The following is a 42,079-nucleotide window of genomic DNA, read 5'->3' on the forward strand; positions in this document are numbered from 1 at the left end:
GGATGCGTTCGATGCGGGAAACCAGGGCCGTCGCCGTTTCTCAGCCCTTCCAGGCCCGCGCCACCAGGCCGTCCTTGACCTCGAAGTTCAGCCGTCCCACGCGGTACTCCATGGTGATGATCGCGCCCGGCGGCAGGGACCGCACGGTCGACCAGCCCCGGTCACGGGCGCGTTGCTCGGCCGCTCCGGCATCGAGGCCCACATACGAATCCGGGCTGTCCTGAGGTTCGGCGGGAGGTTTCGGAATGGGTGCCATGGCGCCACGCTAGGCCCCATTGAGCGGGCACGGAAGTCGGATCCGTGCACCGTGGGTCACTGATCCCTCCCGGGTCACACTTTTGTCACAGGATCACGACACGCGTTTCTGGTGCACTTCGTCACACGAACGGGCGCGCGCGTACGCCTTACGCAGGCATTCGAACGTAATTTCCGCGTGTCGCCCGACTCCGGCGAAAAGCCCGGCGGAAAGTGCCGGGGTAACCGCCACGGATCCGCATTCCATTCCGATTCCGCGTGGGGCCCACGGGGGCTGACGCCGCACAGGAAATGCATGGCTCAGGCACAGAACCCCGGTACGCCCCCTGTCGCGGCGCACGACGACGCGAGCATCATGACGTGAGCTCGCGGGCACTCGCGCGCCGCGGGCTGCAGCGGCCCGTGGCGCGACGAGCGAAGGGGCGAGCGAGCGTATGGGGACCGAGACCGTGCAGACGGCGATGCGGCCCGTGCGGAGAAGGCCGCAGGGACGGGTGGTCGTCGACTGGCTGACCACCACCGACCACAAGAAGATCGGCCATCTCTACCTGATCACGTCGTTCGCGTTCTTCCTCGTCGGCGGCCTGATGGCGCTGATCATGCGCGCCGAACTCGCCCGGCCGGGGCTGCAGCTCATCGACAACCAGCAGTTCAACCAGCTGTTCACGATGCACGGCACGATCATGCTGTTGCTGTTCGCGACGCCGACCTTCGCGGGTTTCGCCAACGAGCTGATGCCGCTGCAGATCGGCGCCCCCGACGTCGCCTTCCCGCGGCTGAACATGCTGTCGTACTGGCTGTTCTTGTTCGGCGGCCTGATCGTGCTGGGCTCGCTGCTGGTGCCTTCGGGGCCCGCGGCCTTCGGCTGGTTCGCCTACGCGCCGCTGAACAGCGCGGAACGCTCACCGGGCGTCGGACCCGACCTGTGGATCATGGGGCTCGCGCTGGCCGGCTTCGGCACGATCCTCGGCGCGGTCAATTTCATCACCACGATCATCGGGATGCGCGTCCCCGGCATGACGATGTTCCGGATGCCGATCTTCGTGTGGAACACGCTGTTCACGTCGATCCTGATCCTGATGGCGTTCCCGGTACTGGCCGCGGCGCTGCTCTGTCTGGAGGCGGACCGGCGGTTCGGCTCGCAGATCTTCACGGCGGCGAACGGTGGCGCACTGCTGTGGCAGCACCTGTTCTGGTTCTTCGGGCATCCCGAGGTGTACATCATCGCGCTGCCGTTCTTCGGCATCATCACGGAGATCATTCCGGTCTTCAGCCGGAAGCCGATCTTCGGCTATCTGACGCTGGTCGGCGCGACGATGGCGATCACCGGTCTGTCGATGGTGGTGTGGGCGCACCACATGTTCGCGACGGGCGCGGTGCTGCTGCCGTTCTTCTCCTTCATGAGCTTCCTGATCGCGGTGCCGACGGGCGTGAAGTTCTTCAACTGGACCGGGACCATGCTCAAGGGCTCACTGTCCTTCGAGACGCCGATGCTGTGGTCGGTGGGGTTCCTGGTGACGTTCCTCTTCGGCGGTCTGACCGGCGTGATCCTCGCCTCGCCGCCGATGGACTTCCACGTCACGGACACCTACTTCGTGGTCGCGCACTTCCACTACGTCGTGTTCGGCACGGTCGTCTTCGCGATCTTCGCCGGCTTCTACTTCTGGTGGCCGAAGTTCACCGGGAAGATGCTCGACGAGCGGCTCGGCAAGATCCACTTCTGGACGCTGTTCATCGGCTTCCACACCACGTTCCTGGTGATGCACTGGCTGGGCGCCGAGGGCATGCCGCGCCGCTACTCGGACTATCTCGCCGCCGACGGCTTCACGGCGCTCAACACCGTCTCGACGATCGGCTCGTTCCTCCTCGGCCTGTCGACGCTGCCGTTCCTCTACAACGTCTGGAAGACCGCCAAGTACGGCAAGAAGGTCGAGGTCGACGACCCCTGGGGCTACGGCCGCTCCCTGGAGTGGGCGACCTCCTGCCCGCCGCCCCGGCACAACTTCACCACGCTGCCCCGGATCCGCTCGGAGTCGCCGGCGTTCGACCTGCACCATCCCGAGTACGCGGAGCTCGCTCCAGAGCGCGAGACAGCCGGTCCCGAGCGGTCCTGATCGTGTCGGTGAGCTCGGCGGGCTCCAGCACCTCGAATTCGAAGCCCATCAGCATCACGTGAATGACCATCACGTCGAGACTCGCGGCCCCGGTGCGCAGGACGCAGTTGTTCTCGCCGTCGGGTTCCAGCACCCCGGCCGACGGCGAGATCCGCTCGGCCGCCTCCGCCAGCGGCACCAGCAGCCGGACGACGGCGTGCGAGGCGTACGCGCGCGTGGAGACCCCTTGGGAGACATACGCGGCGAGGTCGTCGGCGGGCGGCTTGCGCGGGGTGAACCGCGGGCCGTGCGGCGGTTTCGGGGTGATGCGGTCGACGCGGAACGTACGCCAGTCGTCGCGGTCCAGGTCCCAGGCGACCAGGTACCAGCGGCGCTCGGTGCACACCAGGCGGTGCGGTTCGACGGTACGGCGGGTCACGGCTCCCTCGTGGGTGCGGTACTCGAAGCGCAGCCGCTCGGCGTCCCGGCACAGATGGGCCAGCTCGGTGAGGACGGCCGGGTCGACGGCGGAGGGCTCGGGTCCGCTCCGCAGCATCGGCACGGTGAAGGCGTTCAGGGCGCCCACGCGGCGGCGCAGCCGGCTCGGCAGGACCTGTTCGAGCTTGGCGAGGGCCCGTACGGAGGTCTCGCCGATACCCTCGATGCCCTGTCCGGCGGCCGTGCGCAGCCCGACAGCGACGGCCACCGCCTCGTCGTCGTCCAGGAGCAGCGGCGGCAGCTCGGCGCCCGCGCCCAGCTGGTAGCCGCCGCCCGTGCCGGGGCTGGCGTTGACGGGATAGCCCAGCTCGCGCAGCCGGTCCACGTCCCGGCGCACGGTGCGCGGCGTGACGCCGAGCCGCTCGGCCAGGTCGGCGCCGGACCATTCGCGGTGGGCCTGGAGAAGCGAGAGCAGGCGCAGCAGTCGTGCCGAGGTCTCCAACATGGTGGTGAGTCTGCCAGCCCTTGCGGACAGGGACGGTCCGCAAAGACGTCATTGCTCGTACGGCAGTTGCGGCACGTCGAAGCAGGTGTCGTTCATGTCCCCCTGGGAGACCCAGCCCTTGCCGTCCTGCCAGCGGGCCACCGACAGACAGGTCCTGCGGGTCCTGGGCGGCTCGGCCAGCCGCTCGAACCGGACCGGAACCAGCAGTCCGTCGGCGGTGTAGCCCTCGCTGCGGTTCATGAAGTCGTCGACGCACGCGCGCGTGACGCCCTCCTGGGCACAGGACCGTGCCGCCTCCGTGAACCACGCCGCGGCGGCCCACCCCTCCAACTGCCACTGCGAGTGCGTCTTCAGCCCCTCGGTGGCGTCCCGGAACTCCCTTACGGCCTCATGGTCCGTGTCCTCGTGACTCCGGCTGGATCCGGTCGCCCACAGGGCGTTGCGGCAGCGCGGCGAGTCCTTGTAGTCGTCGGGGACGGCGGACGTCCAGTTCTGTACGTTCGTGACCTTGGCGGTGACCTCGGCGCCGACGTCGTCCATCGCCTTGCACAGCTGGGCGTTGCCGTGCCCGTCGATCGCGTCGAAGACGAGGTCGGCGCCCTGCTCCTTGAGGTCGGCCGCCACGGCACGGAAGTTGGGCAGCGCGAAGTCGACCTGCTCGGTGACGACCTTGTAGCCCTCGGCCTTCAACCCCCGCTCGACGAGCCGGGCGTAGGCGGCGGACGCGGCCTGGTTGTACGAGACGACGGCGGCCGTGCGGGCGCCGTGCTCGCGCTTGAAGTACCGGTAGACCTCGGTGCCGCCGTACTGCTTGCCGTCCCAGCCGGTCGTGCCGTCGCGGGGCGCGAGGCTGCCGTAGATGCCGTAGAGGTGCGGCCAGGTGTCGTAGGCGGCGCCGATGGGCTGGCCGCCGATGTCGGGCACGCGCGCGCGTGAGACACGGGAGGCGCCCGCGTAGTCGAGCGCCGTGGTGGCGACCAGGGCGACGACCTCGTCCTCGTCGATGAGCTGGTGCACGCACTCGTTGTTGCCGACTCCGCTGCCGCCGTCGTCGCACAGGCGCACCTCGACCGGGCGTCCGTCGATGCCCCCGCGCGCGTTGAGGCGGTCGAAGTAGGCCTTGGCGCCGTCGCGCGGGCCGGTGAAGGCGTTGCCGCCGACGGGGCTGGTGGCGCTGGTGATGATGCCGACGCGCAGCGGCGCACCGGCGGTCGCCTGTGGGGTCGTACGGCCGTCGTTCTCGAAGTCGCTCTCCGGCAGGCGGCTGCCGCAGGCCGTGCTCAGGGCGAGCAGCAGCACCGCGGCGAGGGCCTCAGCAGCCCGGGAGGGCCGACGCCGAGGCATTGCCGCTCATGCTCACCAGCGCGCACAGGGTCTTGGCGGACACCTTCCAGGCGCCGTCCTGCTCGACCGCCGTTCCGGAGGCGCCGGGCAATGCGGTGGCGCCCTTAAGCGTCAGGTCGTACGTCACGTTCGCCTCGGTCGGCGAGGTGAACTCGACCGCGGTGACCTTCGCTTGAACCTGGCCGCCGCGTTCGTCGCCGCTGAAGGCCGCCAGCACGGGCGCCATGCGGTCGCCGTTCTCGAGGACGGACTGCTTGTCCTGTGTCGAGGTCGCCGGATCGAAGAACTTCTGCCAGTTCTGCTTGATCTCCCGCTCGGCCGCCGCCGTGTCGGCGGGCCCCGACGCGGCCGGACTCGTCGGCTGCTCGGTCCGATCGACGGTCGGTGTCGGCGGAGTCTCGCTGCTGCCGCCGCCCTCGTCGTCGCCGCAGGCCGCTAGGGCCGGGGCGAGGAAGAGGAGCAGCGCGGCCATGATCGCGGTGCCGCGTCCCGCGTTCCCCCGCCTGAGGTCGCTCCCGAGAACCATCTGGCTCACCACCGGGTGTCGGTCCGGGCCGGGTGCGCCCGGTGCTTTCAGGGTCAGCTTGCAGAAGGCATAGTGCAAGCCATTGGCTGACATGGACAGAGACATGACGTGTGGGAGCCACCAATGCAGACAGGCCGACTGCGGACCGTGCACCCCGTCCTCTGGGCCGGCTGGGCGGCGCTCGCCGCGGGCGCGGTGCTGTGTGTGATCGGCTGGTACGGCATCTCGGGCGAGCGGTTCGCCGAGCGGCAGCTGCCCTATCTCGCGTCCTGCACGGTCCCGGGAGCCGCGTTGATCATCGCCGGTGCGGTGCTGCTGACGCATGGCCGGAACGCCCTTGCCGCCGCGCGCATGGAGGAGCTGTACGGCCTGCTGGTCGCCGCCGAGCCCGACGGCACCGTGGACTCCGCGCAGGCGGCGGCCGCGCCCCTCGCGGTCAGCGCGGATCTGCTGATGGTGCCCGGCGGCACGCTGTTCCATCGCGCGGACTGCCCGTTGGTCGCCGGGAAGGCGGAGTCGGTGCCGGTGGACGGGAAGCTGGTGGCGAGCGGCGAGCTGGGGCCCTGCCCGATCTGTGAGCCCGCCGAAGCAGACGGCTGATGTCGTCCCTCACGTACGACCTCACGCTCGCCGGTCTGTCGGTCGGCAGCGCCGCCGCGCTCACCGGGATCGGCCTGATCGTGACGTACCGCGCGACCGGCGTGCTCAACTTCGCGCACGGGGCGATCGCCATGGTGTGCGCGTACGCGCTGCGGCAGTGCGTGGTCGAGTGGGGCTGGCCGCTGTGGCTCGGCGCGCTGGTGACGCTGGTGGTCCTGGCGCCGGGTCTGGGGGTGGTGCTGGAGCGTTTCGTCTTCCGCCCGCTGTCCGTGCTCGGCAGCGATCCGGCCCAGACGCTGGTGGCGTCGATCGGGGTCTTCGTGCTGCTGGTCGGCGGGGCGGCGCTGATGTGGGGGCAGGGTGCGCGGGACGACGCTCCCGAACTGGTGTCGGCGGATCCGTGGGGGCAGTTGGCGGTGGTGGCCGTACTGGCGACCGGTGTCGGTGCGGTGATCCGGTGGACGCGGTTCGGGCGGGAGCTGCGGGCGGTCGTGGACGACCGGCAGCTGGCCGTGCTCGGCGGGATCGACGCGGACCGGGTGGCGGCGGCCGGCTGGGCGTTCGGGTCGTTCACGGCGGGTCTGACGGGCGTGCTGCTGGCGCCGTACGTCCGGCTGGACCCGTACGGACTGCCGCTGCTCGTCATGGAGGTCGTCGCGGTCGCGGTGGCGGCGCGGATGCGGAGTCTGCCGGTCGCGGTCGTGACGGCGCTGGGGATCGGGGTGGCGCAGAGCCAGCTGACGCGGCTTCATCCCTCGGGCTGGGGCGAGCCGTTGCTGCAGGCCGTCGGCGCGAACCTGTTCGTGGTGGCGCTGCTGATCGCGGCCCTCGTCCTGCCCCGCGTCGGCACCCGGGACGCACTGCCGCGCACGGCCACCGCGCGCGTGCCGACCCCGCCGGGCGCCTGGATAGTGGCGGTGGTCCTGTTTCTGCTGCCGCTGGGCTTCGCGGGCTCGGACCTCCATACGTCGGTGCAGGTGCCGGCGCTGGGCGTGGTGCTGCTCTCCCTGGTGGTCGTCACGGGCCGCGGCGGCCAGATCTCGCTCGGGCAGGCGGCGTACGCGGGTCTGGGCGCCCTCTTCACCGCCCTGCTCGCGGCGGGCCGCTTCCCCGGCCTGCCCCGCCTGCCGGAACTGGCCGCGCTGGCGGTGGCGGTGCTCCTGGTCGCTCCCCTGGGCCTGCTCACCGGTTGGCCGGCGATCAGCCGCCAGGGCCTCGCGCTGGCGCTGGCGACCTTCGCGGTCGGCGTGGGCGTGAGCCGCTTCGTCTTCGCGCAGCCGTACGCCACGTCGGGCCTCTCGCTGGACCGCCCGGCGGGCTTCGACGGGGACCGCGCGTACTACGTCCTGGAGTTGGCCCTGCTGGCAGCCGCGCTCCTCGCGACGCACGCGCTGCGCAGGGGCCGTACGGGCAGAGCCCTCGCGGCCATGCGCGACCACGAGTCGGGCGCGTCGGCGGCAGGCGTGAAGGTCCCGTCCCTCAAACTCCTGGCCTTCGTCTCCGGCGCCGCCCTGGCCGCCCTCGGCGGCGGCCTGCTCGGCATGGGCCTCCGCGCCTTCGACCCCGGCGCCTACGACCCCGTCCGCGGCCTGCTCTGGTTCGCCGCGGTGGTGGTCCTGGGCGCCGACTCCACCCTGGGCGCCCTGGCAGCAGCCGCCCTCCTCGTCGGCCTGGACGCGGGAGCGCGAGGCGGCGTGGCAGCGGCCCTGATCGGCGTACTGGCAGTCCTGGTCGGCCGCTTCCCCGGAGGACCGTACGAGGCACTGCGAACGGCGACAAGACGCCTACGCCCACGGCGGAACGCGACACTGACGCCGGCGGGACTGGAGCTACGCAGGCGCCTACAACGACGGGAACAAGGCCGACCCCTACACCCGGAACCGACGACCCCGACGACCACCGACGGCACAGCCACGACTACGACAGCCGACACGAGGCTCCGCCAGGGGCTACCCACGGGCCACGTCAGCGCCCAGTCCCGACAGCAACCACCCGCACCCGCCGACGGCGCTCCACTCCCACCAGGGCCACCCGCGCCCGACGACGAAAGTGGCACGGGTGGTGCGGGTGGGAACTCCAATCCGATCCTCACCACCTGCCACCTCCACGCCGACTACGGCGGCTTCACCGCACTCGACGGCATCGACCTAGACGTCCCCCGAGGCCGGATCACCGCCATCGTCGGCCCCAACGGCGCAGGCAAGAGCACCCTGTTCCACTGCCTCGCCGGCACCCTGCGCCCCGCACAGGGCCACGTACGGCTCGACGACCGGGACATCACCCGACTGCCCGCACACGCCCGCACCCGGCTCGGCATCGCACGGACGTTCCAGCAACTGGCCGTTTTCCCCTCGCTGACCGTGGCCGAAAATGTTCGCGTGGGCGCCGAGCAGGGGCGGATCGCCGATCAGACGGCCGTAGAGCGGGCGCTGAGGCTGTTCGGTCTGGACGGGCCGGTCCGGGCGCTTCCCGCCGCGGGCCTGCCCACCGGCACCCTGCGCAGGGTGGAGCTGGCCCGAGCCCTCGCGGGCAGCCCGCGCGTGCTGCTGCTCGACGAGCCCGCCGCGGGACTGGACACCGCCGAAGTGACCGCGCTGGCCCGCATCCTGAAGGCCCTCGCCGCCGACGGCACCGCCCTGCTCGTCGTCGAGCACGATCTCGACCTGGTCGCCGACCTCGCCGACGTCGTACACGTCATGGCGGCGGGCCGCATCGTCGCCTCCGGCCCGCCCGACCGCGTACTGGACACGCTGGAGGCGGCCGGCCGATGACCACCACGATCTCCCTGCGGCACGCGCGCGTGCGCTACGGCCCTCTGGAAGCCCTGCACGGCGTCACCCTCGCCGCCCCCGGCCCCGGCCTCACCGTCCTGCTGGGCCGCAACGGATCCGGCCGTACGACGGCCCTGCGCGCCCTGGCCGGAACCGTGCCCCTGTCCGGCGGCGCGGTGGTGTGGGACGGCGTCGACGTGACCCGGACGCCGGCGTTCGAACGGGCCCGGCGCGGGCTGTGCATGGTCCCGGAGCGGCAGGCGGTGTTCGGCTCCCTCGCCGTCCGCGAGAACCTCGAACTGGCGGCGGCCGACGTGACCCCCGCCCTCGACGCCTACCCGCAGCTGACGCCCCTGCTGCCACGCCGGGCCGGCACCCTCTCCGGCGGCGAGCAGCGCATGCTCGCGCTCTCCCGCGCCCTGCTGGCACGCGCGCGCGTGGTGCTCGTCGACGAACCCACGCAGGGCATGTCCCCCACGGTCGCGGCACGGACGTACGAACTGCTGGCCGCACTCGACGCGTGTGTGGTCGTCGCCGAGCAGCGGCTGCCGCCCGCCCTCGACGGCCGGGCGGCGCTCGGGTACGAACTGCGCCGCGGCGCCGTCGTGTTCAGCGGCGAGGCGGGGGAACTTCAGCGGCGGGCAGCGGCGGACCGAAGAGACCAGGGGCCGGGTCCGGCGCACGGTCCCCGTCCTCCGGGATGACCAGCAGTATGTCCACCTTCAGCTGATCGGGACGGCGTCCAAGACGTTTCTTGTTGGCCTTGTGGAGCGCCTGCCAGCCGCCTCTGACGCCGTATCTGCGGGCGATCGACGTCAGCGTGTCGCCGCGCTGCACGGCATGCATCCGGCCCTTGAGCCCGTATCGCTTGGAGCAGACGGGCCAGGCCTCCCAGCCCTGCACCGCCACCACCTTCCGGGCGACGGCGATCTGCTCCTCGCGCGAGGCGAGATCCGCGCGCGGGGCGTACTTCAGGCCGCCGAATTCCTCCCAGGTGGACTGCCCGAACTGCAGCCCTCCGTAGAAGCCGTTGCCGGAGTTGACGTTCCAGCGCCCGCTGCTCTCGCACTCGGCGAGGCAGCCCCATGGCCACTTTCCCTTGCTGCACTCGCGGGGCCCGAGCAGCGTGTCGAGCAGCGGAACGGGGACCGGCAGCGGCGGCACCTCGTGCGCGGCGGCCGGTGTGACAGTGGCGAGCATCGCCGCCACCGTGAGCGTAATCAGCTTGGTGTACTTGGTGTACATCGGCTCACGCTAAGCAGCGCGTCGCGTACGGCCGCCGCGGCGCGTCCGGTGCGCCGAGGGGCCCCACCCGGTCGGCGCACCGGACGGGGCCCCGTGCCCGCAGCGGCGGACGACTCAGATGTCGAGGCGCTGTCCGGGCACGATCACATCGGGATCACTGCCGATGACGGCCTTGTTGACGGCGTGGATCTGCTGCCAGGTGGTCCCGTGCCGGGCGGCGATGCCGCTGAGGGTGTCGCCCTGGCGGACCGTGTAGTCGCCGCGGGACGCGCCGCGGTCGGGGTGTGTGGACGGGCGTTCCGGCGCCTTCGGCGGAGCCGCCTTCGTCGTGGCCGAGCCGCTCGCGGGAGCCGCGGGTGCGCTCCCGTACGCTCCGGCCCGTGCCGAGCAGGTCGGCCAGGCGCCCCAACCCTGGGCGCGCTGGACCTTGGTGGCTACCACGATCTGCTGCTCCCTGGAGGCCTGGTCGGCCGTAGGCGCGTAGGCCGTGCCGCCGTACGCGCGCCAGGTGCCGGCGGCGAACTGCAGTCCGCCGTAGTAGCCGTTACCGGTGCTGATGTGCCAGTTGCCGCCGCTCTCGCACTGGGCGATGCGGTCCCAGACCCCGCCGTCCGCCGCCGCGGCGTTGCCGCTCGCGGCCAGCAGTCCGAGGGGGGCGAGCAGAGCGGCCCCGGCGAGGACCGCCGTCGTACGTGTCGTACTCGTCTTGCGGACGTTGTCGCGGTTGGTATCGGCACAATCGGACATGGACATCCCTCTCCACGGACCCGGGATCCCCCAAGGCCGGGCGCACGTCCCGCGATTGGTCGCGGTCGGCGCGCTCAGCCCCGTCCGCCGGAGGCTGTACGACGAGCTGGCTTGGTGCGGCCGGCGGACGTTCCCGAGCGGTGCTCGTTGCACACGGCGGAGGAATGTACGGAGGACGGTGGGGCGGTATCAACCAACTCCTTGTCATTCCAGGCCAGTTCGCCGTTACCTCGGGTATCGGCGATTTCCGGACACCCACTTCATTCGTGAATTTCGGGATTTGTCGACCAGGCCTCCAGATGATCTGTGACCCACATCACCGATCCAACATCCTTGGATTCCCTAGCACTTGACAGGGAGTGCCCGACTCCGCACTCGGCGTGACGCACCGCATCGGATGGTTCGACTCCGTTCGTCTTGGGGCGTGACTCCCGCCACAGATCGCCCGTTGTCTCTTCATGAGCCCGGGACCCGCCCGGTTCACGGGCCGGGAGCCACCCGGTCCCGATACGCACCACATCCGAGGGAGCCACCCGTGCCGCGCATGCTCGACGTCAGCGACGACGTACGCGCCGAGATCGGCGACGATGAAGCCGACCGGCTGCTCGCCGGAGAGAACGCCCCTGGCAGTTACGACTGCACGTCCTGCCGCACCCCGGGCGACTCCGAGCAGGAGCGCACCAGCACCGTCCTGTTCATCGGCGACGAGACCGCCGTCCTCGCCTTCGCCCACGCCACCTGCCTGCCCTCGCAGGTCGTCCAGGTCACCGAGGAGCAACTGCGGGGCGCGGTGCGCTCCATCAGCGGCGACACCGTGGACCTGGAGCCCGACAAGATCGTCCCCGAGCAGGCCGTGCTCGGCGTGACCAGCGGACTCGTCCTGATCGCCGGTGAGTTGCACCCGGCGCTGGTCGTCGAGCCGACGGCGCCCATCGTGCGGCCCGGTGCGACCGGCGCCGGCGACGACTTTCTGCCGCTGCTCATCGAGCAGGGCTTCATGCCGCTGACGGCGATCGAGTCGGTGCCGTCGGTGTTGCACGGCTGGTCTGTGTTGCTGGCGATGGGGCAATTGCATGCGGTGCTGCAGCCGGGGCCCTCCGGGGGACAGCCGGTCGCGTGGTGGCAGGCGCATCAGCCGTTGCAGGTGACCGATGGGTGGCGGACCGCCGCGAACAAGCATCAGCAGGTGTTGATGTTCGCGGCGCCTGTGGGGGCGATTGGGCGGCAGCCGCGGGAGGATCTGTTGCGGGATGCGTTGGATAAGGCGGCCGCTAATGGGAAGTTGGTTGCGGCGGCGTTGCCACTTGCTGGGACGTGAGCTTTGCCTACTGTCCGGGGGCGGCTCGTTGAGTGGCGACTGCGGGTTCGTTGTGGCTTGTCGCGCAGTTCCCCGCGCCCCTTAGCGGCATTTAGCGCGCCCCTAATGCATCAGTGACCTGCGATGTCGGGCTCTTCAGCCGCATCTCTTGTGGCTTGGTGTCGTTTGGACATACGTGCACGCATACGACGTTCCCCGCCGCCCGTCCTTCTCGTCGATTCCGGCCGCTCGGGCTGCTGCGGAGAGTTCGGGTGGGTCATCGGCCACGCCGATCTACGACGCGCTCTACGCCGAGTACGTCAAGTCCTTCCGTACGTTGCCGGGTGACCGCAGGGGCGAGGAGGAGTTCGGGTTTGTGGCGTTCGGGTACCTCGATCACGGCGGATCCGGTCCGGGTTCGTGCAGCAGCTCGTACGGCGCCTACAGCATGGGGGCGTACAGCACCCGGCACGGCGGCGGGCAGCAGTCGCAGTGGCAGCGGGTCGGGCAGCTCCGGCCGCAGGGTGCGGGCATGCACCATGTGCCGGCGTTGCCTCCGGGGCCGCGGCGCGGCATCTGAGGTGTGAAGAGGGAAAGGGCGGCCCCGGTCGGGGCCGCCCTTTCGCTGTCTACTTCTTCTTGCCGCGCTTCTCGCGCACCCGCACGGAGATATGGATCGGCGTCCCCTCGAAGCTGAACTCCTCGCGCAGCCGGCGTTCGATGAAGCGCCGGTAGCCCGCCTCGATGAAGCCGGAGGCGAAGAGCACGAACCGCGGGGGCTTGGTGCCGGCCTGGGTGCCGAAGAGGATGCGGGGCTGCTTGCCGCCGCGGATGGGGTGCGGGTGGGCGGCGACCAGTTCGCCGAGGAAGGCGTTCAGGCGTCCGGTCGGGACGCGTGTCTCCCAGCCGTCGAGGGCCGTCTCGATCGCGGGGACCAGCTTCTCCATGTGGCGGCCGGTGCGCGCGGAGACGTTCACCCGCGGCGCCCACGCCACCTGGCCGAGCTCGGTCTCGATCTCCCGCTCCAGGTAGTAGCGGCGCTCCTCGTCGAGGGTGTCCCACTTGTTGAAGGCCAGGACGATCGCACGTCCGGCCTCGACGGCCATCGTCACGATCCGCTGGTCCTGCACCGAGATGCTCTCGGAGGCGTCGATGAGGATCACCGCCACCTCGGCCTTCTCCACGGCGGCCGCGGTGCGCAGCGAGGCGTAGTAGTCGGCGCCCTGCTGGAGGTGGACGCGCTTGCGGATACCGGCCGTGTCGACGAACTTCCAGGTGACACCGCCGAGTTCGATCAGCTCGTCGACCGGGTCGCGGGTGGTGCCCGCGACCTCGTTGACGACGACGCGCTCCTCGCCCGCCACCTTGTTCAGCAGCGAGGACTTGCCGACGTTCGGGCGGCCGATGAGGGCGATGCGGCGCGGGCCGCCGACCCCGGTGCCGAAGGTCTGCGCGGGCGCCTCGGGCAGCGCCTCCAGGACCTGGTCCAGCATGTCGCCGGTGCCGCGGCCGTGCAGCGCGGAGACCGGGTACGGCTCACCGAGACCGAGCGACCACAGGTACGCCGCGTCGGCCTCGCCGCTCGGGCCGTCCACCTTGTTGGCGGCGAGCACGACGGGCTTGCCGGCCTTGCGCAGCAGTCGTACGACCGCTTCGTCGGTGTCGGTCGCGCCGACCTTGGCGTCGACGACGAAGACGACGGCGTCGGCGGCCTCGATGGCGTACTCGGCCTGCGCGGCCACGGAGGCGTCGATGCCGAGGACGTCCTGCTCCCAGCCGCCGGTGTCGACGACCTTGAAGCGGCGGCCCGCCCACTCGGCCTCGTAGGTGACACGGTCGCGGGTGACGCCGGGCTTGTCCTCGACGACGGCCTCGCGGCGGCCGATGATGCGGTTCACCAGAGTCGACTTGCCGACGTTCGGCCGGCCGACGACGGCGAGCACCGGCAGCGGGCCGTGGCCGGCCGCCTCGATCGCGCCCTCCACGTCCTCGAGGTCGAAGCCCTCTTCTACGGCGAGCTCCATGAACTCCGCGTACTCGGCGTCGCCAAGTGCTCCGTGCTCGTGCTCCTCGCCCGAGCCATCGGAGTGGATCTGGTCGTTCATGAAGTCCGTACCTCGTTCGGTGTGGTGATCGGTGGATCCGCCCGATCTCGGGTGATCCACTACTTAAGTGTCGCTCAGCGCCCGGTCAGGCGCCTGGCGTTTTCCAGGTGCGCGGTGAGCTGCTTCTGGATGCGCTCGGTCGCCTCGTCGAGCGCCTTGCGCGTACGCCGTCCGCTGCCGTCGCCCGCGTCGAAGGGGTCGCCGAAGACGACGTCGATACGGGAGCGCAGCGCGGGCAGCGCCTTTATCAACCGTCCGGGCCGCTCGGTGCTTCCCAGGACGGCGACGGGAACGATCGGGGCGCCGCTGCGCACCGCGAAGTACGCGAGCCCGGATCGCAGCGCGGCGAAGTCGCCCTCGCCCCGGGTGCCCTCCGGGAAGATACCGAGCACACCGCCGGCCGCCAGCACGTCCAGCGCCTGGGTGATGGCCGTACGGTCGGCGGTCGAGCGGTCCACCTCAAGCTGGCCGACGGCCCGCATGAAGGAGGCGAGCGGGCCGATGAACGCTTCCTTCTTGACCAGGAAATGCGAGGCCCGGGGCGCCACGCCGATGACCATCGGGCCGTCGATGTTGTGCGAGTGGTTGACGGCGAGGATCACCGGACCGGTCGCGGGGACCCGCCAGCCACCCAGGACGCGCGGCTTCCACAGCCCGTACATCAGGCCGACGCCGATGCGCCGCCCGACCTCCGCGCCCCGCTCCGTTGGTGCCGTCACTTCGCTGCTCGCTTCTCCTCGACGAGGGTGACGACGCACTCGATGACCTGCTGGAGCGTGAGGTCGGAGGTGTCCACCTCGACCGCGTCGTCGGCCTTCGCGAGCGGCGAGGTCTTGCGGCTGGAGTCGGCCGCGTCCCGCTTCAGCAGCGCCTCACGGGTCGAGTGGACGTCGGACCCCTTGAGCTCACCGCTGCGGCGGGCGGCACGCGCCTCCGGGGAGGCGGTGAGGAAGATCTTCAGGTCGGCGTCGGGCAGCACCGTCGTACCGATGTCGCGGCCCTCGACGACGATGCCCCGCGTGGCCGAGGCCGCGATCGAGCGCTGCAGCTCGGTGATCCGCGCCCGCACCTCGGGCACCGCGCTGACCGCGCTGACCTTGGAGGTGACCTCCTGGGTGCGGATCGGCCCGGCGACGTCCGTGCCGTCGACCGTGATCGTCGGGTCGTCCGGGTCGGTACCGGAGAGGATCTCCGGCTTTCCTGCCGCGGCGGCGATCTCCGACGGGTCGGCGGTGTCGATCCCGTTGGTCACCATCCACCAGGTGATCGCCCGGTACTGGGCGCCGGTGTCCAGGTAGCTCAGGCCGAGCTGCGCGGCCACGGCCTTGGACGTGCTCGACTTGCCCGTGCCGGAGGGGCCGTCGATGGCGACAATCACGGCCGGGGCGGTCGGGGCGGCGCCGTTTTCCACGGATGGACACCTTCCTGGTGCGGTGCGGTGGGAGTGTGCGGGGCGCGATCGTGCCCCGCACAAGGTTACTGGGTTCGGGTCACTCGTCCGGCCCACGGCATCACTGCCGGATCGCCCAGCCCCGCTCCCGCAACGCCGCCGTCAGTACGGGGGCCGCCTGCGGCTGCACCATCAGCTGCATCAGACCGGCCTGCTGCCCGGTCGCGTGCTCGATGCGTACGTCCTCGATGTTGACCCCGGCCCGTCCCGCGTCCGCGAAGATGCGGGCCAGCTGCCCGGGCTGGTCGTCGATGAGCACGACCACGACCTCGTACACCTGCGGCGCGGCGCCGTGCTTGCCGGGGACCCGGACCTGGCCGGCGTTGCCCCGGCGCAGGACGTCCTCGATGCCGGCGGTCCCCTCGCGGCGCTTGGCGTCGTCGGAGGACTGCAGGGCGCGCAGGGCGCGGACCGTCTCGTCGAGGTCGGCGGAGACGTCCGCGAGGAGGTCGGCGACCGGCCCCGGGTTCGCGGAGAGGATGTCGATCCACATGCCGGGGTCGGACGCGGCGATCCGGGTCACATCGCGGATGCCCTGCCCACACAGTCGTACGGCCGCCTCGTCGGCGTTCTCCAGACGTGCGGCCACCATGCTGGAGACCAGGTGGGGCATGTGGGAGACCAGGGCGACGGCGCGGTCGTGGGCGTCGGCGTCCATGACGACCGGCACGGCGCGGCAGTGCGAGACCAGCTCCAGGGCGAGGTTCAGCACCTCGGTGTCGGTGTCCCGGGTCGGCGTGAGCACCCAGGGGCGGCCCTCGAAGAGGTCGCCGGTCGCGGCCAGCGGGCCGGACTTCTCTCGGCCGGACATGGGGTGGGTGCCGATGTACGACGACAGGTTGAGACCGAGCGCCTCGAGTTCGCGGCGGGGGCCGCCCTTGACGCTGGCCACGTCGAGGTAGCCGCGGGCCACGCCCCGGCGCATGGCGTCGGCGAGTACTCCGGCCACATGGGCGGGCGGGGCGGCGACGATCGCCAGGTCGACGGGGCCCTCGGGCGCCTCGTCCGAGCCGGCGCCGAGCGCGGCCGCCGTACGGGCCTGCTCCGGATCGTGGTCGGCGAGGTGGACGACGACACCTCGCTTGGCCAGGGCCAGGGCGGCGGAGGTGCCGATGAGGCCGGTGCCGATGACGAGTGCGGTCCTCACTGGGCGATGTCCTTGCGCAGGGCGGCCGCGGCGCCGAGGTAGACGTGCGCGATGTCGGCGCGGGGCTTGTCGGACTCGATGTGCGCGAGGACACGGACGACTCGCGGCATGGCGCCCTGGATGTCCAGTTCCTGCGCGCAGATCAGCGGTACGTCGACGATGCCGAGCTTGCGGGCCGCGGCGGCCGGGAAGTCGCAGTGCAGGTCGGGCGTGGCCGTGAACCAGATGCTGATCAGGTCGTCCGCGGTGAGGTCGTTCCGCTCCAGGACGGCGGTGAGCAGGGCTCCGACCTGCTCGTCCATGTGGCTGGCCTCGTCCACCTCGAGTTGGACGGCGCCTCGGACCGCTCGTACCGCCACGGCTTGGCTCCTTGCTGATGTACGGATCGTTGGTCCGTCCAGCCTAGTCAGCCCGGGTCGCGCGGGTGCGCCGCGCCCGCCCGCTGAGACGTGGGCACCAGACCCTGACAATGTCACGTGAACATCCCCATTCCGCTACTAGGGGTCACAACACCCCTGTGCGCCTCTGGACGCCGGCCGTCGGGTCCGCTCTCATGGGCAGGAAGCTCGCCTCGGGGGAGGCCCGTCATGAAGCGTTCCGGACCACTGTTCACTCTTCTCGCGGGACTGGTGCTCGGCTTGTTCATGCTGTCGCTCAACGCGACGACGGGGTCGAAGAGCGCGTCGTCCTCGTACACCGAGGAGTCGCCGTCGCCGAAGGCGTCCCCGGCGCCCACGCAGACGACCGCATCCCCCTCCCCCACACCCTCCCGGACGCCCGTCCCCGACGCCGACTACACGGGCCGCACAAAAGACGACTCCGCCTCCGTCGCCGTCTCCCTGCGCGACGGCAAGGCGGTCGCGTACTTCTGCGACGGCCGCGACAAGGAGTCGTGGCTGAAGGGCGACGTCGAGGACGACGGCACCATGCGGCTGACCGGCAAGAACGGGGCGAAGCTGAACGGCACCCTCAAGGGCAAGCGGATCAGCGGCACCGTAGACGTCGACGGCGGGCACTACGACTTCACCGCCGACCGGGCCAAGAAGCCGGACGGGCTGTACCGGGCGACCGGCAGGGCGGGCGACACCGACGTCGACGGCGGCTGGATCGTGCGGCAGGGCGGCCGGCAGCAGGTCGGCATCCTCAGCCGCGACGGAGAGCCCTCCCCCGCCCCACGGATCGACCCGGAGACCGGTGCGGTGACGGTCGACGGAGAGCAGCTCACGGCCCGGCCTGTCACCCCCTGATCCCCTGCTCCCGGGAGTCGAGCATGACCGTCGACCCGAACGCCGCCACTCAGGACTTTCCCTCGCCGGAGCCCGGCCACCGCCGCCCGCACCCGGCCCGCTATCTGGTGCCGGCGCTGGTCGCCGCCGCGGTCGCGGTCACCCTGGGGGTGTACGGCAAGGTCCACGACCCGGCGGGGACCGCCTTCAATCTCGCCGGTTTCAGCAGCACGGGGGCGGTGAAGTCATGGCTGGCGACGGCGGCGGTCTTCTTCGCGCTCGTCCAGGTCGTCTCGGCGCTGATGGTGTACGGCAAGCTGCCGGGCCCCGGCTGGTCGTCGGCGCTGCACCGCTGGTCGGGGCGGGTGGCGTTTCTGGTGTCGGTTCCGGTTGCGGTGCACTGCCTGTATGCGCTGGGCTATCAGACGTACGAAACGCGGGTTTTGTGGCACTCCATCCTGGGTTGCTTCTTCTTCGGTGCTTTCAGTGCCAAGATGCTGCTGCTCCGTTCGGAGCGCCTCCCCAACTGGCTGCTGCCGATCGTCGGCGGGCTTGTCTTCACCGTCCTGACGATCGTCTGGCTGACCTCCGCCCTCTGGTTCTTCCGCACCTTCGGAGTGACGACATGACCCCTGACCCGACCCGGCGCACGGTGCTCCTCGCCACGGGCGCGGCGGCGCTTCTCGTGGGCTGCAGCGAGTACGGCGACGACGAGGGCGATTCCTCGGAGGAGAACGCCTCCCCCGGTCAGGAACTGGCGAAGACCTCCGACATCCCGGTCGGCGGCGGCACGATCTTCAAGGACGAGAAGGTCGTCGTGACCCAGCCCAAGGAAGGCGACTTCAAGGCCTTCTCGAACATCTGCACCCACCAGCAGTGCCCGGTGGCGAGCGTCACGGGCGGCACCATCAACTGCACCTGCCACGGCAGCAAGTTCAGCATCGAGGACGGCTCGGTGCAGAATCCCCCGGCGACGAAGGCGCTGCCCGAGAAGCAGATCACCGTGGACGGAAATTCGATCCGCCTGGCGTGAACCGCCGCGTACGCTGCCCGGCATGCAGCCCGAGGCCCTGGTGCGCGACCACACGATCTACTCCTGCGTGATGGGTTCGCGCGCCTTCGGCCTGGCCACGGACGGCAGCGACACCGACCGCCGGGGTGTGTACGCGGCCCCCACTGCCCTCTTCTGGCGCTTCGAGAAGCCGCCGACGCATGTGGAGGGGCCGGCCGAGGAGCAGTTCAGCTGGGAGCTGGAGCGCTTCTGCGAGCTGGCCCTGCGCGCCAATCCGAACGTCCTGGAGTGCCTGCACTCCCCGCTCGTGGAGTACGTCGACGACACGGGCCGCGAGCTGATCGCCCTGCGCGGGGCGTTCCTCTCCCGCCAGGCCCACGAGACGTTCGCCCGGTACGCCCTGGGCCAGCGCCACAAGCTCGACGCCGACGTCCGCAATCACGGCGCCCCGCGCTGGAAGCACGCCATGCATCTGCTGCGCCTGCTGATGAGCGTCCGCGACCTGCTGCGCACGGGCGAGCTCACGATCGACGTCGGCGACCGCCGCGAGCCACTGCTGGCGGTGAAACGCGGTGAAGTCCCCTGGCCCGAGGTCGAGTCCTGGATGACCCGCCTGGCAACCGAGACGGACGAGGCGTACCGGCACAGCCCACTCCCCGCCGAACCGGACCGCCGACGCATCGAGGACTTCCTCACCCGCGTCCGCCGTACGTCAGCCCTCCAACCGGACCCGTACGACGAAGTCGTGCAGGGCGTCGTACCCGGCCGGAGCATCCGCCAGGCCTGACACCGCCTGCGCCTCGTCCAGCACTCCATGCAGCCGCTCGATGTCCCCTTGCACGCGCGCGTGCAGGGCGACATCGGCCGCCCCGTGCTCCTGTTCCGCCTTCGCCGCGATCAGCTCCGGCACATAGGCCGGTGCCTCGGCGATCTCCCCGAGGAGTGTGGGCAGATGGGCCTGCACCTCGCCGCTGCGCATCAGCTGGATGCCGGTGAGCAGCACACGGAACGTGTAGAGCAGCGGCTTGAGTTCGCCGGTCTTCTCGAACAGCCGCCACTGCGTCACCGCGAAGCCCCGGTAGTGGTGGGCGTGGTGACTGGTGAGGACGCCGGGGGCGAGGGCGGCGAGTTCCCGGTGGGCGTCGGTGGTGTGCACGACGAGCGGCGAGAGCAGCTGCTCCAGCACATAGCCGTTGCGGCGCAGCATCAGCCGTACGAACTTGCGCAGGTCGTGCGTGACGAGGTCCATCTCGACGCCGTCCCGGTCCCACATCCTGGACCGGGTCTCCTCGGGCTCCCGCAGTCCGACCAGATCGGCGGCCGGCAGCAGATGCACGCCCCGCAGGTCAACGTCCGAGTCGCGGGACGGGAAGCCGTACAGGTGCGCGCCGGAGACGGTGGCGAACAGCAGCGGGTCGGGCTGTTCGGCCACCACCGGGGTCAGGTCGAGGTCCAGGGTGTCGATCACGGGTCAAGCGTCCCAGAGGGCCCCGAGGGTCAGCAGGTCGCCTCGGTACTCGATGCGGTCGGCCCACTCCGTGGGCCATGCGTCGGCGCCGAGGTATGCGCCGGCGAACGCGCCCGCGAGGCAGGCGATGGAGTCCGAGTCGCCGGAAGAGCAGGCGGCCCGGCGCAGGGCGGTCAGGGGTTCGTCGACGAAAAGCAGGAAGCACAACAGTCCGGTCGCCAGGGCTTCTTCGGCGATCCAGCCCGCACCGGTGGCCAGGCACGGGTCGGTCTCGGGCGACACGGTCCGTACCGCGTCCTGGAGGCGGTCGAGCATCGCCAGGCACTCGTCCCAGCCGCGCGCGATGAAGTGCTCGGCCGTCGGGTCCTGGCTGCGCGTCCACAGGTCGCCGAGCCAGCGGTGGTGGTACGTGGAACGGTGCTCCAGGGCGTATGACCGCAGCAGCCCGACCAGTCCGGTCGGCTCGGCGCCCTGCGCCAGCAGTCGTACGGCATGCGCGGTGAGGTCCGACGTGGCCAGCGCCGTCGGGTGCCCGTGGGTGAGTGCGGATTGCAACTGGGCGGCGCCCGCGCGCTGTTCGTCGCTGAGGCCGGCGATGAGGCCGAGGGGCGCTACGCGCATGTTGGCGCCGCAGCCCTTGGAGTCAATCTGGCTGGCTTCCTGCCAAGGGCGGTCGTCCTCCAGCAGGACACACGCCCGGATGCAGGTGTTGCCGGGCGCCCGGTTGTTCTCCGGGGAGCGGTTCCAGGCGATGAACTCCCGCCGCACCGACTCGGCCATCGCCGACGGCTCCAGCACCCCCCGGTCCATCGCCGCCCGCAACCCTTTCCCCAGAGCCAGCGTCATCTGCGTGTCGTCCGTGACGATCGCGGGCCTCGGCAGCCCCATCTCCCGCCAGGGGCCGAACTTGGCGAGGATCGACGGCACGTCGTTGAACTCGGTGGGGAAGCCGAGCGCGTCGCCGAGGGCGAGTCCGGTGAGGGCTCCGGTGGCGGCGCGCTTGGCGACGGTCGTGGCGGTCATACGGGGCGTCCTTCCCGGGACGGTCGGAGGAGGGGCGGATGCAGGGCGGTGGCGGTGCCCGCGCGGTACAGCGCAGCCGGTTTGCCGCGGCCACCGGTCAAGCGGGCGGCGCCGGGGACGGGTTCGACGAAGCCCGGCGTGGCGAGCACCTTGCGCCGGAAGTTGGGCCGGTCCAGCGCGGTGCCCCACACGGCCTCGTAGACCTGCTGCAGCTCACCGAGGGTGAACTCGGGCGGACAGAAGGCGGTGGCGAGGCAGGTGTACTCGAGCTTGGCGCCGACGCGGTCGTGGGCGTCGGCCAGGATGCGGTCGTGGTCGAAGGCGAGGGGTTGTGCAATGTCACATTCCACCCAGCGCGCCTGCGCCGCGTCGCTGCCCGCATGCGCCTCCGGTGCGTTCGGCAGCAGCGCCGCGAACGCCACGGACACGACCCGCATCCGGGGGTCGCGGTCGGGCTCGCTATAGGTCCGCAGCTGCTCCAGGTGCAGCCCGGAGACGTCCACCAGGCCGGTCTCCTCGGCGAGTTCACGCCGGGCCGCCGTCTCCGCCGACTCGTCGGGCTGCACGAATCCGCCGGGCAGCGCCCATTGTCCGGCGTACGGCTCCTGCCCGCGCTCGACGAGCAGCACGTGCAGTGCGCCCGCGCGCAGGGTCAGGACGGCGAGGTCGACGGTGACGGCGAAGGGTTCGTGCGCGTACTTGTCGTAGCCGGTCGGCACGGTCACATCCGCTCGCCCCCTTTATGGTCAGCGCGACTAATAGTCACCACGACTATAAAGGGGGCGACGGGACTGTACAACCCCTCAACTGGCCCCGCGCGACGGTGCGAACGCCGCGGCCGCCGCTCCGACCGCCGCGATCCCCGCCGTCACCCACAGCGCCGGACCCGCTCCGTCGACAAAGGTCTCCGGTGTGGCATAGCTGCCGTACGTCGTGAACACGGCCGCGGCGACGGCCACTCCGAAGACGCCGCCCAGCTCGCGCAGCGCGTTGTTGACCCCGGCCGCCACACCGGCGTCACCGAGCGGCACGGACGCGGTCACCGCGTTGGCCACGCTCGGGAAGACCATGGAGATGCCGACGCCGGCGATGATCAGCGGGCCGACGAGACGGTCGTATCCGACGCCCGGTTCGACCTGCCAGGCCAGCAGTGCGAGGCCGGTCGCCTGCAGCACCAGGCCGCCCAGCATGAAGGGCCGGGTTCCGTACCGGTCCGCGAGAGCGCCCGCGATCGGCGCGATCAGGAGCGGCGTGGCGTTCCAGACGAGGATCCGTACGCCCGCCTCCAGCGGGTTGTAGCCGAGCCCGAGCTGGAAGAGCTGCGTGGTCATGAAGAGGGCGCCGAGCAGTGAGGCAAACAGCATGAAGGCCGAGGCGTTGGCGGTGGAGAAGGAGCGCCGGCGGAAGTACTCCAACGGCAGCATGGGATAGCGGGCCCCCTTCCACTCCCACCTCAGGAAAGCCGCCACGAACACCACACCGACGGTCAGCGCGGCCAGTGTCTCGGCGCTCCCCCAGCCCACCTCGGGCGCCCGCACCGGCGCCCAGGCCAGGCCCGTCAGCCCGACGGCCGCCAACACCAGCCCCACGATGTCGAGTTGGGGCCGTGTGCCATAGCTCTCGCGCAGCTTGGTGGCGGCCAGGGGCAGCATCGCAAGGCCGATGGGCACGTTCAGCCAGAAGATCCACTGCCAGGACAGGCCCTCGGTCACCGCACCGCCGAGCACAGGTCCGGCCGCCACGCCGAGGCCGGTCACCCCGCCCCACACCCCGATCGCCACGCCCCGCTTCTCCGCCGGGAACGCCTCGCTGATGAGGGTCAGGGTGAGCGGGAGGAGTACGGCCGCCCCGGCGCCCTGCACCGCGCGCGCGGTGATCAGCTGGCCGGGGCCGCTCGCGAGGGCCGCGGCGGCGGAAGCCAGGGTGAAGAGGGCGAGCCCGGCGACATACATGCGCCGCCGGCCGAAGCGGTCGCCGAGCGCGGCGCCGGTCAGGGTCAGACAGGCGAAGACGAGGTTGTAGGCGTTGATCGTCCACTCCAGCTGGGACAGGCTCGCCCCGAAGTCGGCCCGCAGCGCGGGCAGCGCGGTGGCGACGACCACGACGTCCAGGGAGCACAGCAGGGCCCCGAGCCCGGCGAGCATCACCGTCCACGCGCGCGGGGGTGGTGCCTTGGCGGTGGGCGCGGTACCGAGGGGGACCTTGAGGGTCTCGGTCATGACAGTGCCTTCCGTGAGTTCTTGAGGTCACTCACGGAAGGCAGACCGGGCTCACCCCGGAAAGGAATCGCGGCGCCCGAGGAACGCCAGCAGCCGGGCTTCCGGCCGCGCGGACATCGGCACGGCGAGCTGCGCGGCGAACCGCACTCCCCGGTCCGCGTCCGCCACGACATGCCGGGCGACGGGCAGCAGCTCGACCGCGAGCGGGCCCGGAATGCGCCGTGGCCGCCCGCAGGCCTGGGCCACGTCCCAGCCGTGCACGGCGATCTCGACGGCACCCACGGCGGCCATCACCCGCACGTCCAGCGGCCGTTCGCCGACCAGGACCCGGTCGCGGGGACCGGACGCCGCCCACGCGCCGAGCACCGCGCACGCGCGCGTGCGGACGCCGCACGCCGGGTCGGCTCCGGGACGCGTGGGCACCAGCGCTATCCGCCCGCCGGTCAGCCCCTCGTGCAGCGCGTCCAGCGAGTCACCGAGATGCCCGAGCAGCTCCTCCAGATCCCACCCCGCACACGGCGTCCGCCGCCCCAGCCCCGCCCGCTCCACCCCGGCCACGCACCCCAGCGCATAGGCGAGTGAACGCTCCAACAGCTCCCCGGAGTTCATGACGTCACCTCCGGCATCCCGAAGCGGTCGAAGAGTTCGACGAGTCCCGGATCGATGAAGACGGTCATCCGCGCGACCGCGCCGTCCGACACCGTGAGCACCTGCAGCGAGTGCGCCCGGTAGATGCCGTCCGCTTCCCGCTTGTACATCGCCACCGCCGGCTGTCCGTTCGCGCGCGCGGGCAGCATCCGGACGAGGCCCTTCTCGCCCACCCGCAGCTCCAGGAACCGCAGCACGTCCTTCCTCCCGCTGAACCACTCCAGATAGGGCGGCATCTCCAGTTCGACGCCGTCCTGGAGCAGCTCGGCCAGCGCCTCCATGTCGGCGTTCTCGAAGGCGGCCATATACCGGTCGAGCACCTCCCGGTCGGCCGCGCCCTCCGGCTCCACGACGAGGTCCTCGTCCGGGGCCGCCTCGTCGAGCCGGGCACGCGCGCGCTGGAGGGTGCTTTTCACGGCCGCCGTCGAGGTCCCGAGGAACGCGGCGACCTCGGCCGCCCGCCACGCCAGCACGTCCCGCAGGATCAGCACGGCCCGCTGCCGCGCGGGCAGGTTCTGCAGCGCGGCGACGAGCGCGAGCCGCAGACTGCCGCGCGCGGCGACGACGGTCGCGGGGTCGATGAGCGCATCCGGCAGCGGCTGCAGCCACGGAACGTCCGTCACAGGCGCCCTCAGCGGCTCCTCAGGCGCCTCTGAGGCCGCCCCGAGCCCGCGGGGCAGCGGACGGCGCGTACGGCTCTCCAGCGCCGTCAGACACGTGTTGGTGGCGATCCGGTGCAGCCAGGTCCGCAGGGAGGCCCGGCCCTCGTAGCCGTCGTAGGACCGCCACGCCCGCAGATACGTCTCCTGCACCAGGTCCTCGGCCTCGTCGACCGAGCCCAGCATCCGGTAGCAGTGCGCGAGCAGCTCCCGCCGGTACGGATCCGTCAGCCGTACGAACTCCTCGCGGTCCGTCGTCGTCGCAGCCATGCCGCTCCCTCCGTCACCGATACAGACCGCGGGGAGCGCGAAAACGAATCGGCCGGCCCGAAAGAAAATCCGGGACCGGCCGTCACGTACCGGCTTCTAGAGATCGACTTCGTTCATCAGCATCCCGACCTCGGTGTTCGACAGCCGTCGCAGCCAGCCCGACTTCTGGTCGCCCAGGGTGATCGGGCCGAAGGCCACGCGCACCAGCTTGTCAACCGGGAAGCCGGCCTCCGCGAGCATGCGGCGCACGATGTGCTTGCGCCCCTCGTGAAGCGTGACCTCCACGAGGTAGTTCTTGCCGGTCTGCTGGACGACCCGGAAGTGGTCCGCGCGCGCGTAGCCGTCCTCCAGCTGGATGCCGTCCTTGAGCTGCTTGCCCAGGTCTCGCGGGATCGGGCCCACGATGTGCGCGAGGTAGACCTTCTTCACGCCGTACTTGGGGTGGGTCAGCCGGTGCGCCAGCTCGCCGTGGTTGGTGAGCAGGATGACGCCCTCGGTCTCGGTGTCGAGCCGCCCGACGTGGAAGAGCCGCGTCTCGCGGTTCGTCACGTAGTCACCGAGGCACTGACGCCCCTCGTTGTCCTCCATCGTCGAGACGACACCGGCGGGCTTGTTCAGCGAGAAGAACTGGTACGACTGCGTGGCGACGGTCAGCCCGTCGACCTTGACCTCGTCCTTCTCCGGGTCGACCCGCTTGCCCTGCTCCAGGACGATCTCACCGTTGACCTCGACCCGCGCCTGCTCGATGAGCTCCTCGCAGGCACGCCGGGAGCCGTAGCCCGCGCGCGCGAGGATCTTCTGCAGCCGCTCGCCCTCCTGCTCGGCGCCCGGGAAGGTCTTGGGCGGCTTGACGTCCTTCTTGCCCGCGTACCGCTCGCGGTTGCGTTCCTCGGCCCGCGCGTCGTACTCACGGGACGTGGCCGGAGCCCAGCGCCCCCGCCCGGCGCCCTGACCCTGCTTGGGCCCGCCCTTGGCGCCCCCGCGCGCGGAGCTGCCGCGCCCGGACTTCGGGCCCTCATGGCTCCCGCCGGGGCCCACGTCGTAACGGCGCTCCTCGGGGCGGGGCTTGCTGGGACGGCCCTGACCCTGGCCCTGCCCCTGCTTCTGGTCCCTGTTGTTGCCGGCGCCGCGGTTGTTACCCCGCCCGCCGGTCCCGCCACTCTTGCCGCTGCCGCTGCTTCGCATCAAAGTTCCGTCTAGTCGTCTGCGTCGTCTGCACCGGGCGCATCGGGTGCGTCCGGGTCGAACGACGGCACCCCTTCCTGGGTCTCGGCCTCGATCGCCTCCGCCTCCGGGAGGAAGGGCGCGAGCTCCGGGAGCTCGTCCAGACCGCGTAGGCCCATCCGCTCCAGAAAGTAGTTCGTCGTCGTGTACAGGATCGCACCTGTTTCGGGTTCCGTGCCCGCCTCCTGGACGAGACCCCGTTGCAGGAGGGTCCGCATGACCCCGTCACAGTTCACTCCCCGCACCGCCGAGACCCGGCTGCGGCTGACCGGCTGCCGGTACGCCACGACCGCGAGCGTCTCCAGCGCCGCCTGCGTGAGCCGGGCGGTCTGGCCCTCCAGGGCGAGCCGCTCCACGGCGGGGGCAAACTCTGGGCGGGTGTAGAAACGCCAGCCGCCGGCGACGAGCCGCAGCTCGAAGCCGCGGCCCTGCACGGTGTAGTCGTCGGCCAGCTCCCGCAGCGCCTTGGTGATCTGCCGCTTGGGCCGCTCCAGTATCTTCGCGAGGTGCTCCACGGTCGCGGGTTCGTCGACGACCATGAGGACAGCCTCCAGGGCGGGCTTCAGCTCCAGGTCGGCGACGGCGCGCAGCCCGGCCGGCAGCTCGGTGGTGTCCTCGCTCACGCCTTCTTCTCCTCGTCCTTGGGCGGCTCGGGCGGCCGGTCGAACTCGTCGGTCACCATCGGCTCCGCGTCCCCCTCGCCGGTCCAGCGCACCATCAGCTCCCCGAGGGCGGTCTCCTGCTCCAGCGCCACGGCCTTCTCCCGGTACAGCTCCAGCAGCGCCAGGAAGCGGGCTACGACCGTCAGCGTGTCCTCGGTGTCCTCGATCAGCGAGCGGAAGCTGGCCTCGCCGAGTTCCTTCAGGCGCGCGACCACGATCCCGGCCTGCTCCTGCACGCTGACCAGCGGCGCGTGGATGTGGTCGACGTACACCTGCGGCTTGGGCTTGGGCTGCATCGCCTTGATGGCGAGCTTGGCGAACCCTTCCGCTCCGATGCTGATGACGACCTCGGGCAGCAGCTCGGCGTGGTGGGGCTCCAGCCCGACCGTACGGGGATAGCGGCGTGCCTCCTCGTCCAGCCGGCGGCTGAAGATGTCGGCGATCTGCTTGTACGCGCGGTACTGCAGCAACCGCGCGAAGAGCAGGTCACGCGCCTCGAGGAGCGCGAGGTCGGCCTCGTCCTCGACCTCCGCCGACGGCAGCAGCCGCGCCGCCTTCAGATCGAGCAGCGTGGCCGCGACGACCAGGAACTCGGTCGTCTGGTCGAGGTCCCAGTCCGGGCCCATCGCCCTGATGTGCGCCATGAACTCGTCGGTGACCTTGGACAGGGCCACTTCGGTGACGTCGAGCTTGTGCTTAGAGATCAGCTGGAGGAGAAGATCGAAGGGACCCTCGAAGTTGGACAGCCGAACCTTGAAGACCCCGTCGGACTCGCCACCGTCCTGCGGGACCGGCTCGACGACCTCGGGAACCACAGGTTCCGGCTCCGGGACGACCGTCTCAGGAACTACAGGTTCCGGCTCCGGGACAACAACCTCAGGAGCCTCAGGTTCCGGCTCCACGCCGACCGGCGCCGCCTCGGGAACCGGCTCGACCCGCGGAGCGCCCGCGCCCCGCCCCAGCGCACGCCGACGCCCGGCGGAGCCGGACGCGGGGGCGGGAAGGTCGTTCGAGGTCATAGCCCCCGCAGGCTACCGCTACCGCCCACGGAGCCGGCGTACGAGGATGCTCGCGTCCCCACGGGACTCCAGGTCGGCCAGCACCACGGCCACCGCCTCGCGCACGATGCGCCCGCGGTCGACCGCCAGCCCGTGCTCACCGCGGAGCACCAGCCGTGCGTGCTCCAGGTCCATGAGTTCCTCGGCGGAGACATACACGGTGATCTTCTCGTCGTGCCGCTCCCGCCCGCTGGGCCGGCGCGCGGCGGCCCGCCCCCCGCGCTTGCGGGGCTGAGCGGATGCGGCCGCCGCACCAGCGCCAGAACCTTCCTGCGCCCCCTGACGTCGCGCGGAACGCTCCGCGGCGGCGGCCCGGTTGCGCGACTCTCCGGCGTCGACCGACTCCGCGTCGGCCGCGGCATGCTCGGCCCCGTCGCCGTCACCGCCCTGGGCGGGCACCGACTGCGGCGCGTCCTCCGCGGCGGCGGCGTCGCTCTCCCCCGCCGGAGCCGGCACCCGGGCCTCTCCGTTGGCCTGGCGCCGGGGAGTGGACGCCTGGAGCGCCATCCCCCCTGTCGTACGGAACAGTTCGTCGGCCCCCGGCAGACTCACTCGGCGTGACACCGGGCGAGCACCTCCCTGGCGAGCTGGCGATAGGCGGCGGCACCGACGGAGTTGGAGGCGTACGTGGTGATCGGCTCACCGGCGACCGTGGTCTCCGGGAAGCGGACCGTGCGGCCGATGACCGTGTGGTAGACGTGATCGTCGAACGCCTCGACGACACGCGCGAGCACCTCACGGCTGTGCACGGTGCGCGAGTCGTACATCGTGGCGAGGATCCCGTCGAGCTCCAGCTCCGGGTTGAGCCGCTCCTGGACCTTCTCGATCGTCTCCGTCAGCAGCGCCACGCCACGCAGGGCGAAGAACTCGCACTCGAGCGGCACGATCACCTTGTGAGCCGCCGTCAGGGCGTTCACGGTGAGCAGGCCGAGCGAGGGCTGACAGTCGATCACGATGTAGTCGTAGTCGGCCATCAGCGGCTTGAGCGCCCGCTGCAGCGTGGATTCGCGCGCGACCTCGGACACCAGCTGTACCTCGGCGGCCGACAGGTCGATGTTGCTCGGGAGCAGGTCCATGTTGGGGACCGCGGTCTTCAGGAGCACCTCGTCGGCCGCCATGCCCCGCTCCATGAGCAGGTTGTAGACGGTGAGGTCGAGCTCCATCGGATTGACGCCGAGACCGACCGACAGCGCGCCCTGCGGGTCGAAGTCCACGAGCAGGACTCGGCGTCCGTACTCCGCGAGCGCGGCACCCAGGTTGATGGTCGACGTCGTCTTGCCGACGCCGCCCTTCTGGTTGCACATCGCGATGATCTTCGCGGGACCGTGGTCGGTCAGCGGACCCGGGATCGGGAAGTACGGCAGCGGCCGTCCGGTCGGGCCGATGCGCTCACGGCGCTGGCGGGCAGCGTCGGGCGCGAGCGTGGCCGCGTACTCGGGGTCGGGCTCGTACTCCGCGTCGGGATCGTAGAAGTGCCCGTCGGGCAGTTCGTCGTAGTCGGCGAAGTGGTTGTGGGGCGCGCCACTTCCGTCGCCGGCCATGGCGTTCACGTGATGGCCATCCATGCTCTGGTGTGCTGGCTGAGTCACACCTGACTTCAGGTGAGTCTGTTGGGCTGCGAAGGTGCGCACCGCTACGGAGCCGACAGCCTCGAACCCCGCGGGGCGCTCGGCCCGTGCAGGCATTCCTGGTTGACCACCCCCGGGAGAAAATGTCGACTCATTCACAAGTCGTCTTACCTCCTTGGTGACCAGGAAACTTCTAGACAGGTCAGCGTGGCACCATGCCGACGGTTGGCGACTCTATGGCGTGTCGGGCGTCCGCAGCAACACAATCCGCCGGACCCGGCAGGATGTGTCGGCAATGAAACATCCCTCTGTCAAGGGCGTACGGCCGTCGCACGGCAGGTTTCACCGGTGTACGAATCGGTTCAAGGGTTACGTTCGAGGCGAGTTGACCGAGAGCCGCAAAGTGACCATACACACACTCGGCCGGACCTTGTCGGGCAAGGTCCGGCCGGGTGTGCGACGTTGACGACCTGTGTTGACGTATCGCCTTTACGAAAAGGTGACTTAGCCGCAAGGCCGGTCCGGCGCGGCTCAGCCGAGCAGTGACTCCAGCTCCACGTGCTCCACCCCGTGCGCCTCTGCGACCTCGCGGTAAACCACTTTGCCGTCATGGGTGTTGAGGCCCTTGGCGAGCGCGGGGTCACGGCGCAGCGCCTCGACCCAGCCTCGATCGGCGAGCTCGACGATGTACGGCAGCGTCGCGTTGGTGAGCGCGTAGGTGGAGGTGTTGGGCACCGCGCCGGGCATGTTGGCGACGCAGTAGAAGACCGAGCCGTGGACCGGGAAGGTCGGCTCGGCGTGGGTGGTGGGACGGGAGTCCTCGAAGCAGCCGCCCTGATCGATCGCGATATCGACAAGGACACTTCCCGGCTTCATCCGCGAAACGAGCTCGTTGGTGACGAGCTTCGGCGCCTTGGCGCCCGGGATGAGCACGGCGCCGATGACGAGGTCGGCATCGAGGCAGGCCTTCTCGAGTTCGAAGGCGTTGGAGACGACGGTCTGGATCTTCGTACCGAAGATCTTGTCGGCCTCTTTGAGCTTGTTGATGTCGCGGTCGAGCAGGGTCACGTGGAAGCCCATGCCGATGGCGATCTGCGCGGCGTTCCAGCCGGAGACGCCGCCGCCGATGACCACGGCCCGGCCGGCCAGCACGCCAGGGACACCGCCGGGCAGCACACCGCGGCCGCCGTTGGCGCGCATCAGGTGGTAGGCGCCGACCTGCGGGGCGAGCCGGCCCGCGACCTCGGACATGGGGGCGAGCAGCGGGAGGGCACGGGTGGGCAGCTCGACGGTCTCGTAGGCGATCGCGGTCGTGCCGGACTCCAGCAGTGCGTCGGTGCACTCCTTGGACGCGGCCAGGTGCAGGTAGGTGAAGAGCGTCTGGTCCTTGCGGAGGCGGTGGTACTCCTCGGCGATGGGCTCCTTGACCTTCAGCAGCAGGTCGGCGGTGGCCCACACCTCGTCGGCGGTGTCCAGGATCTGAGCGCCGGCGGCCACGTACTCGGTGTCCGGGATCGAGGAGCCGACACCGGCGTCGTGCTCGATGACGACCTGGTGGCCGTGGCGCACCAGCTCATGCACGCCGGCGGGGGTGATGGCCACCCGGAACTCGTTGTTCTTGACCTCGCGGGGGATGCCGACCTTCACGTCGATCACGGTCCTTGGCTCAGAGGGTGCATTACAAGACTTACCCGGACGTGCGTGGGCACACCAGGAGACACCGCGGGAGAAGGTGCGGCAGAGCCAGTCTAATGAAGGTGTTCCCGCTGTCTAGCCTTTCATTGCTTCAATCTTCGTCGGATGTACTGCGGATTTCGCAGGTGTTAGGACCTTGTTCCGGCTCTGGATCACTCTCCGGGAGCTCCTCACCCAGCATGCGCTCGGCCGCCCCGCGATGCAGTCGGGCGGCCGTGGGGTCGCCGAGCCGGTCCAGGGTGTCGGCGAGCCTGAGCTGCAGCGCGGCCTGCAGCCGTACGTCCTCGGCGCGACGGGCCCACTCGATCGCCTCGTGGCAGGTGCGCAGCGACTCCTCGGGCCGTCCCGCGTACTCCTGGACCCGCGCCAGCTCGCTCAACGCCCGTGCCTGGGCGGCCACATCGCTGTTCTTGCGATACCCGGCGACCGCGGCGCGCCAGCAGCGCAGCGCCTCGCCGTAGCGGCCCGCATAGGTGTGGGCTGCGGCGATACGGCCGTACAGCCGGGCCACGTCCTCGCGCTCGCCGCGCGCCAGCCGCTCGGCGAGGGCCCGGCCGAACCAGTCGGCGGCCCGGTCGTAGTCCCCCAGCTCCTGGTGCGCGCCGCCTACGGATTCCATCGCGCGCCCGGTCGCATACGGATCGTTCGCTTCGCGTCCGGCGTCCAGAGCCGCGCGATAGCGGACCAGCGCCTCGGCGGTACGGCCGGTCTGCGCGTCCAGATCACCGAGGTTCAGCAGCGCGGCGGCCTTCTCGCGGGGCAGCTTGCGGCGCTCGGCGACATCGAGGACCAGGCGGTGGATGTCGTACAGGTCGGATGCGGCGGCCCGGGTGCCGAAGTGGGCCGCCATCGCACGCACCAGCTGGGCCATCAGGCGCCGGGCCAGGGTGTCCAGCTCCCCGTCGGCGACCGCGAGCCGCGCCGACGCGAGCAGGGCGGGCCTGCGGACGGTCAGCCAGTCGGCGGCGGCGCGCGGGCTGGGGAAGCGCAGGGAGCGCGGCATGCCGACGAGCTTCTCGCGGGCGAGCGGGCTGTCGGTCTCGGTGATCGCCCGGCACGACTGCAGCAGGCGCACGGTCCGCTCCAGCATGCGGGCGCGCGCGAGCTGGAGCTCGGCGGGGCGGTCCTGGGTCTCGGTGAGCGCCTTGAGCAGGGGGTGCAGACAGCCGGGGACCTGGTACTGCGGCAGCGGCGCGGGCAGGCTCCGCAGCAGGCCGAGGGAGACCAATTCGTCCAGGGCGGTGTGGGCGCCGTCCACCGAGCAGCCGGCGAGCGCGGAGGCGGTGTGCGGGTCGACCAGGCCGGCCGGGGCGAGGGAGAGCAGGCGCAGTATCCGGGCTGCGGTGCTCGGCAGGGAGGCGTAGGCGAGCCGGAAGACCCGGCTGAGCGGCGTGCCGTCGTCACCCTCCGCATGCAGCTGCTTGGCGAAGTCGGCGACGGCCGCCTTCGGGCGGGCGGCGAGCCAGCCGCCGGCCAGCATCAGCGCGGCGGGCTGGGCCTGGCACTCCTCGACGAGCCCTTCGGCGGCCCGCGGGTCGACGGTGATGCGGACCGAGCCGGTGTGCCGGGACAGCAGTTCCACGGCCGACTTGGTGTCGAGGCCGCCCAGGGTGCACGGGCGGACGTCCGCGATCCCGGTCAGCGGGCCGCCGGACACGGCGACGACCAGGCATTCCGCGGTGTCCGGCAGCAGCGCGTCGACCTGCTCCGCGGTGGCGGCGTCATCGAGCAGGAGCAGGACACGCCGGTCGGCGAGGGCGGTGCGCAGCACGTCGGTCAGGTCGTCGTCACGGGCGCCGGGCGGGGTGGGCAGTTCCAGGGCGGTGAGCAGTTCGCGGGCGGTGCGCTCGACGGGGACGGGGCTGCCGTCGGGCTCGCTCAGACGCGCTCGCAGCACTCCGTCCCGGTAACGGTCCGCTACCTGCCGGACCAGCTCCTCGGCGAGTGCGGTACGTCCCGAGCCGGGCCTGCCCGCGATGAGCAGCACGCGCGCGCGGGGGGCCTTGCGGCCGGAGAGGGTGTCCAGTCCCGCGCGCTCGATGTCGGCGCGCAGCTCCTTCAACTCCCGTGTGCGACCCAGGAATCGAGACTCCGCAGCAGTGTGTGCGGACAGCCGCACGCCACCGGTGTCCACCGCCTGATCCGTCACGGGCCACACTCCCGTCCCACCACACGTGCCAACCCGCCGGGACTCCGGCTCGGGCATTTTCAGAGCCTAGTTCACGCTCTGCAACGTTCCGTGACGAGCGCGGCGGACACGTCGCCCGATCGGATCAGCCGATGGTCACACCGGGTGTGGGCCAACCGTGTTTCAGGCCTCGAAGGGTCGCGCCGGCCAGGACGCGTCCGCGGGGCGCAGTGCGTCGAGTCCGTCACCCTGCTGGGCGGCGACCAGTGAAAGGACGCCCACGATCAGGCAGTTGTTGTGCAGCTCGCCCGCGAGCACGCCCCGGACCAGCTCGTCGACGGGCACGCGCGCGTACTCCAGGTCGGTCTCCTCGTGCTCGACCTCGAAGCGCTCCCCGTCGGCCTCGGACAGATCGCGGGCGAGGAAGATCCGTACGGCCTCGTCGCAGCCGCCGGGGGTGGTGTAGACGTCGGTCAGCACCCGCCAGTCCTCGGCCTTGACGTGCGCCTCCTCGTACAGCTCGCGCTGGGCGGCGTGCAGCGGGTTCTCGCCGGGGATGTCGAGCAGACCGGCCGGGATCTCCCACAGCTTCTGCCGTACGGGGTGGCGGTACTGCCTGATGAGCAGGACACGGCCGTCGTCGTCGAGGGCGAGGACGGCCACGGAGCCGGGGTGGACCTGGTAGTCACGGCGGACGACCGAGCCGTCGGGCATGACCACCTCGTCGGTGCGGACGGAGGTCTTGTTGCCCACGAAGGGGGTCTCCGTCGCCCGGATCTCCCACTCCTCGGGAGTGTCCTTGATGGTCATGCCGTGTCCTTCCGGATGTGCAAGAAAAAAACCGGGGCGCGACCTTGAAGGTACGCACCCCGGCAACCGTACAACTGGTGTGTTACTTGGAATTCTTCCGCTCGACCGAGGCCTTCACCAGCCCGGCGAACAGCGGATGCGGACGCGTCGGACGCGAGCGCAGCTCGGGGTGCGCCTGGGTCGCGACCAGATAGGGGTGGACGTCACGCGGATACTCGACGTACTCGACGAGCTTGCCGTCCGGCGAGGTGCCCGAGAAGACGATGCCGGCCTTCTTCTCCAGCTCCGCGCGGTAGGCGTTGTTCACCTCGTACCGGTGACGGTGCCGCTCCTCGACGTACTCCTTGCCGTCGTACACCTCACGCACGATGGACCCCTCGGCGAGCTTGGCCGGGTACATGCCCAGCCGCATCGTGCCACCCATGTCGCCCTCGCCCGCGACGATGTCGAGCTGCTCGGCCATGGTGGAGATCACCGGGTGGCCGGTGGCGGAGTCGAACTCGGTGGAGTTGGCGTCCGAGATGTCGAGCAGGTGGCGCGCGGCCTCGATCACGATGCACTGCAGGCCCAGGCAGAGTCCGAGCAGCGGGATCTTGTTCTCGCGGGCGTACTTGATCGCGCCGACCTTGCCGAGCACACCGCGGTCGCCGAAGCCGCCCGGGATGCAGATGCCGTCGACGTCGGCGAGCTGCGCCTTGGCGCCGGCCGGGGTCTTGCAGTCGTCCGAGGTGACCCACTTGATCTTCACGCGGGCCTTGTTGGCGAAGCCGCCCGCGCGCAGCGCCTCGGTGACCGAGAGGTAGGCGTCGGGCAGGTCGATGTACTTGCCGACCAGGGCGAGGGTGATCTCGTGGTCGGGGTTGTGGACGCGGTCGAGCAGGTCGTCCCAGGTCGTCCAGTCCACATCGCGGAAGGGCAGGTCCAGCTTGCGGACGACATAGGCGTCCAGGCCCTCGCCGTGCACGGTCTTCGGGATGTCGTAGATGGACTTGGCGTCGGGGCAGGCGACCACGGCCGACTCGTCGACGTCGCACATCAGCGAGATCTTGCGCTTGATCGCGCCCGGCACCTCGCGGTCGCTGCGCAGCACGATCGCGTCCGGCTGGATACCGATGTTCCTCAGGGCCGCAACCGAGTGCTGGGTCGGCTTCGTCTTCAGCTCTCCCGAGGGGCCGATGTAGGGCAGGAGCGAGATATGGACGACGAAGACGTTGTCACGGCCGACCTCGTGCCGGACCTGGCGGACCGTCTCCAGGAACGGCAGCGACTCGATGTCGCCGACGGTGCCGCCGACCTCGGTGATCACGACGTCGACCTCGTCGGTGGCCATACGGCGGATACGGTGCTTGATCTCGTTGGTGATGTGCGGGATGACCTGCACGGTGTCACCCAGGTACTCACCGCGCCGCTCCTTGGCGATCACCGTCGAGTAGACCTGCCCTGTAGTGACATTGGCGGAGCCGTCCAAGTCACGGTCGAGGAAGCGCTCGTAGTGTCCGATGTCCAGGTCCGTCTCGGCGCCGTCGTTGGTGACGAACACCTCACCGTGCTGGAACGGGTTCATCGTGCCCGGGTCGACGTTCAGATACGGGTCGAGCTTCTGCATCACGACGCGCAGGCCCCTGGCCTTGAGCAGCATGCCGAGGCTCGAGGCCGTCAGGCCCTTGCCGAGAGAGGAGGCGACACCCCCGGTGACGAAGATGTGCTTGGTCGTCGTGGCTGTGTTATTTCGAAAAACAGCGGGCGGCATGGCCAAGAGGGGGCTCCCGTGGTCGCGGTCTGGGTGGCGTTCCGGGGTTTTTCTCCCACCGGTCCACGGGCTACCAGGGTATCAGCGCCAGGGGGCGATGGCTTCCGGCCACGCTCCGCACACGGGTCGGCACGGACACGTACCGCTTACTTCTTTCTCACCCGTTGCTCACCCGTTCGGCGCACCCGCGTTGCCCGGAGCGGCACGCAGATCATCTACGTGCGTCGTATCCTGCTCGGACACTCGCTGCCGAGCCCGGCCGGCAAAACGGCACCACCCCAGCCCGTACCCACCGGAACAACGAGAGCTCGTCAGTTCGTTGAGCAACGACTGTTGTTTTGCCTCATGGCATGAGCGACTGATTTGCTTCATCGCTCAACGACGTATGACAAAGACCCCTTGACCGCACTAGCGACAGCCCCCTTGTGGGGTGACGTGGCCGTTCGACTGGAGTTGCACGTGGCCGGGCGCATCGAAGACTACGCACTCATCGGAGACATGCAGACCGCTGCCCTGGTCTGCCGGGACGGCACAGTGGACTGGCTGTGCCTGCCCCGCTTCGACTCGCACGCCATCTTCGCCGGTCTGATGGGCACCGAGGAGCACGGCTTCTGGCGGCTCGGCCCCGCGCACGCGGCCGACGCCGCGCCGCCCGTCGCGGCCCGGCGCACCTACCGCGGGGACTCGCTGATCCTGGAGTCCGAATGGGACACCCCGCGCGGCACGGTCCGGGTCATCGACTTCATGCCCCCGCGTGACGGCGCCCCGCAGCTCATCCGGATCGTGGAGGGCGTCTCGGGCCGCGTCCCGATGCGCTCGGCGCTGAGGATGCGGTTCTCCTACGGCCGGATCGTCCCGTGGGTGCACCGGCACGAGGGCCGCACGGTGGCCGTCGCGGGCCCCGACTCCGTGTGGTTCGACACATCCGCCGAGACCTACGGCAAGTCGCTCACGACGTACTCGGACTTCACCGTCGGACCGGGCGACCGGATCGCGTTCACCATCTCCTGGGAGCCCTCGCACAAGGAGCCGCCGCCGCTGCCGGAGCCGGAGCAGTCGCTGGAGGCGACCGAGGACTTCTGGCGCGACTGGGTGGAGCACTGCACGTACCACGGCCCCTACCGTGAGGCGGTGATCCGCTCGCTGATCACGCTCAAGGCGCTGACGTACGGCCCGACCGGCGGCATCGTCGCCGCCCCCACCACCTCCCTGCCGGAGGAGATCGGCGGCGTCCGCAACTGGGACTACCGCTACACCTGGCTCCGCGACGCGGCGATCACGCTCTCCTCGCTGCTGCGCACCGGCTACCGCGAGGAGGCCCGCGCCTGGCGCGAATGGCTGCTGCGCGCGGTCGCCGGCGACCCCGAGAACCTGCAGATCATGTACGGCATCGCGGGCGAGCGCGAGCTGGGCGAGGCCGAGCTGGACTGGCTGCCCGGCTACGAGAACTCCGCCCCGGTCCGGGTCGGCAACGGCGCCGCGCACCAGCTCCAGCTGGATGTGTACGGCGAGGTCACCGAGGCCCTGCACCTCGCGCACATGACGGGCCTGGCCCGCAACGACTACGCCTCGCTGCTCCAGCTCAAGCTGATCCGCTATCTGGAGCGGCACTGGGACGAGCCGGACGAGGGCATCTGGGAGGTGCGCGGCCCGCGCCGCCACTTCGTGCACTCCAAGGTCATGGCGTGGGTCGCGGTCGACCGCACGATCAAGCTGATCGAGTCCGGTGACGCGGACGGCCCGCTGGAGCGCTGGCGCGAGCTGCGCGACGACATCCACCGGGATGTGTGTGAGAAGGGTTACGACAAGGAGCGCAACACCTTCACGCAGTCGTACGGCTCGAAGGAGCTGGACGCCTCGCTGCTGCTGATCCCGCAGATGGGCTTCCTGCCGCCGGACGACAAGCGGGTCATCGGCACCATCGAGGCGATCCAGCGCGAGCTGTCCACTGAGGACGGCTTCATCCTGCGCTACCCGACGCAGGGCGAGAACGAGGGCGTCGACGGCCTCCCGGGCGACGAGGGGGCGTTCCTCGCCTGCTCGTTCTGGATGGCCGACGACCTGGCGATGATCGGCCGCGTCGACGAGGCCCGCAAGCTCTTCGAGAAGCTGCTGTCCCTGCGCAACGACCTCGGTCTGCTGGCCGAGGAGTGGGACCCGCGCCTGCAGCGCCAGGTCGGCAACTTCCCGCAGGCCTTCAGCCACGTGCCCCTCATCGACACGGCACTGCGCCTGACGGCGTCCGGAGCCTACGGCGGCTGAACAGACTGCGGTTCGGCAGCGCCCCGAAGGGGCGCGGGGAACTGCGCGACCAGCCACGATGGCGCTGCAGCGAACCGACGGCTCATCGCGGCCTTCCAGCGGAGCGCCTAGGCTGGGAGCAAGCGATTGCCCCGGCATGGAAGGGGGCAGCCATGGCTTCCCTCTCGAAGGCGGGCGCGGCCCTCGCCGCGCTGCGTGAGGATCTCGCCGGTGAGGTGTTCGCTCCCGGGGATCCCGGTTACGACGAGGCGCGTGCCGTCTTCAACGCCATGATCGACCGGCGGCCCGCGGTGATCGCGCAGTGCGCGAACGTCGACGACGTCGTCCGGGCCGTGCGGTTCGGCCGGGAGCTGGACCTCAACGTCGCCGTGCGCGGCGGTGGGCACAGCGTGGCGGGTATGGCGGTCAACGACGGCGGTCTGGTGGTCGACCTGCGCCGGATGCACGAGGTGACCGTCCATCCGGGAGCCGAGGCGGTACGGGTCGAGGGCGGGGCCACCTGGGGCCATGTGGACCGGGCGACCCAGCCGCACGGCCTGGCGACCACGGGTGGCAGGGCCTCGACGACCGGCGTGGGCGGCTTCGTCCTCGGCGGCGGCACCGGCTGGCTGGACCGCTGCTGCGGGCTCGCCGTGGACAATCTGCTCGGCGTGGAGCTGGTCACCGCCGACGGCAACCGGGTGCACGCGAACGCGGACGAGAACCCGGAGCTGTTCTGGGCGCTGCACGGCGGTGGCGGCAACTTCGGCATCGCCACCGCGCTCACCCTGAAACTGCACGAACTGCCCGAGTTCGCCATCGCGATGCTGCTGTACGAGCCGGAGTTCGCGCCCGCTGCCGTCCGCACCTTCCGCGACGTCATCGAGTCCGGCCCGGACGAGGTGGGCGGCGGCGTCCTGTACTTCACCGGCCCGCCCGAGGAGTTCGTACCGCCGTCTCTGGTCGGCGAGTTGGTGTGCGGCGTGCTGCTGACGTACGCCGGTCCGGAGCAGGACATGCGCAAGTACGCCGATCCCCTGCTGGCGCTGAAGCACGAGGCGGAGATCGTCGGCGCGATGCCGTACGCCGACGTGCAGTGCATGATCGACGATCCGCCCGGCATGCGGCACTACTGGTCGGCGGAGTATCTGACCGGCGCACCGGACAACTACGTGGCCGTCTTCTGCACGGGCGCCCAGGGCATGCCCGTGCCGACCGGCACCCAGTTCGTGCTGCTCCCCCAGGGCGGTGCGATCGCCGCCGGCCCGCACGACTATCCGGTGCCCTACCGTGACGCGCCGTGGGCGGTGCACCCGTACGGCATGTGGCAGGATCCGGCGGACGATGAGCGGTGCGTCCAGTGGGTCCGCGACGTCCGCGCCGACGCCGGGCCGTGGAGCACCGGCGCGGTCTATCTGAACTTCATCGGCGACGAGGGCCCGGAGCGGGTGGTCGCGGGCCTCGGTCCGGAGAACACCCGGCGGATGGCGGCGCTGAAGCGGCAGTACGACCCCGACAACGTCTTCCGCTTCAACCACAACATCAGGCCTGCCTGAGGGCCGTCAGCGTGCGTTCCCCGCCTGGGTCGCCCGCCGTCGCCGGGACGAGGGCGATCTCGTCGAGCCCTGCCTCGGCGTACTCCTCGGCACGCGCGCGTACGGCGTCGACGTCGCCCACCAGGCCGACCGTGCCCGCCGCCTGAGCGGGCAGCGCCCGCACCAGCGTGACGGGGTCGGCACCGGTACGGGCCAGTTCGACGGCCTCCCCGAAACCGGCCGCCTCGAACATGTCGCTGTAGCCCGGCACCGTCAGATAGCCGGCGATGCTCCGCAGGACCTGCGCGAGGGAGTCCGGGTCCGGATCGACGGCGGCCGGCAGCCAGGCGGCCAGGGTCGGTGGCGAGGTACGGCCCGCGCGCTCCGCGGCGTCGGTCATCCGGGCGCGCAGGGTGCGGACCTGCTCCGGGGAGACGATGTCGAGCAGCATGCGGTCGGCGTGCGCGGCGGCCGTGGCGATCGCGCGGTCGCCGAACGCGGCCACGGTGAGCGGTCCGCCGGGCGGCTGCTGCCGCCGCCGGAAAGCGCTGCCGGGTACGACCGGCTCGCCGTACGCGCCGTGCAGCAGCTCTCGTACGGCAGCCGCGCTCTCCTCGAGTACGGCGGCGGGCCTGACCCGCGGGCGTCCGTGGACGCCCTCGACGACCCGCTTGCTGGAGGTGCCCAGCGCGACGCCGACCGGCCGGCCGGTGACGGCGGCGCAGGAGGCGGCGCCCCGGGCGATGGTGAACGGGTCGCGCACGGACACCGCCACGGGACCGGCGGTCAGCGCGACCCGCTCGGTGGCCCGCCCGATCGCCGTGGCGAGCACGAACGCGTCCCACGTCGGCCCCTCACCGGCCCACACCTCGCCGTACCCGAGCCGGTCGGCGACCACGGCGACCCTGAGCGGCTCCTCGACGGCACTGTCGTCCTCTCGCGCAACCGCGACCACACTGAAGTCCATGGCGGCGCGCTTACCCCGCCGCGCTGCCCGCAACCGCGACGAAGATCGTCCCGGAGATGTTGCGGGAGCGTCCGCGCAGGTACCGTCCGCAGCATGGACAGCCGCACGGACAGCCGTTTCGAGAGCCAGGGCGCCGGGATCACGGTTCAGCGGGCGCTGGAGCTGCCCGGGCTGCGCAGCGGACTGCCCGAAGTGCTCGCGGGCGCCGACCGGCTGCAGCGGACGGTGCGCTGGGTCCACGCGGGAGAGGTCCCGCACATCGCCTCGCTGCTCAAGGGCGGGGAACTGCTCCTGACGACGGGGTACGGGCTCGGCACCCGTCCGGCCGATCAGCGGGCGTTCGTCCGCACGCTGGCCGAGCGCGGGATCGCGGCCCTGGTGGTGGAGCTGGGCCCGCGCTTCACCCGCCTGCCCGCCGCCCTCGTCGAGACGGCCCGCAGCGCCGGGCTCCCCCTGGTCCAGCTGCACCGCGAGGTGCCCTTCGTGACGGTCACCGAGGAGATCCACACCGAGATCGTCAACGGCCACTACGCGCTGCTGCAGCGGGCCGAAGAGGTGCACCGGCGGTGCACGGAGGCCCTGTTGGGCGGTGGCGGGGTGCCGCAGGTACTCGGGATCCTGGCCGACTTCTGCGGCAACCCGGTCTTCCTGGAGACGACGGACGGGCAGCTGCTGTATGCCGCCGGTGCCGGGCCCGAGGGCGCGGATCCGCTGCAGGTGTGGGAGGGGCTGCGCGGCCAGCGCAAGGACGCCCCGCCGCCGGCCGGGTCGGTGCTCGTGGACGTGCCGGGCGGCGGCCCGGGAGCGGGGTCGGTGCGCGCCCGTCTCGCCCTGCTGCCGGTGCGGGCCCCGCTGGCGCCGGTGCACCGGATCGCCGCCGAGCGGGCCGCGAGCATCCTGGCCGTGGTGCTGATGCAGGCCCGCCAGGAGGAGGAGCTGGCGGCGCGGGGTCGGGGCGACTTCCTCACCGACCTCGCGGAAGGCCGTATCACGGCTCAGGACGCGCCCGCGCAGGCGCGCGTGCTGGGCTTCAAGCCGGGTGACAGTCCCCTGATGCCCGTGGTCATGCGGCTGGGCGACGCGCTCTCGCCTGGCGGTGGCTGGGCGGTGCTGGCGCGTGCGGTCTCGGAGGAGCTGGCGTCCGTGGGCGTGCCGGTCCTGCTCGGTGTACGACCGGTGGAGGGCCGTGTGCTGGTGCTGCTCGGGCTGCGGTCGGAGTCGGAGCGGGCACCCGTCGCGGACCGGGTCGCGGCGGCGCTGCGGGCGGGTGTGGAGCGGGCCGGGATGCAGCGGCCGGGCGCGCAGCCGCCTGTCGTGGTGGTCGGGGTGGCCGGCGGCTGGGCGGCGGCGTCGGCGGGGCTCAGGCACGCGGCCGAGACGGCGACGGCGGCGC

General features: G+C 71.0%; 40 protein-coding genes. 13 read left to right on the forward strand and 27 right to left on the reverse strand.

The annotated features are described in order from the left end of the window. Positions 1-40: 40 nt before the first annotated feature. Positions 41-256 carry an I78 family peptidase inhibitor gene (locus AB0I98_RS42405; protein WP_210574655.1) on the reverse strand — a complete coding sequence of 72 codons (216 nt, stop codon included), beginning with the start codon at positions 254-256 and terminating at the stop codon, positions 41-43. A 433-nt stretch (positions 257-689) separates the two neighbouring features. Here AB0I98_RS42405 and ctaD point away from each other — a divergent pair, with 433 nt between their 5' ends. Beyond that, entirely contained in the window at positions 690-2,369 is a 1,680-nt protein-coding gene (gene ctaD / locus AB0I98_RS42410) for a cytochrome c oxidase subunit I (protein WP_362951307.1), read from the forward strand. Here ctaD and AB0I98_RS42415 read toward each other — a convergent pair. Genes AB0I98_RS42415 through AB0I98_RS42425 form a run of 3 tightly spaced genes read right to left on the reverse strand, consistent with a single transcriptional unit; the run spans position 2,260 to position 5,161 of the window. Then, on the reverse strand, positions 2,260-3,291 hold the full coding sequence (locus AB0I98_RS42415) for a YafY family protein (protein WP_362951309.1): 1,032 nt from the start codon (positions 3,289-3,291) through the stop codon (positions 2,260-2,262). The two genes, ctaD and AB0I98_RS42415, sit on opposite strands and share 110 nt — an antisense overlap. Positions 3,292-3,339: 48 nt before the next feature. Beyond that, positions 3,340-4,635: an ABC transporter substrate-binding protein gene (locus AB0I98_RS42420; RefSeq protein WP_362951311.1), complete on the reverse strand. Its 1,296-nt coding sequence runs from the start codon at positions 4,633-4,635 to the stop codon at positions 3,340-3,342. After that, positions 4,604-5,161 carry a hypothetical protein gene (locus AB0I98_RS42425; RefSeq protein ID WP_362951313.1) on the reverse strand — a complete coding sequence of 186 codons (558 nt, stop codon included), beginning with the start codon at positions 5,159-5,161 and terminating at the stop codon, positions 4,604-4,606. The genes AB0I98_RS42420 and AB0I98_RS42425 overlap by 32 nt, the downstream gene beginning before the upstream one ends. Before the next feature lie 123 nt (positions 5,162-5,284). Between AB0I98_RS42425 and AB0I98_RS42430 the strand changes: the two genes are divergently transcribed. Genes AB0I98_RS42430 through AB0I98_RS42440 form a run of 3 tightly spaced genes read left to right on the forward strand, consistent with a single transcriptional unit; the run spans position 5,285 to position 9,236 of the window. Next, positions 5,285-5,761, forward strand: a complete 477-nt coding sequence (locus AB0I98_RS42430) for a hypothetical protein (protein ID WP_362951314.1) — start codon at positions 5,285-5,287, stop codon at positions 5,759-5,761. Beyond that, on the forward strand, positions 5,761-8,532 hold the full coding sequence (locus AB0I98_RS42435; protein WP_362951315.1) for an ATP-binding cassette domain-containing protein: 2,772 nt from the start codon (positions 5,761-5,763) through the stop codon (positions 8,530-8,532). Before AB0I98_RS42430 ends, AB0I98_RS42435 begins: the two co-directional genes overlap by 1 nt. Continuing rightward, positions 8,529-9,236: an ATP-binding cassette domain-containing protein gene (locus AB0I98_RS42440; protein WP_362951317.1), complete on the forward strand. Its 708-nt coding sequence runs from the start codon at positions 8,529-8,531 to the stop codon at positions 9,234-9,236. Before AB0I98_RS42435 ends, AB0I98_RS42440 begins: the two co-directional genes overlap by 4 nt. On the opposite strand, the gene AB0I98_RS42445 is transcribed toward AB0I98_RS42440, so the two are convergent. Continuing rightward, positions 9,142-9,777: a transglycosylase family protein gene (locus AB0I98_RS42445; RefSeq protein WP_362951318.1), complete on the reverse strand. Its 636-nt coding sequence runs from the start codon at positions 9,775-9,777 to the stop codon at positions 9,142-9,144. The genes AB0I98_RS42440 and AB0I98_RS42445 overlap by 95 nt on opposite strands. Before the next feature lie 114 nt (positions 9,778-9,891). Beyond that, on the reverse strand, positions 9,892-10,524 hold the full coding sequence (locus tag AB0I98_RS42450) for a transglycosylase family protein (RefSeq protein ID WP_362951319.1): 633 nt from the start codon (positions 10,522-10,524) through the stop codon (positions 9,892-9,894). Between the two features lie 535 nt (positions 10,525-11,059). Between AB0I98_RS42450 and AB0I98_RS42455 the strand changes: the two genes are divergently transcribed. After that, entirely contained in the window at positions 11,060-11,842 is a 783-nt protein-coding gene (locus AB0I98_RS42455) for a hypothetical protein (protein WP_362951321.1), read from the forward strand. A 175-nt stretch (positions 11,843-12,017) separates the two neighbouring features. After that, positions 12,018-12,401: a hypothetical protein gene (locus AB0I98_RS42460; RefSeq protein ID WP_362951323.1), complete on the forward strand. Its 384-nt coding sequence runs from the start codon at positions 12,018-12,020 to the stop codon at positions 12,399-12,401. A 49-nt stretch (positions 12,402-12,450) separates the two neighbouring features. On the opposite strand, the gene der is transcribed toward AB0I98_RS42460, so the two are convergent. From der to aroH, 5 genes are all read right to left on the reverse strand, one after another. Then, positions 12,451-13,926 (reverse strand): ribosome biogenesis GTPase Der, encoded by a 1,476-nt coding sequence (gene der / locus AB0I98_RS42465; protein ID WP_362951325.1) that lies wholly within the window; start codon positions 13,924-13,926, stop codon positions 12,451-12,453. Positions 13,927-14,000: 74 nt separating this feature from the next. After that, on the reverse strand, positions 14,001-14,588 hold the full coding sequence (locus tag AB0I98_RS42470) for a lysophospholipid acyltransferase family protein (protein WP_362951374.1): 588 nt from the start codon (positions 14,586-14,588) through the stop codon (positions 14,001-14,003). A gap of 53 nt (positions 14,589-14,641) precedes the next feature. Next, positions 14,642-15,337: a (d)CMP kinase gene (gene cmk / locus AB0I98_RS42475; RefSeq protein WP_362951327.1), complete on the reverse strand. Its 696-nt coding sequence runs from the start codon at positions 15,335-15,337 to the stop codon at positions 14,642-14,644. Between the two features lie 100 nt (positions 15,338-15,437). After that, positions 15,438-16,523 carry a prephenate dehydrogenase gene (locus tag AB0I98_RS42480; protein ID WP_362951329.1) on the reverse strand — a complete coding sequence of 362 codons (1,086 nt, stop codon included), beginning with the start codon at positions 16,521-16,523 and terminating at the stop codon, positions 15,438-15,440. Continuing rightward, the gene (aroH, locus tag AB0I98_RS42485; protein WP_362951331.1) at positions 16,520-16,882 is read right to left on the reverse strand and encodes a chorismate mutase; all 363 of its coding nucleotides are present in this window, start codon (positions 16,880-16,882) and stop codon (positions 16,520-16,522) included. Before aroH ends, AB0I98_RS42480 begins: the two co-directional genes overlap by 4 nt. Positions 16,883-17,110: 228 nt before the next feature. Here aroH and AB0I98_RS42490 point away from each other — a divergent pair, with 228 nt between their 5' ends. From AB0I98_RS42490 to AB0I98_RS42505, 4 genes are read left to right on the forward strand one after another with little or no spacing between them, the layout of a single operon-like run. Further along, positions 17,111-17,770: a hypothetical protein gene (locus AB0I98_RS42490; protein WP_362951333.1), complete on the forward strand. Its 660-nt coding sequence runs from the start codon at positions 17,111-17,113 to the stop codon at positions 17,768-17,770. Positions 17,771-17,793: 23 nt separating this feature from the next. Next, a complete protein-coding gene (locus tag AB0I98_RS42495; RefSeq protein ID WP_362951335.1) occupies positions 17,794-18,378 on the forward strand; it encodes a DUF6529 family protein in 585 nt (194 codons plus the stop codon). Further along, a complete protein-coding gene (locus tag AB0I98_RS42500; RefSeq protein ID WP_362951337.1) occupies positions 18,375-18,782 on the forward strand; it encodes a Rieske (2Fe-2S) protein in 408 nt (135 codons plus the stop codon). The genes AB0I98_RS42495 and AB0I98_RS42500 overlap by 4 nt, the downstream gene beginning before the upstream one ends. A gap of 22 nt (positions 18,783-18,804) precedes the next feature. Next, a complete protein-coding gene (locus tag AB0I98_RS42505) occupies positions 18,805-19,548 on the forward strand; it encodes a nucleotidyltransferase domain-containing protein (protein ID WP_362951339.1) in 744 nt (247 codons plus the stop codon). On the opposite strand, the gene AB0I98_RS42510 is transcribed toward AB0I98_RS42505, so the two are convergent. The 15 genes from AB0I98_RS42510 to AB0I98_RS42580 form a co-directional block, all read right to left on the reverse strand. After that, positions 19,474-20,229: a nucleotidyltransferase domain-containing protein gene (locus AB0I98_RS42510; RefSeq protein ID WP_362951341.1), complete on the reverse strand. Its 756-nt coding sequence runs from the start codon at positions 20,227-20,229 to the stop codon at positions 19,474-19,476. The two genes, AB0I98_RS42505 and AB0I98_RS42510, sit on opposite strands and share 75 nt — an antisense overlap. A 3-nt stretch (positions 20,230-20,232) precedes the next feature. Beyond that, positions 20,233-21,252: an ADP-ribosylglycohydrolase family protein gene (locus AB0I98_RS42515; RefSeq protein WP_362951343.1), complete on the reverse strand. Its 1,020-nt coding sequence runs from the start codon at positions 21,250-21,252 to the stop codon at positions 20,233-20,235. Further along, positions 21,249-21,977, reverse strand: a complete 729-nt coding sequence (locus AB0I98_RS42520) for an NUDIX domain-containing protein (RefSeq protein ID WP_362951345.1) — start codon at positions 21,975-21,977, stop codon at positions 21,249-21,251. The genes AB0I98_RS42515 and AB0I98_RS42520 overlap by 4 nt, the downstream gene beginning before the upstream one ends. A 78-nt stretch (positions 21,978-22,055) precedes the next feature. Continuing rightward, positions 22,056-23,471 (reverse strand): MFS transporter, encoded by a 1,416-nt coding sequence (locus AB0I98_RS42525; RefSeq protein ID WP_362951348.1) that lies wholly within the window; start codon positions 23,469-23,471, stop codon positions 22,056-22,058. A gap of 51 nt (positions 23,472-23,522) precedes the next feature. Beyond that, positions 23,523-24,080: a TIGR03086 family metal-binding protein gene (locus AB0I98_RS42530; protein WP_362951349.1), complete on the reverse strand. Its 558-nt coding sequence runs from the start codon at positions 24,078-24,080 to the stop codon at positions 23,523-23,525. Further along, a complete protein-coding gene (locus AB0I98_RS42535; RefSeq protein ID WP_362951351.1) occupies positions 24,077-25,048 on the reverse strand; it encodes a sigma-70 family RNA polymerase sigma factor in 972 nt (323 codons plus the stop codon). The genes AB0I98_RS42530 and AB0I98_RS42535 overlap by 4 nt, the downstream gene beginning before the upstream one ends. A gap of 96 nt (positions 25,049-25,144) precedes the next feature. Then, positions 25,145-26,233 carry a pseudouridine synthase gene (locus AB0I98_RS42540; protein ID WP_362951353.1) on the reverse strand — a complete coding sequence of 363 codons (1,089 nt, stop codon included), beginning with the start codon at positions 26,231-26,233 and terminating at the stop codon, positions 25,145-25,147. Between the two features lie 11 nt (positions 26,234-26,244). Beyond that, on the reverse strand, positions 26,245-26,895 hold the full coding sequence (gene scpB, locus AB0I98_RS42545; protein WP_328367272.1) for an SMC-Scp complex subunit ScpB: 651 nt from the start codon (positions 26,893-26,895) through the stop codon (positions 26,245-26,247). Further along, positions 26,892-27,953: a segregation/condensation protein A gene (locus AB0I98_RS42550; protein ID WP_362951354.1), complete on the reverse strand. Its 1,062-nt coding sequence runs from the start codon at positions 27,951-27,953 to the stop codon at positions 26,892-26,894. Before AB0I98_RS42550 ends, scpB begins: the two co-directional genes overlap by 4 nt. A gap of 18 nt (positions 27,954-27,971) precedes the next feature. Next, on the reverse strand, positions 27,972-28,556 hold the full coding sequence (locus AB0I98_RS42555) for a hypothetical protein (protein WP_362951355.1): 585 nt from the start codon (positions 28,554-28,556) through the stop codon (positions 27,972-27,974). Next, complete coding sequence (locus AB0I98_RS42560) at positions 28,541-29,677, reverse strand: ParA family protein (RefSeq protein ID WP_362951357.1); 1,137 nt, start codon at positions 29,675-29,677, stop codon at positions 28,541-28,543. Before AB0I98_RS42560 ends, AB0I98_RS42555 begins: the two co-directional genes overlap by 16 nt. A 414-nt stretch (positions 29,678-30,091) precedes the next feature. Further along, the gene (gene ald, locus AB0I98_RS42565; protein WP_362951358.1) at positions 30,092-31,216 is read right to left on the reverse strand and encodes an alanine dehydrogenase; all 1,125 of its coding nucleotides are present in this window, start codon (positions 31,214-31,216) and stop codon (positions 30,092-30,094) included. Between the two features lie 130 nt (positions 31,217-31,346). Beyond that, complete coding sequence (locus AB0I98_RS42570) at positions 31,347-33,404, reverse strand: tetratricopeptide repeat protein (RefSeq protein ID WP_362951360.1); 2,058 nt, start codon at positions 33,402-33,404, stop codon at positions 31,347-31,349. Positions 33,405-33,566: 162 nt separating this feature from the next. Then, complete coding sequence (locus AB0I98_RS42575; RefSeq protein ID WP_362951362.1) at positions 33,567-34,193, reverse strand: NUDIX hydrolase; 627 nt, start codon at positions 34,191-34,193, stop codon at positions 33,567-33,569. Positions 34,194-34,275: 82 nt separating this feature from the next. Beyond that, positions 34,276-35,943 (reverse strand): CTP synthase, encoded by a 1,668-nt coding sequence (locus AB0I98_RS42580; RefSeq protein WP_362951364.1) that lies wholly within the window; start codon positions 35,941-35,943, stop codon positions 34,276-34,278. Positions 35,944-36,402: 459 nt separating this feature from the next. Between AB0I98_RS42580 and AB0I98_RS42585 the strand changes: the two genes are divergently transcribed. Further along, a complete protein-coding gene (locus AB0I98_RS42585) occupies positions 36,403-38,205 on the forward strand; it encodes a glycoside hydrolase family 15 protein (protein ID WP_362951366.1) in 1,803 nt (600 codons plus the stop codon). Between the two features lie 152 nt (positions 38,206-38,357). After that, positions 38,358-39,740, forward strand: a complete 1,383-nt coding sequence (locus AB0I98_RS42590) for an FAD-binding oxidoreductase (RefSeq protein ID WP_362951368.1) — start codon at positions 38,358-38,360, stop codon at positions 39,738-39,740. Here AB0I98_RS42590 and AB0I98_RS42595 read toward each other — a convergent pair. Continuing rightward, positions 39,727-40,686, reverse strand: coding sequence for an LLM class F420-dependent oxidoreductase (locus tag AB0I98_RS42595; protein ID WP_362951370.1), 960 nt, complete (start codon positions 40,684-40,686; stop codon positions 39,727-39,729). The two genes, AB0I98_RS42590 and AB0I98_RS42595, sit on opposite strands and share 14 nt — an antisense overlap. Before the next feature lie 93 nt (positions 40,687-40,779). Between AB0I98_RS42595 and AB0I98_RS42600 the strand changes: the two genes are divergently transcribed. Then, positions 40,780-42,079, forward strand: a 1,300-nt coding sequence (locus tag AB0I98_RS42600; RefSeq protein ID WP_362951372.1) for a PucR family transcriptional regulator ligand-binding domain-containing protein, incomplete at its 3' end; no start/stop codon positions are given.

The sequence above is a fragment of the Streptomyces sp. NPDC050211 genome (genome assembly GCF_040656035.1).
Taxonomy (GTDB): Bacteria; Actinomycetota; Actinomycetes; order Streptomycetales; family Streptomycetaceae; genus Streptomyces.

Excerpts from the sequence above, each read along its gene's own strand:
- AB0I98_RS42405 (WP_210574655.1), bottom strand. The coding sequence starts at position 256 with ATGGCACCCATTCCGAAACCTCCCGCCGAACCTCAGGACAGCCCGGAT.
- ctaD (WP_362951307.1), top strand. The coding sequence starts at position 690 with ATGGGGACCGAGACCGTGCAGACGGCGATGCGGCCCGTGCGGAGAAGG.
- AB0I98_RS42530 (WP_362951349.1), bottom strand. The coding sequence starts at position 24,080 with ATGAACTCCGGGGAGCTGTTGGAGCGTTCACTCGCCTATGCGCTGGGG.
- AB0I98_RS42560 (WP_362951357.1), bottom strand. The coding sequence starts at position 29,677 with ATGCCTGCACGGGCCGAGCGCCCCGCGGGGTTCGAGGCTGTCGGCTCC.
- AB0I98_RS42470 (WP_362951374.1), bottom strand. The coding sequence starts at position 14,588 with ATGTACGGGCTGTGGAAGCCGCGCGTCCTGGGTGGCTGGCGGGTCCCC.
- AB0I98_RS42430 (WP_362951314.1), top strand. The coding sequence starts at position 5,285 with ATGCAGACAGGCCGACTGCGGACCGTGCACCCCGTCCTCTGGGCCGGC.
- AB0I98_RS42550 (WP_362951354.1), bottom strand. The coding sequence starts at position 27,953 with ATGACCTCGAACGACCTTCCCGCCCCCGCGTCCGGCTCCGCCGGGCGT.
- AB0I98_RS42575 (WP_362951362.1), bottom strand. The coding sequence starts at position 34,193 with ATGACCATCAAGGACACTCCCGAGGAGTGGGAGATCCGGGCGACGGAG.
- der (WP_362951325.1), bottom strand. The coding sequence starts at position 13,926 with ATGAACGACCAGATCCACTCCGATGGCTCGGGCGAGGAGCACGAGCAC.
- AB0I98_RS42515 (WP_362951343.1), bottom strand. The coding sequence starts at position 21,252 with ATGACCGCCACGACCGTCGCCAAGCGCGCCGCCACCGGAGCCCTCACC.
- AB0I98_RS42500 (WP_362951337.1), top strand. The coding sequence starts at position 18,375 with ATGACCCCTGACCCGACCCGGCGCACGGTGCTCCTCGCCACGGGCGCG.
- AB0I98_RS42535 (WP_362951351.1), bottom strand. The coding sequence starts at position 25,048 with ATGGCTGCGACGACGACGGACCGCGAGGAGTTCGTACGGCTGACGGAT.
- AB0I98_RS42495 (WP_362951335.1), top strand. The coding sequence starts at position 17,794 with ATGACCGTCGACCCGAACGCCGCCACTCAGGACTTTCCCTCGCCGGAG.
- AB0I98_RS42445 (WP_362951318.1), bottom strand. The coding sequence starts at position 9,777 with ATGTACACCAAGTACACCAAGCTGATTACGCTCACGGTGGCGGCGATG.
- AB0I98_RS42525 (WP_362951348.1), bottom strand. The coding sequence starts at position 23,471 with ATGACCGAGACCCTCAAGGTCCCCCTCGGTACCGCGCCCACCGCCAAG.
- AB0I98_RS42415 (WP_362951309.1), bottom strand. The coding sequence starts at position 3,291 with ATGTTGGAGACCTCGGCACGACTGCTGCGCCTGCTCTCGCTTCTCCAG.
- AB0I98_RS42425 (WP_362951313.1), bottom strand. The coding sequence starts at position 5,161 with ATGGTTCTCGGGAGCGACCTCAGGCGGGGGAACGCGGGACGCGGCACC.
- AB0I98_RS42420 (WP_362951311.1), bottom strand. The coding sequence starts at position 4,635 with ATGCCTCGGCGTCGGCCCTCCCGGGCTGCTGAGGCCCTCGCCGCGGTG.
- AB0I98_RS42595 (WP_362951370.1), bottom strand. The coding sequence starts at position 40,686 with ATGGACTTCAGTGTGGTCGCGGTTGCGCGAGAGGACGACAGTGCCGTC.
- AB0I98_RS42540 (WP_362951353.1), bottom strand. The coding sequence starts at position 26,233 with ATGCGAAGCAGCGGCAGCGGCAAGAGTGGCGGGACCGGCGGGCGGGGT.
- AB0I98_RS42505 (WP_362951339.1), top strand. The coding sequence starts at position 18,805 with ATGCAGCCCGAGGCCCTGGTGCGCGACCACACGATCTACTCCTGCGTG.
- AB0I98_RS42435 (WP_362951315.1), top strand. The coding sequence starts at position 5,761 with ATGTCGTCCCTCACGTACGACCTCACGCTCGCCGGTCTGTCGGTCGGC.
- AB0I98_RS42450 (WP_362951319.1), bottom strand. The coding sequence starts at position 10,524 with ATGTCCGATTGTGCCGATACCAACCGCGACAACGTCCGCAAGACGAGT.
- AB0I98_RS42590 (WP_362951368.1), top strand. The coding sequence starts at position 38,358 with ATGGCTTCCCTCTCGAAGGCGGGCGCGGCCCTCGCCGCGCTGCGTGAG.
- AB0I98_RS42490 (WP_362951333.1), top strand. The coding sequence starts at position 17,111 with ATGAAGCGTTCCGGACCACTGTTCACTCTTCTCGCGGGACTGGTGCTC.
- AB0I98_RS42580 (WP_362951364.1), bottom strand. The coding sequence starts at position 35,943 with ATGCCGCCCGCTGTTTTTCGAAATAACACAGCCACGACGACCAAGCAC.
- AB0I98_RS42440 (WP_362951317.1), top strand. The coding sequence starts at position 8,529 with ATGACCACCACGATCTCCCTGCGGCACGCGCGCGTGCGCTACGGCCCT.